The organism is Mycolicibacter engbaekii (assembly GCF_002101585.1).
GTDB lineage: Bacteria > Actinomycetota > Actinomycetes > Mycobacteriales > Mycobacteriaceae > Mycobacterium > Mycobacterium engbaekii.
This window is the reverse complement of the sequence record NZ_LQOT01000069.1, coordinates 283882-339161: the sequence shown is the minus strand read 5'-3', so window position 1 is coordinate 339161 and position 55280 is coordinate 283882. Positions and strand designations below refer to the sequence as shown.

Annotated in this window: 60 protein-coding genes (2 of these 60 only partly in view); 19 read left to right on the top strand and 41 right to left on the bottom strand. The window is 69.7% G+C overall.

Going from position 1 to position 55280, the window contains the following annotated elements:
- Both AWC02_RS18260 and AWC02_RS18255 read left to right on the top strand, forming a co-directional pair.
- A protein-coding gene (locus tag AWC02_RS18260; RefSeq protein WP_085130081.1) for an SDR family NAD(P)-dependent oxidoreductase crosses the window boundary here: on the top strand, nt 1-535 show its 3' portion. The gene continues 203 nt to the left of window position 1, outside the view; only the last 535 of its 738 coding nucleotides appear in the window; its start codon lies off the left edge, out of view; it ends in the stop codon at nt 533-535.
- A 108-nt stretch (nt 536-643) separates the two neighbouring features.
- Nucleotides 644-1000 carry a hypothetical protein gene (locus tag AWC02_RS18255; RefSeq protein WP_085130134.1) on the top strand — a complete coding sequence of 119 codons (357 nt, stop codon included), beginning with the start codon at nt 644-646 and terminating at the stop codon, nt 998-1000.
- Here AWC02_RS18255 and rnhA read toward each other — a convergent pair.
- The 6 genes from rnhA to gjpA form a co-directional block, all read right to left on the bottom strand.
- Nucleotides 981-1517: a ribonuclease HI gene (rnhA, locus tag AWC02_RS18250; RefSeq protein ID WP_085130080.1), complete on the bottom strand. Its 537-nt coding sequence runs from the start codon at nt 1515-1517 to the stop codon at nt 981-983. The genes AWC02_RS18255 and rnhA overlap by 20 nt on opposite strands.
- The gene (locus AWC02_RS18245) at nt 1514-2140 is read right to left on the bottom strand and encodes a glyoxalase (protein WP_085130079.1); all 627 of its coding nucleotides are present in this window, start codon (nt 2138-2140) and stop codon (nt 1514-1516) included. Before AWC02_RS18245 ends, rnhA begins: the two co-directional genes overlap by 4 nt.
- A gap of 14 nt (nt 2141-2154) precedes the next feature.
- Entirely contained in the window at nt 2155-2982 is an 828-nt protein-coding gene (locus AWC02_RS18240; RefSeq protein WP_085130133.1) for a DUF4436 domain-containing protein, read from the bottom strand.
- A 212-nt stretch (nt 2983-3194) separates the two neighbouring features.
- On the bottom strand, nt 3195-3719 hold the full coding sequence (locus AWC02_RS18235; RefSeq protein WP_085130078.1) for a cupredoxin domain-containing protein: 525 nt from the start codon (nt 3717-3719) through the stop codon (nt 3195-3197).
- 44 nt (nt 3720-3763) lie between these two features.
- Complete coding sequence (glmS, locus tag AWC02_RS18230; protein WP_085130077.1) at nt 3764-5632, bottom strand: glutamine--fructose-6-phosphate transaminase (isomerizing); 1869 nt, start codon at nt 5630-5632, stop codon at nt 3764-3766.
- 113 nt (nt 5633-5745) lie between these two features.
- A complete protein-coding gene (gene gjpA, locus AWC02_RS18225) occupies nt 5746-6855 on the bottom strand; it encodes an outer membrane porin GjpA (RefSeq protein ID WP_085130076.1) in 1110 nt (369 codons plus the stop codon).
- Nucleotides 6856-7143: 288 nt separating this feature from the next.
- On the opposite strand from gjpA, the gene AWC02_RS18220 reads away from it, so the two are divergent.
- From AWC02_RS18220 to AWC02_RS18210, 3 genes are all read left to right on the top strand, one after another.
- Nucleotides 7144-8973, top strand: coding sequence for a fatty acyl-AMP ligase (locus AWC02_RS18220; protein WP_085130075.1), 1830 nt, complete (start codon nt 7144-7146; stop codon nt 8971-8973).
- A gap of 40 nt (nt 8974-9013) precedes the next feature.
- A complete protein-coding gene (locus tag AWC02_RS18215; RefSeq protein WP_085130074.1) occupies nt 9014-9853 on the top strand; it encodes a dienelactone hydrolase family protein in 840 nt (279 codons plus the stop codon).
- A 134-nt stretch (nt 9854-9987) separates the two neighbouring features.
- A complete protein-coding gene (locus AWC02_RS18210; RefSeq protein WP_109561059.1) occupies nt 9988-11034 on the top strand; it encodes an LLM class F420-dependent oxidoreductase in 1047 nt (348 codons plus the stop codon).
- 58 nt (nt 11035-11092) lie between these two features.
- Here the strand turns inward: AWC02_RS18210 and AWC02_RS18205 are convergent, their stop codons facing one another.
- From AWC02_RS18205 to eccCb, 9 genes are all read right to left on the bottom strand, one after another.
- Nucleotides 11093-12457 carry a hypothetical protein gene (locus tag AWC02_RS18205; protein WP_085130073.1) on the bottom strand — a complete coding sequence of 455 codons (1365 nt, stop codon included), beginning with the start codon at nt 12455-12457 and terminating at the stop codon, nt 11093-11095.
- A gap of 1 nt (nt 12458) precedes the next feature.
- On the bottom strand, nt 12459-12761 hold the full coding sequence (locus AWC02_RS18200) for a type VII secretion target (protein WP_085130072.1): 303 nt from the start codon (nt 12759-12761) through the stop codon (nt 12459-12461).
- A gap of 51 nt (nt 12762-12812) precedes the next feature.
- Nucleotides 12813-14144, bottom strand: a complete 1332-nt coding sequence (gene glmM, locus AWC02_RS18195) for a phosphoglucosamine mutase (RefSeq protein WP_085130071.1) — start codon at nt 14142-14144, stop codon at nt 12813-12815.
- 145 nt (nt 14145-14289) lie between these two features.
- A complete protein-coding gene (gene rpsI, locus AWC02_RS18190; RefSeq protein ID WP_109561058.1) occupies nt 14290-14793 on the bottom strand; it encodes a 30S ribosomal protein S9 in 504 nt (167 codons plus the stop codon).
- Entirely contained in the window at nt 14790-15233 is a 444-nt protein-coding gene (rplM, locus tag AWC02_RS18185; RefSeq protein ID WP_024443784.1) for a 50S ribosomal protein L13, read from the bottom strand. Before rplM ends, rpsI begins: the two co-directional genes overlap by 4 nt.
- A gap of 275 nt (nt 15234-15508) precedes the next feature.
- Nucleotides 15509-15805: a WXG100 family type VII secretion target gene (locus AWC02_RS18180; protein WP_085130070.1), complete on the bottom strand. Its 297-nt coding sequence runs from the start codon at nt 15803-15805 to the stop codon at nt 15509-15511.
- 12 nt (nt 15806-15817) lie between these two features.
- Nucleotides 15818-16162: a WXG100 family type VII secretion target gene (locus AWC02_RS22690; protein WP_085130069.1), complete on the bottom strand. Its 345-nt coding sequence runs from the start codon at nt 16160-16162 to the stop codon at nt 15818-15820.
- A 100-nt stretch (nt 16163-16262) separates the two neighbouring features.
- Entirely contained in the window at nt 16263-17435 is a 1173-nt protein-coding gene (locus AWC02_RS18170) for a type VII secretion-associated protein (RefSeq protein WP_085130068.1), read from the bottom strand.
- A complete protein-coding gene (eccCb, locus tag AWC02_RS18165) occupies nt 17432-21001 on the bottom strand; it encodes a type VII secretion protein EccCb (RefSeq protein WP_085130067.1) in 3570 nt (1189 codons plus the stop codon). The genes AWC02_RS18170 and eccCb overlap by 4 nt, the downstream gene beginning before the upstream one ends.
- A 114-nt stretch (nt 21002-21115) precedes the next feature.
- Between eccCb and AWC02_RS18160 the strand changes: the two genes are divergently transcribed.
- Together AWC02_RS18160 and mycP are read left to right on the top strand one after the other, a co-directional pair.
- Nucleotides 21116-22273, top strand: a complete 1158-nt coding sequence (locus tag AWC02_RS18160; RefSeq protein ID WP_165757930.1) for an EsaB/YukD family protein — start codon at nt 21116-21118, stop codon at nt 22271-22273.
- Between the two features lie 4 nt (nt 22274-22277).
- Entirely contained in the window at nt 22278-23585 is a 1308-nt protein-coding gene (gene mycP / locus AWC02_RS18155; RefSeq protein ID WP_085130065.1) for a type VII secretion-associated serine protease mycosin, read from the top strand.
- Here the strand turns inward: mycP and eccB are convergent.
- Complete coding sequence (gene eccB, locus AWC02_RS18150; RefSeq protein ID WP_085130064.1) at nt 23521-24615, bottom strand: type VII secretion protein EccB; 1095 nt, start codon at nt 24613-24615, stop codon at nt 23521-23523. The two genes, mycP and eccB, sit on opposite strands and share 65 nt — an antisense overlap.
- Nucleotides 24616-24731: 116 nt before the next feature.
- Between eccB and AWC02_RS18145 the strand changes: the two genes are divergently transcribed.
- Entirely contained in the window at nt 24732-25427 is a 696-nt protein-coding gene (locus AWC02_RS18145; protein WP_085130063.1) for a cutinase family protein, read from the top strand.
- 59 nt (nt 25428-25486) lie between these two features.
- Nucleotides 25487-26122 carry a cutinase family protein gene (locus tag AWC02_RS18140; RefSeq protein WP_085130062.1) on the top strand — a complete coding sequence of 212 codons (636 nt, stop codon included), beginning with the start codon at nt 25487-25489 and terminating at the stop codon, nt 26120-26122.
- Between the two features lie 3 nt (nt 26123-26125).
- Here the strand turns inward: AWC02_RS18140 and truA are convergent, their stop codons facing one another.
- From truA to infA, 8 genes are all read right to left on the bottom strand, one after another.
- Nucleotides 26126-27001 (bottom strand): tRNA pseudouridine(38-40) synthase TruA, encoded by an 876-nt coding sequence (gene truA, locus AWC02_RS18135; RefSeq protein WP_085130061.1) that lies wholly within the window; start codon nt 26999-27001, stop codon nt 26126-26128.
- The gene (gene rplQ, locus AWC02_RS18130; protein WP_085130060.1) at nt 26973-27536 is read right to left on the bottom strand and encodes a 50S ribosomal protein L17; all 564 of its coding nucleotides are present in this window, start codon (nt 27534-27536) and stop codon (nt 26973-26975) included. The genes truA and rplQ overlap by 29 nt, the downstream gene beginning before the upstream one ends.
- A gap of 59 nt (nt 27537-27595) precedes the next feature.
- Nucleotides 27596-28639 (bottom strand): DNA-directed RNA polymerase subunit alpha, encoded by a 1044-nt coding sequence (locus AWC02_RS18125; RefSeq protein WP_085130059.1) that lies wholly within the window; start codon nt 28637-28639, stop codon nt 27596-27598.
- A gap of 71 nt (nt 28640-28710) precedes the next feature.
- Nucleotides 28711-29316 carry a 30S ribosomal protein S4 gene (gene rpsD / locus AWC02_RS18120; RefSeq protein WP_046318641.1) on the bottom strand — a complete coding sequence of 202 codons (606 nt, stop codon included), beginning with the start codon at nt 29314-29316 and terminating at the stop codon, nt 28711-28713.
- Between the two features lie 24 nt (nt 29317-29340).
- Complete coding sequence (gene rpsK / locus AWC02_RS18115; protein ID WP_046189661.1) at nt 29341-29751, bottom strand: 30S ribosomal protein S11; 411 nt, start codon at nt 29749-29751, stop codon at nt 29341-29343.
- Nucleotides 29752-29756: 5 nt separating this feature from the next.
- On the bottom strand, nt 29757-30131 hold the full coding sequence (gene rpsM / locus AWC02_RS18110; RefSeq protein WP_046318640.1) for a 30S ribosomal protein S13: 375 nt from the start codon (nt 30129-30131) through the stop codon (nt 29757-29759).
- 203 nt (nt 30132-30334) lie between these two features.
- Entirely contained in the window at nt 30335-30448 is a 114-nt protein-coding gene (gene rpmJ / locus AWC02_RS18105) for a 50S ribosomal protein L36 (protein WP_046318639.1), read from the bottom strand.
- 55 nt (nt 30449-30503) lie between these two features.
- On the bottom strand, nt 30504-30725 hold the full coding sequence (gene infA / locus AWC02_RS18100) for a translation initiation factor IF-1 (protein WP_003418601.1): 222 nt from the start codon (nt 30723-30725) through the stop codon (nt 30504-30506).
- A 301-nt stretch (nt 30726-31026) separates the two neighbouring features.
- Here infA and AWC02_RS18095 point away from each other — a divergent pair, with 301 nt between their 5' ends.
- The 3 genes from AWC02_RS18095 to AWC02_RS18085 are packed head-to-tail and all read left to right on the top strand — an operon-like array spanning nt 31027 to nt 33881.
- Nucleotides 31027-31521 (top strand): hypothetical protein, encoded by a 495-nt coding sequence (locus tag AWC02_RS18095; RefSeq protein WP_085130129.1) that lies wholly within the window; start codon nt 31027-31029, stop codon nt 31519-31521.
- 21 nt (nt 31522-31542) lie between these two features.
- The gene (locus AWC02_RS18090) at nt 31543-33000 is read left to right on the top strand and encodes a flotillin family protein (protein ID WP_085130058.1); all 1458 of its coding nucleotides are present in this window, start codon (nt 31543-31545) and stop codon (nt 32998-33000) included.
- Nucleotides 33001-33023: 23 nt separating this feature from the next.
- Nucleotides 33024-33881: an LLM class F420-dependent oxidoreductase gene (locus AWC02_RS18085; protein WP_085130057.1), complete on the top strand. Its 858-nt coding sequence runs from the start codon at nt 33024-33026 to the stop codon at nt 33879-33881.
- Between the two features lie 15 nt (nt 33882-33896).
- Here the strand turns inward: AWC02_RS18085 and AWC02_RS18080 are convergent, their stop codons facing one another.
- Nucleotides 33897-34325 (bottom strand): DUF1398 family protein, encoded by a 429-nt coding sequence (locus AWC02_RS18080; protein ID WP_085130056.1) that lies wholly within the window; start codon nt 34323-34325, stop codon nt 33897-33899.
- A 96-nt stretch (nt 34326-34421) separates the two neighbouring features.
- Between AWC02_RS18080 and AWC02_RS18075 the strand changes: the two genes are divergently transcribed.
- Genes AWC02_RS18075 through rfbC form a run of 3 tightly spaced genes read left to right on the top strand, consistent with a single transcriptional unit; the run spans nt 34422 to nt 36488 of the window.
- On the top strand, nt 34422-34847 hold the full coding sequence (locus AWC02_RS18075; RefSeq protein WP_085130055.1) for a MarR family winged helix-turn-helix transcriptional regulator: 426 nt from the start codon (nt 34422-34424) through the stop codon (nt 34845-34847).
- Between the two features lie 53 nt (nt 34848-34900).
- The gene (rfbB, locus tag AWC02_RS18070) at nt 34901-35917 is read left to right on the top strand and encodes a dTDP-glucose 4,6-dehydratase (protein ID WP_085130054.1); all 1017 of its coding nucleotides are present in this window, start codon (nt 34901-34903) and stop codon (nt 35915-35917) included.
- Between the two features lies 1 nt (nt 35918).
- Nucleotides 35919-36488 (top strand): dTDP-4-dehydrorhamnose 3,5-epimerase, encoded by a 570-nt coding sequence (gene rfbC, locus AWC02_RS18065; protein ID WP_085130053.1) that lies wholly within the window; start codon nt 35919-35921, stop codon nt 36486-36488.
- A 21-nt stretch (nt 36489-36509) separates the two neighbouring features.
- On the opposite strand, the gene AWC02_RS18060 is transcribed toward rfbC, so the two are convergent.
- The 14 genes from AWC02_RS18060 to AWC02_RS17995 form a co-directional block, all read right to left on the bottom strand.
- The gene (locus tag AWC02_RS18060) at nt 36510-37955 is read right to left on the bottom strand and encodes an NAD-dependent succinate-semialdehyde dehydrogenase (RefSeq protein ID WP_085130052.1); all 1446 of its coding nucleotides are present in this window, start codon (nt 37953-37955) and stop codon (nt 36510-36512) included.
- Nucleotides 37955-39472 carry an aldehyde dehydrogenase family protein gene (locus tag AWC02_RS18055; protein WP_336385679.1) on the bottom strand — a complete coding sequence of 506 codons (1518 nt, stop codon included), beginning with the start codon at nt 39470-39472 and terminating at the stop codon, nt 37955-37957. Before AWC02_RS18055 ends, AWC02_RS18060 begins: the two co-directional genes overlap by 1 nt.
- 2 nt (nt 39473-39474) lie before the next feature.
- Entirely contained in the window at nt 39475-40923 is a 1449-nt protein-coding gene (locus AWC02_RS18050) for a carotenoid oxygenase family protein (RefSeq protein WP_085130051.1), read from the bottom strand.
- Between the two features lie 12 nt (nt 40924-40935).
- Nucleotides 40936-41163: a lipoyl domain-containing protein gene (locus AWC02_RS18045; protein WP_046319999.1), complete on the bottom strand. Its 228-nt coding sequence runs from the start codon at nt 41161-41163 to the stop codon at nt 40936-40938.
- A 10-nt stretch (nt 41164-41173) separates the two neighbouring features.
- The gene (locus AWC02_RS18040) at nt 41174-41362 is read right to left on the bottom strand and encodes a ferredoxin (RefSeq protein ID WP_085130126.1); all 189 of its coding nucleotides are present in this window, start codon (nt 41360-41362) and stop codon (nt 41174-41176) included.
- Nucleotides 41363-41373: 11 nt separating this feature from the next.
- The gene (locus AWC02_RS18035; protein WP_085130050.1) at nt 41374-42522 is read right to left on the bottom strand and encodes a thiolase family protein; all 1149 of its coding nucleotides are present in this window, start codon (nt 42520-42522) and stop codon (nt 41374-41376) included.
- Nucleotides 42512-42952 carry a Zn-ribbon domain-containing OB-fold protein gene (locus AWC02_RS18030; protein ID WP_085130049.1) on the bottom strand — a complete coding sequence of 147 codons (441 nt, stop codon included), beginning with the start codon at nt 42950-42952 and terminating at the stop codon, nt 42512-42514. The genes AWC02_RS18035 and AWC02_RS18030 overlap by 11 nt, the downstream gene beginning before the upstream one ends.
- On the bottom strand, nt 42949-43284 hold the full coding sequence (locus tag AWC02_RS18025; RefSeq protein ID WP_085130048.1) for a 2Fe-2S iron-sulfur cluster-binding protein: 336 nt from the start codon (nt 43282-43284) through the stop codon (nt 42949-42951). Before AWC02_RS18025 ends, AWC02_RS18030 begins: the two co-directional genes overlap by 4 nt.
- 1 nt (nt 43285) lies before the next feature.
- A complete protein-coding gene (locus AWC02_RS18020) occupies nt 43286-44263 on the bottom strand; it encodes an acyl-CoA dehydrogenase family protein (protein ID WP_085130047.1) in 978 nt (325 codons plus the stop codon).
- Nucleotides 44260-45258 carry an acyl-CoA dehydrogenase family protein gene (locus tag AWC02_RS22685; protein WP_237160527.1) on the bottom strand — a complete coding sequence of 333 codons (999 nt, stop codon included), beginning with the start codon at nt 45256-45258 and terminating at the stop codon, nt 44260-44262. The genes AWC02_RS18020 and AWC02_RS22685 overlap by 4 nt, the downstream gene beginning before the upstream one ends.
- Nucleotides 45258-46784: an AMP-binding protein gene (locus AWC02_RS18010; RefSeq protein ID WP_085130046.1), complete on the bottom strand. Its 1527-nt coding sequence runs from the start codon at nt 46782-46784 to the stop codon at nt 45258-45260. Before AWC02_RS18010 ends, AWC02_RS22685 begins: the two co-directional genes overlap by 1 nt.
- A 4-nt stretch (nt 46785-46788) precedes the next feature.
- Nucleotides 46789-47790 (bottom strand): alpha-ketoacid dehydrogenase subunit beta, encoded by a 1002-nt coding sequence (locus AWC02_RS18005; protein WP_085130045.1) that lies wholly within the window; start codon nt 47788-47790, stop codon nt 46789-46791.
- 26 nt (nt 47791-47816) lie between these two features.
- On the bottom strand, nt 47817-48809 hold the full coding sequence (locus tag AWC02_RS18000; RefSeq protein WP_237160519.1) for a thiamine pyrophosphate-dependent dehydrogenase E1 component subunit alpha: 993 nt from the start codon (nt 48807-48809) through the stop codon (nt 47817-47819).
- Nucleotides 48810-48894: 85 nt separating this feature from the next.
- The gene (locus tag AWC02_RS17995; protein WP_237160518.1) at nt 48895-49521 is read right to left on the bottom strand and encodes a TetR/AcrR family transcriptional regulator; all 627 of its coding nucleotides are present in this window, start codon (nt 49519-49521) and stop codon (nt 48895-48897) included.
- Nucleotides 49522-49695: 174 nt separating this feature from the next.
- Between AWC02_RS17995 and AWC02_RS17990 the strand changes: the two genes are divergently transcribed.
- Nucleotides 49696-50457, top strand: a complete 762-nt coding sequence (locus AWC02_RS17990; RefSeq protein ID WP_085130043.1) for an SDR family NAD(P)-dependent oxidoreductase — start codon at nt 49696-49698, stop codon at nt 50455-50457.
- A 5-nt stretch (nt 50458-50462) separates the two neighbouring features.
- Nucleotides 50463-51230 (top strand): ThuA domain-containing protein, encoded by a 768-nt coding sequence (locus tag AWC02_RS17985; protein WP_085130042.1) that lies wholly within the window; start codon nt 50463-50465, stop codon nt 51228-51230.
- A 24-nt stretch (nt 51231-51254) separates the two neighbouring features.
- Here the strand turns inward: AWC02_RS17985 and AWC02_RS17980 are convergent, their stop codons facing one another.
- Nucleotides 51255-52655 (bottom strand): aromatic ring-hydroxylating oxygenase subunit alpha, encoded by a 1401-nt coding sequence (locus AWC02_RS17980; RefSeq protein ID WP_085130041.1) that lies wholly within the window; start codon nt 52653-52655, stop codon nt 51255-51257.
- A 13-nt stretch (nt 52656-52668) separates the two neighbouring features.
- Nucleotides 52669-53454, bottom strand: a complete 786-nt coding sequence (locus AWC02_RS22680; RefSeq protein ID WP_237160517.1) for an SDR family NAD(P)-dependent oxidoreductase — start codon at nt 53452-53454, stop codon at nt 52669-52671.
- Nucleotides 53455-53577: 123 nt separating this feature from the next.
- Between AWC02_RS22680 and AWC02_RS17970 the strand changes: the two genes are divergently transcribed.
- A complete protein-coding gene (locus AWC02_RS17970) occupies nt 53578-54858 on the top strand; it encodes a cytochrome P450 (RefSeq protein WP_237160516.1) in 1281 nt (426 codons plus the stop codon).
- Nucleotides 54859-54874: 16 nt separating this feature from the next.
- Nucleotides 54875-55280: the beginning of an MlaE family ABC transporter permease gene (locus AWC02_RS17965; RefSeq protein WP_237160515.1), read on the top strand. Its footprint extends 452 nt past the window's final position; 406 of the gene's 858 nt are visible here — the first part of the coding sequence; the start codon lies at nt 54875-54877; the stop codon falls past the right edge of the window.

The following is a 55280-nucleotide window of genomic DNA, read 5'->3' as shown; positions in this document are numbered from 1 at the left end:
CGCGCTGGACGGCATCGACGGTCTGGTGCACGCTGCCGGCCGGGTGTTGCCCGAGCCGGTGGGCGCCTACACCGCCGAGTCCTGGGATGCGGTGATCGATGTCAACCTGCGCGCCCAGGCGATGCTCGTGCAGTTGATGCTGCCGCACCTGGAGGCTGCCGCCCGAGCCGGCGGCGACCCGGCAGTGGTCGGTATCTCGAGCATCGAAGGGTTGACCGCCAACCCGTTCATCCCGGCCTACTGCGCCTCCAAGGCCGGACTGCTGGGGCTGACCAGGTCGATGGCTGCCCAGCTGGGCCCGGCCGGAATCCGCGTCAACGCGGTCTGTCCCGGCTTCATCGAGACCCCGATGCTGCAGATCGCCCTCGACGTCGCAGAAGTCGCGGCCGGCTTTGTGGCAGCTGCGCCGCTGGGGCGGATCGGTCAACCGGCGGAGGTCGCCCAGGCGGTGGCGTTCCTGATGTCACCGCGGGCGTCGTTCATCACCGGGACCCAGATCGTGGTCGATGGTGGCGTCACCGCCCGGCATCCGTGACGGCCGAGAAGACCCCGCTGTGCCGCGACGTCGTCGGCCGTCCAACCGCGTACATTCCGGCGCGCGAACCCGCCCCACCGAGCACAAGCATCGGTAGCATCCATGAAGATGTCCCAGAGCTACCCGCCGCCGAAGCCGCCGATCTCGCGGGGAGATCTCGCGGGGGCCCTGTCAGCCTTAGCCCTGACGTTCATCGGCAGTGGTGTGGCCGCGTTTCTGGGACTGTTCCTGATGGCCTTCACGGACAACTGCCCGCCCTCGACCTGCAATATCGATGCAGGCGTCACAGCAATCGCGGCCGGATTCGCGGCTGCCGCCGTAGTCGTTGTGGCCGGAACGGTCGTCACCATCGTCCGACTGGTGCGCCGTAACCCGGCCTGGCCGTTCGCGTTGGCGACCCTGGTGCTGACCGCCGCGGCGTGCACTGCGGGTATTGGCGGCTATATCACTGCGGTGGGTGGCTGACTCCTAAGTGGGGCGCACCACCTGCCGCGCGGCCACCGCCGGCCAAGGTGCGTATGGCCGATTCGGCGATCGCTTCCCGTAGGCCCCGTGTCGCCAGCTCATCGGCCAGCTCGTTGTCGGCTACCCCCGAATGGCCTTTCACCCAGAACCACTCAACCTGGTGACGCGCGCAGGCGGCCTGAAGCCGTTGCCACAGATCAACGTTCTTCACCGGCTGCTTGGCGGCGGTCCGCCAGCCGTTGCGTTCCCAGCCTGAAACCCAGGTGGTGATGCCGTTGCGGACGTAAGTGCTGTCGGTGTGCAGATGTACCACCACCGGCCGGGTGAGGGCTTCCAGCGCCATGATCGGTGCGGTCAGCTCCATCCGGTTGTTGCTCGTCTCGCCGGGCTCGCCCCCGCACATCTCGCGGACGTGGTGGCGCATACGCAGCACCGCGCCCCAGCCACCCGGGCCCGGGTTGGGGCGGCACCCACCGTCGGTGTGGATGACGACCACGTCATCGGTGGATTCGGTCATCGGCTGAGGATAGGCGGAGAGATCATCGCGGTGCGGACCGACATACCCAGATCGCGGTGCCGCAGCGTGGCGATCCGGCGGCCGGGCTGCACGGCGTCCTTCACCGGCAACATACGCTCGCCGAAGAACGACGCAGTCGCCTCGATATCGGCGACGACGTAGGTGATGCCCCACAGCGATGACGGGCCGTCCGTCGCCGTTTCGGGCGACCCGACGACTTCGAGGATCACTGCCCCCAGCCGGAAGAAAATCTGCTGCATCGGCCGGCCGCCGAGTTCGGCGTCGCGGACCCGACGCGACTGCAGCCCGACGGCACCCAATGCCTCGACGGTGCGAGACAAGTTGGGGGACACCAGCACAATGTGATCGATCGAGGTCACGCCGTTCGGATGCGCAGCCGGCTCGGCGGCCGCCGCGATGGAATGGGAGGTGGGGATGTCGTCGAGCGGGCCGTCCTGGGGCAGGCCCCGCAGTGCCCACCCGAGGATGCCCGTGCCGCCTCCGGCCAGCCGTAGCCGAACCTCACCCACCCGGCAGATGTCGTCGGGGTCCACGCTGAACCCGGCCGACCGCCACGTGTCGGCCGGATCGGCAAGGTGCAATTCGTCGAGGGTGACGGACATGCCGCTCACCGTAGTCAGGCCGGCGTGCCCGGCTCGGGGTTGAGATCACGCCACCAGCAGTAGATGAACAGCAGCATCGACATCACCAGCGCCACGATCACCCACAGCGTGATCGTGACGTCGATCCAGGATCCGATCGGCGGCGCGTCGGGCAGCGCATTGCGCAGCGGAACCACCGCGAAAAGCATGGCGGCATACCAGGTCGTCATCGGCGGCTGAAACTTTCGCCAGCCCAGGAAAGTCAGCACGGCTACCACGACCGCGACCACGGCCAGGGCGACCAGGACGCCGACGATGACGGCGCCGAAGGCCACCGTGCTCGGAGATCGATGCAGGGCCACCCGGTATGGGCCGGTGTCACGGTCGCTGGCGATCTCGTTCTTCCAGCCGGCAATGTGATCGACAAACGTCACCGACATCCGTTCGGGCATGGTGGCATCCCCGCGCATGACATCAACGGTGATAGGCCCCGTCTTGTAATGGTCGAACGGCCATTTCGCCGAGTTACCGGAGATGGTCAACGGGACCGGGAACTCGCCGGGCACCGTCCCCTTGGTCCAGCTGCGCTTGGTCGGGGTGACCGCGGAGTGCACCGCGATGCTGAGGTCTTCGGTGAGTCCGTGGGTGTTCGGGTCGAGCAGCGACGGTCCCGGGGTGATGGTGACTTTGCCGGTCAGCGTGCCTTTTACGGTCTGCAGGTCCTCGATGTCGATGGTCACGGTCGTTCCGTCGACGGATGCCTGGCCTTCGGTGAGATGGCGCGGGCATCCGCACCCGGCCCGCTCATACAGCGCCACTGTGACGACGTAGGACGCGACGAAGAAGACCGCCATGCCGATCATCAGCAGCAGCCTGGCCCGATTGACGTGTACCACAGGATTGCCGTTGGACAAGGCGGCTCCTCACTCGAAATGGTCAGGGGTCGATGACGACGGCTGCATCGTCTCATCACCCCAACACGTCTCGCCACGGTTTCGCCGCACCGGCCGACAGTTGCCGGCAGTGGCCGAGCGGGCGAACTGCGTTTGCGACGCGGCCGGCAAACGCCGGTGTGCTAGAAGACTTCGCTGTGCGGGGCGGCGATGACGAAGCCGTGGGTGACGGCGGGGTCGCCGGCCTTGGCGCCGTTCTCGTGCGCGGCCTTGAGCACGCACACCACCTCGGTGCCCAGCGGAGCCCCGCAGACCAGTGACTCGGTGGGCGAGAAGTCCCAGAAAACGATCTTGTGGCCCGGTGCCAGCATGATCGAGGGAACCTTCTCCGGGTTTCCGAGCAGTCCGGCCGGTGCCATCGGCAGGAATTGCGCCGGGCCGTTGCCCTCGGCGTGAACCGTGCCAAGACTCACGCTGCGGGTTCCCGGCGGAGTCCCGACGAGATTTCCCGCACAGGCGATGCTGTGCGTCACCTTCCCACGGCTCTTGCGGCAGGCAAGGCCGGACATGGTGGTGAACGCCAGATCCGGGATACCGGTGAGGTCGGTAACCGTGGCAGGCAGCGGACCGCTGTCGTCGAACAGCGGATCGAGGTCGGGAACCTCATTGGCCGCAACGGCATTCGTCACCGGAGCGAATACCGCCATCAGGGCGCACGCCACTACCAACAATCGTCGCACTGCAACTCCCGCTACTCGACGGTGACCGATTTGGCCAGATTGCGCGGTTTGTCCACATCGTAGCCACGGGCCTGCGCCACCCCGGCAGCGAACACCTGCAGCGGGATGGTCGACAGCAGCGGCTGGTAAAGCGTTGACACCGCGGGGATCTCGATCAGGTGGTCGGCGTAGGGGCGCACCGTCTCGTCGCCCTCCTCGGCGATCACGATGGTGATGGCGCCGCGGGCCTGGATCTCACGGATGTTGGAGAGCAGCTTGGAATGCAGCATTGCCGCGTTCTTGGGCGAGGGCATCACAATGATCACCGGCAGGTCGTCCTCGATCAGCGCGATCGGACCGTGCTTGAGCTCGCCGGCGGCGAAACCCTCGGCGTGCATGTAGGCCAGCTCCTTGAGCTTGAGCGCGCCTTCGAGGGCCACCGGGTAACCGACGTGGCGACCCAGAAACAGCACCGCGGGCGAGCGGGCGAACTGGCGGGCCAGCTCGGCAACCGAATCGATGCCGTCCAGCACGTGCGACACCAGCTCGGGCATCGATTCCAGCTGCCGGTACTCGTGCTCGACTTCGTCGGGATACTTGGTGCCCCGGGCCTGCGCCAGCGCCAAGCCGACCAGGTAGTTCGCGGTGATCTGCGCCAGGAACGTCTTGGTGGAGGCGACACCGATCTCCGGCCCGGCGCGGGTGTAGAGCACCGCGTCGCACTCGCGCGGGATCTGCGAGCCGTTGGTGTTGCACACCGCGAGCACCTTGGCCTTCTGCTCCTTGGCGTGCCGGACCGCCTCCAAGGTGTCGGCCGTCTCGCCGGACTGGCTGATCGCCACCACCAGGGTGCTGCGGTCCAGCACCGGGTCGCGGTAGCGGAACTCACTGGCCAGCTCCACCTCTACCGGCAAGCGGGTCCAGTGTTCGATCGCGTACTTGGCCAGCAGGCCGGAGTGGTAGGCGGTGCCGCAGGCCACCACGAACACCTTGTCGATCTCGCGCAGCTCCTGGTCGCTCAAGCGCTGCTCGTCGAGGACGATCCGACCGTCCTCGAAGTGCCCCAGCAGGGTTTCGGCCACCGCGGTGGGCTGCTCGGCGATCTCCTTGAGCATGAAGTACTCATAGCCGCCCTTCTCAGCGGCCGACAGATCCCAGTCGATGTGGAAGTGACGAGCTGCGGCAGTGTCGTCGTTGCCGTGGAAGTCGGTGATGCGGTAGCCGTCGGCGGTGATGACCACCGCCTGGTCCTGGCCCAGCTCGACCGCGTCCCGGGTGAACGGGATGAACGCCGCCACATCTGAGCCCAGGAACATCTCGCCGTCACCGATGCCGACCACCAGCGGAGTGGACCGACGCGCGGCCACGATCGTTCCCGGGTCGTCGGCGTGGGCGAACACGACGGTGAAGTGGCCCTCGAGCCGGCGCAGCACCGCCAGGGCCGAGGCCACGAAGTCACCGGCGGTCTCGCCCTGCCGGTACTCCCGCGCCAGTAGGTGGACGGTCACCTCGCTGTCGGTCTCGCTGCTGAACTCGACGCCGGAACGTTCGAGCTCGTCTCGCAGCACGGCGAAGTTCTCGATGATGCCGTTGTGCACCACCGCGAACTCCCCGACGGTGTCGCAATGCGGGTGAGCGTTCTGGTCGGTGGGCCGGCCGTGGGTGGCCCACCGGGTATGGCCCAGGCCGGTGCCCCCGACCAGCAGTGCGGGGTCGGTGGCGGCCAGTTCGGCTTCCAGATTGGCGAGCCGGCCGGCACGGCGCCGGACGGTCAGCTGTCCCACCCCGTCGACGACGGCGATACCCGCTGAGTCGTAGCCGCGGTATTCCATCCGGCGCAGGGCCTCGACGACGACGTCACGAGCAGACCGCTGCCCGACGTAGCCGACGATTCCGCACATAGCTGTTCAGGGTAGTGCACGGGCAGCACCCGCCGAGCAATCGCGCTGGTCAGTGCCGTCGCGGTTGCAAGCCCAAACCGTAGCGTCCGGGGGCGATCAGCGCCCGATCGCTGCTACGCGCCGCCGAACAGGTCCGCCCACAGGGCGCCGAAGTCGAAGTCGGTAGCCACCCCGGGATCCGGGACAACCTCCACCGGGGGCCCGTCGAAGTCCAGGTCGCCGGTGAGCAGCAACGCGAGCGACTGCCCCAGTCCGGCGAGCGCGCCGAGGAACCCGACCCCCTGGCCCTGGCCGAACGCCAGGTCGAGCTCGAGCGGGTCGGTGACCGAAATGGTGATACCCAGCCCGTTGAGGATCGAGCCGCCACCGAAGACGGGCGGAGGAATTTCTGACCCCAGCAGAGCCTCCAGGTTGCCGCCGACTTCTCCCGGGGACAGCAGCCCGCCGAAGGCGAAGCTCAGTCCGGATATGGCCGCGCCCTCCGGCAGCAGGCCGGCTTCGCTGATCGTCGGGAGCAGGAAGTCCAGGTTGATCGTGGCGCCGTTGAGCCAGCCGTTGAACATGTTCGCCGGGATGTTGATCAGCTCCTGCAGCGCCGCCATGGCGTCCGGGTCCTCGCCGCCGAGATTGGCGCTGATGGCTTCGATGCTGTTGAACAGCTCCACCAACGGCGACAGGTACGGACCCAGGGCGCCGATCAGCAGACCGGACAGCGGCGAGGCCAGGACCTGGACGATCTCCGGGATGGGGTCGGGGATTGCCGGAATGAGCCCGGGGGCCAGCTCTTCCCCTTGGTTGGTGAGCAGGCCGTAGAGCAGGAAGTTGCCGAGGCCGAAGCCCGGGTCCCCGATCCCGCCTTCGCCCGAGGGCAGACTGGTGGTGAATTGAGCCAGCGGGTTGAGGAAGCCCTTCTGGTCGCCGCCCAGGAACGTCAGGGCGGCGCCCAGCTGCTCCAAGCTCAGATTTTCCGGGTCGGCGTTGCTGAGCGCCTCACTTAAGGCGTTGTTGGCGTCCTGCAATGCGTTCTGCAGCTCCGAGACGTTGGCCTGGGCGGTGCTGAAGGCATCGCTCCACGCGCCGGTGAAGTCAATTCCGGCGGTCAGGGCGATATCGCCGACGCCGTGGACTTCAGGCAGCGGCGCGACCACCGGGGTGACCGTGATCATGCCGGCGCCGACCACCGCTACTCCGGCGGTCACAAAAGGACGTAATACAGGATTCATGTGAGTGCTCCTCACTGTCGAAGTGCCCTGCCACCGATGCGCAACTGAGCGTGACACCCACGTTAGTTATATTTTTGCTGTGATACAAGACACAATCTCGGCTGCGTTCCTGGCAGCTTGCTGTCAACGCGCCCGCAATTGTGGTAGCCGGTCGTCGCGCTTTCGGTCCTGGGCGCCCGCCCGTTGGGGCCAACCCGGCTCTGCGGCGCAGCCGCAGCGGTTATGTTGAGACTCCGCGCCACGATCCGCGGGGGAAGTCGGCCGGGAACCGAAGGGTTGGGGAACGACATGCCACAGCACCCTCCGACCGCCTCCGGCAGCCTGGTGGGGCTGCTCCGCCGGCAGGCAGATCGCTATCGGGACAAGGTCGCGTTCGTGTTCGATCCGGACGGCACAGCCGAGCAGGGTGCGCTCACCTATGGCGAACTCGACCGCAGCGCACGAGCGATCGCGGCGGGTCTGCAACAGCAGGAAGCGGCGGGCCGTCGTGTTCTTGTGGTCTGCCGGCCGGGTCTGGACAGCGTGGCCGCCTACTTCGGTTGCCTGTATGCCGGCGCGGTCGCGGTGCCGGTGCAGGATCGGCTCGGGCGGTTGGCACTGATCGCTCCCGATGCGCGAGCCGGTTTCGCCCTGGCGGACTCCGCGACGCAGGACAAGCTCAGGCCGCAGGTCGACGGCATGACCAAGCGCCCGCCGCTGTGGCTGGCCCCCGACGACCTCGGCGCGGACCCGGACAGCTGGGAACCGCCAGAGGTAGACGGCGGCACCACCGCCACACTGCAATACACCTCCGGTTCGACCCGGGCGCCCAAGGGTGTGGTCCTGACACACGGCAACCTGCTGGCGAACCTGGCCGCGATCCACCAGGCGTGGGACGGCGACGACCAGAAGATCGCGGTGTGCTGGCTGCCCCAGCACCACGACATGGGCTTGATCGGCGGCATCCTGCAGAGCGTGTTCGTCGGCGGTACGACGGTGCTGATGTCGCCGGCCGGCTTCATCACCCGTCCGATCCGGTGGCTGGAAGCCATGTCCCGGTACCGCGCGACCACCGCCACCGCACCGAACTTCGCCTACCAGCTCTGCGTCGAGCGCAGCACCGCGCAGGAGCGCGCGGCGCTGGACCTGTCGCAGTGGTCGACGGCGATGAACGGCGCCGAGCCGGTGCAGGTCAGCACCCTGCGGGCCTTCGCCGAGGCTTTCGCCCCGGCCGGTTTCCGGCCGGAGGCGTTCCTGCCGGTGTACGGCCTGGCCGAGGCAACCCTGCTGGTCTCGGGCGGATCGGACGCCGCCGCACCGGTCGTGCGCCATATCGACCGCACCGCGCTGGGCGAAGACCGGGTCGTCGAGATCACCGATGCCGCCGACGACGATCCCCGCGCCGTGGCCCTGGTCGGCTGCGGACGCCCTCGCGGCGGTCAGCAGATCGTCATCGCCGACCCCGAGACGCGACGGCGCCGCGGCCCCGATCAGGTCGGCGAGATCTGGGTCTCCGGGCCATGCGTCGCCCAGGGCTATCGCGGCAAGCCCGAGGACACCGAGCAGACGTTCGGGGCCTACCTGGCCGACACCCGGGAGGGCCCCTACCTGCGCACCGGGGACCTGGGCTTTCTGCGAGCCGGGGAGCTGTTCATCACCGGACGCTGCAAAGACCTGATCGTCTTCCGCGGCAACAACTATTACCCCAACGACATCGAGAAGACGGCGCAGGGCAGCCACCCGGCGCTGTTGTCCGGCCGGGGCGCGGCCTTCGCCGCGGGCACCGGGCCGAATGCCGACGAGCAACTGGTGCTGATCCAGGAGGTCGAGCCAGCAGGTGAGGCCGCGTACGCCGGCATGCTGGACGCGATCGCGGCAGCCGTTGTGCGCCACCAGGGAATCGCTCCCCACGAGGTGGTCCTGGTCGGTCCCGGTTCCATCCCGACCACCTCGAGCGGCAAGATCCAGCGCCAGGCCGCCCGCCAGCGCTACCTCGACGGCGGCTTCGCCGCGGTGGCGCAGCGGCGGGCGGCGCCGGGTAGGCGCACCGGTCCCGCCGATCCCGCGGCGGCCGCCCGGACCGCCGCCGCGGCGCAGCAGGCGGTGGCACTGCAGTACTGGAGGGCACGACCGGACTGACCCCGCAACGCCGGTGTCGCCGGTGCGTTACCGTCATCGGATGGCCAGCACCAAGCGTCTTTACGCCGCGTTGACCCGCCCCGGCCCGCATCGCGTCCTGCGCGGAGACCTGGCTTATGCCGGCCTGGCCGGGGTCGTGTACACGCCCGCGTCCGGGTACCGGCTGCCCGCCGTGGCATTCGGGCACGACTGGCTGACCGGGGCCGATCGCTACGCCGGACTGCTCGAGCACCTGGCCTCATGGGGTGTCGTGGCGGTGGCCCCGGCCACCGAACGAGGGCTGGCGCCGTCGGTGCTGACCCTGGCCGCCGACCTGGGCCGCGCCCTGGAGATCGCCATCGATATCCGGCTGGGGCCGGGGCGTATCAGCGTCGACCCCGGCCGGCTCGGCGTTGCCGGTCACGGCTTCGGCGGTTCGGCCGCGGTGTTCGCCGCGGCAGCACTGCCGATCACGCCCAAGGCCGTGGCGGCGATCTTCCCGACCGTCACCACACCGCCCGCCGAGCTGGCGGCGGCCGCACTCGATGTGCCCGGCGTGGTGTTCAGCAGCGCCGGTGACCCCAAAGCGTTGCGTTCCAACGCGATCGAGCTGGCCCACGCATGGCGGCCCGCCACGCTGCGGGTGATCGACAAGGTGTCGCCGGCCGGGCTGCCGCAGGGCCGCCGCCTCACCGGGTTCTTCGGCCTGCCGACGTCGGACCGACGCACCCAGCGACGGGTGCGCGCCCTGCTGACCGGATACCTCATGGCGCAACTGGTGGGCGACAAAGCGTTCCGGGCCTTCGCCGACCCGCAGGCGGCCCTGCCGCGAACCCAGGCACCGGGCCCCCTGCCAGAGCCGCTGCCGCCGGAGGAGAAGCTCGCCGCACTGTTCGGGTAGCCGCGGTCCGCGGTCCCCGTTCGCACCCCTCGCGATGGCACGACTACCTCGTGATGCGCCATATTTTTTCCCTGAGTAGCCGCCGCTGCCCCGCCCCGAGGCGCTGGGCCGTCAGCAAAGACTGGTATGTGTGAATGGTGCGCATCGGGACACAGCTGAGCTACGCGGGCGGATTCATGGAAGCCGTCGAGCAGGTCGTCGAGCTGGAGAAGATCGGCATAGACGTGGTCGCGGTCGCCGAGGCCTACTCGTTCGACGCCATCAGCCAGCTGGGGTACCTGGCCGCCAAGACCTCGCGGGTCGAACTGCTCACCGGGGTCCTGCCCATCTACACCCGGACTCCCGCCTTGCTCGCCATGACGGCGGCCGGCCTGGACCACGTGTCGAACGGCCGCTTCACCCTGGGCCTGGGCACGTCGGGCCCGCAGGTGGTGGAGGGCTTTCACGGCGTTGCCTTCGACGCTCCGCTGGGACGCACCCGCGAAGTCGTGGAGATCTGCCGGGCGGTCTGGCGCCGGGAACGACTCAACTATGCGGGCAAGCACTACCAACTGCCCCTTCCGCCCGAACGCGGAACCGGTCTGGGCAAGGCTTTGCGGCTGATCAACCATCCGGTCCGGGAGCGCATTCCGATCTCGATTGCCGCCCTGGGGCCCAAGAATGTCGAGCTGACCGCCGAGATCGCCGAGGGGTGGCAACCGGTCTTCTTCTATCCGGAACGGGCGCAGGACATCTGGGGCGACGCGCTGAAGGCCGGTGCGGCCAGACGCGATCCTGCGATGGCGCCCCTGGACGTTATCGTCGGGTCGACGTTGGCCATCGGCGACGACGTGGAAGACCGGCTGGCCTGGGCCAAGCCTCAGCTGGCGCTGTACATCGGCGGGATGGGCGCCAAAGGCCGGAACTTCTACCACAACCTGGCCACCCGTTACGGGTTCGGCGAGGTCGCCGATCGCATTCAAGAGCTCTACCTGGCCGGACGCAAGACCGAGGCGATCAATGCCGTGCCCGACGAGCTGGTCCGCAACACCTCGTTGGTCGGGCCCCGCGGTCTGGTGGCCGAACGACTCGCCGCCTACGCCGAGGCCGGCGTGACAACGCTGCTGGTGGCCCCGCTGGCAACCGGGCCGGACGAGGCGCTGCGCTACGTCGAAGAACTGCGCGACCTGCTTCCGTCGTGACCCAGCGCGGCCCGGCCGCGCGCTCCTGCCCGCACTGACCCGCGGGTGTGCGGCACGCTCACCCGCCCGCGTGCGGCAGCTCCTGGGCCGCGATGTCGCACGGCGTCTGAGGTGCGACGTCCGGCGCCGCCAAGGGCTGCCCGGCATCGCTGTCGGCGCTCGGCGCTTCCGGTTCGCGACTGCCGCCCGACGGGGCCGCCTCCCCCGATGCTTCACCGAGTGGCGCGTCGCCCGGTCGGTCCTGCGGATCGTCTCGGTCAGCGGGCGACTCGGCGGGATCTGACTCCGGCTCGGCGTCGGCGGCTTCGTCAGGGTCTGCGGGCTCCTCGGAGTCGGCGACGCCCTCGGCTTCGGCTCGGGGCCGGTCCTCGAAGGGATCGCGGAACGGCTCATCGGCACCGAACGTGTCGGCGGTCCCCGGGATCAGCCCGCCCAGCCCGGGCAATCCGGGCAGGCTGCCCAGTCCGCCGCCGGTTCCACTGGGCGGGCCGGCCGACGGCCAGCCCCAGTCGCCCGGGACGGCCCGCGTCCCGGACGGCTCGAACGCGCCGGGATGGCCCGGCGCACCGGCGTCGAACGGTCCGGCGGGTGGCCTCGGCTGGGGCGGCTCCGGGGCCGCCGGGCCAACCGGCTGCGCCGGATCGGTCGACGCCGCGACCACAGCCGCTGGCGGCCGGCCACCATCGGGGTCGGCAATCGGCACAGTCTCCGGGCCCTCGGGCGGCGGGATCGGCCCGAGGTCTGCCGGAACGGCGAACCACACCCCCGGCCCGGGGCCGGCTGCGGCGATCGCGGTGCGGTATGCCTCGGCAATGCCGTCCTGGGCCGTCTGGACTGCTGCGACCCAATCGCGGCGGACATCGTTGTCCACGTAGGGGAGCACCTGTTTTTCCACGACGTCGACGGCCCGCTCGTCCGCGGTGCCGGCGTTCACCGCGCATGCCGCCGACAGCCAAGCCGACCGTTGCGCGCCCACCCGCTCATCGACTCCCAGCACGGCCGCGGCCTTGGCATCGACCAACCGCCACAGCTCGTCGCGCAGGACACCGAGCCCGGTGGCCGCGGCGCGCAGCCGGTCCGTGAGCCCAGCAGCGGTGTCGCAGTGCCGGCGCAGAAACTCCGCGGCGGCGTCGGCACCGGGGCCACGCCAGGCGTCCTGAAGCGCGGCAAGGTGGCGGCGCTGGGTGAGCAGTGCATCCTGGGCGGCGTCGGCCAGGGCGCGCAACGCGGTGCAGTCGGAGTCGAGCGCCCGCAGGTCCAGGCCGGCTTCACTGTCGTAGCGGTCGGCGAGCTGGCCGTCATAGCCGGTGATTTCAGCATCGCGGTAGCCCCGTCGGTGGCACGCCGAGACGTAGGCCTGGGTGACAGCGACCGCCTCGCTCCCCTGCGCCAGCCGTGCGGGCACATCGAATCGCGCTGCCACGTCAGCCGACTCGCTGCGCCGCCAGCACCTCGGCCTGCCGGTAGCGCACCGACGCGGCCCGCAGCGCCGCGGCGATCTCGGTGGTGGCCCGCGACCAGCGGATCAGCTCCGGCACCCAGGCATGCAGGGCGCGGCGCAGCTCCTCCCCCGCCCCGATCCAGTCCCGGCCCGCCGTGGCGCCGCCGAAGGTCAATCCGCCCAGCCGGATCCGCACGGCGATGTCCATGCCCGCCGCGGTCGTGTCGAAGTGGTCGGCCACCCAACACAACGCCGCCGCATCGAGGTAGAGCTGCTGTCGTCCCATACGGGGTAGGACGCCGCCACGGCGAGCGGGGTTCCCGCCGATTCGCCCGAGTCAGCGCCGGGCGCGCACCACGTCGGCAACCTCGGCGGCGACCCGGCGGGCGGTCTCTGAGTCGGCCGCCTCCACCATCACCCGCACCAGCTGTTCGGTACCGGAGGGCCGCAACAGGATTCGCCCGGTGTCGCCGAGCTCCTCGGTAGCGCGCCGAACCGCCTCCCGCACCGCCGGATGGCCCACCGCGTCGGCCTTGTCGGTGACTTCCACATTGATCAGCACCTGCGGCAGCGTGCACATCGCCGCGGCCAGATCGGCCAGCGGGCGCCCGGTCTGGGCCATTCGAGCCATCAGCCGCAGGCCGGTGATGATGCCGTCACCGGTGGTGGCCACCTGGGGCAGCACGATGTGACCGGACTGCTCGCCGCCGAGGGTGAATCCGCCGGCCCGCAGTTGCTCCAGGACGTAGCGATCACCGACATCGGTGGTGTGCACCGTAATCCCGGCATCGCGCATCGCCAGGTGCAGGCCGAGGTTGCTCATCACGGTCGCGACCAGGGTGTCCTCGACCAGTTCGCCCGCGTCGCGCATGGCCAGGGCCAGCACCACCATGATGGCGTCGCCGTCGATCACGTTGCCGTCGGCGTCCACCGCCAGGCACCGGTCGGCATCGCCGTCGTGCGCCAAGCCCAGGTCGGCGCCGTGGGCACGTACCGCCGCCCGCAGCGGCTCCAGATGCGTCGACCCGCAGCCGTCGTTGATGTTGAGTCCGGTGGGTTCGGCGTTGATCGCGATCACGGTGGCACCGGCTGCTCGGTAGGCATCCGGCGCTGCCTGCGACGCCGCACCGTGCGCGCAGTCCACGACCACGGTCAGGCCGTCCAGCCGGGTCGGGTTGGCCTCGCTCACGTGGCGCAGGTAGCGCTCGAGCGCGTCGGCGGCATCGACCACCCGGCCCAGATCGGCGCCGACCGGGCGCAGTCCCGGGCCGGCGGCGACCAGGTCTTCGATCTGGTCCTCGGTGGCGTCGTCGAGCTTGTGGCCGCCCGGGCCGAAGAACTTGATGCCGTTATCGGGCATCGGATTGTGCGAGGCGGAGATCATCACCCCGAAATCGGCGTCATATGCGCTGGTCAAATAAGCCACCGCCGGGGTCGGCAGGACGCCCGCGCGCAGCGCGTCGACGCCTTGGCTGGTCAGCCCGGCGATGACGGCGGCCTCCAGCATCTCGCCACTGGCGCGGGGGTCGCGGCCGACGACGGCGACCCGGCGCTCGGTGCTGGTGGACAGCCGTTGCGCCGCGGCGCCGCCCAGCGCAACCGCCAACTCGGCGGTCAGCTCGCGGTTGGCAACCCCGCGGACGCCGTCGGTGCCGAAAAGTCGACCCATAACTATCCTTTATCGCCGCGAGCGTGCGTGCCCCCGGCCCGACACGCCGGTGCCGGACCGAAAAGCACCACCCTCAAAAGCAAGCCGGGGGCACCTTCCGCGTGCGGAAGGCACCCCCAACTCGCTGCCAGAATGCAATCGCAGATCAGCGCTTGCTGTACTGCGGAGCCTTGCGGGCCTTCTTGAGACCGTACTTCTTGCGCTCGGTGGCCCGGGGGTCACGAGTCAGGAAGCCGGCCTTCTTCAGGGCCGGGCGGTCTTCGGGCTGGACCAGGATCAGCGCGCGGGCCAGCGCCAGACGCAGCGCCCCGGCCTGGCCGGACGGACCGCCGCCGTCGAGGTGGGCGTAGACGTCGAAGCTTTCCAGCCGGTCCACGGTGACCAGCGGAGCCTTGATCAGCTGCTGGTGCACCTTGTTCGGGAAGTAGGCCTCGAGCGTGCGCCCGTCCAGGTTGAACTTGCCGGTGCCGGGCACCAGGCGCACCCGGACCACGGCCTCCTTGCGGCGGCCCACGGTCTGGATGGGACGGCCCAGGTCGTGCGGCTGGTAGGCCGGCGCGGCGTCTTCGTGCACTACGTCCTCGACAACCTCAACGACGGTCTCGTCGACCTCGGGGACCTCAGCACCTTCAAATGCGGTCTCGGTCATTGCGCCACCTGCTTGATTTCGAACGGGATCGGCTGCTGGGCGGTGTGCGGATGCACCGGCCCGGCGTAGACGTGCAGCTTGCGCTGAATCTGACGACCCAACTTGTTGTGCGGGATCATCCCGAGGATCGCCTTCTCCACGACACGGTCGGGACGGGTCTCCATCAGCTCGCCGATGCTGCGCTTGCGCAGTCCGCCCGGGTAACCCGAGTGGCGGTAAGCCATCTTCTTCTGCAGTTTGTCGCCGCTGATGGCGACCTTGTCGGCGTTGATGATGATGACGAAGTCACCGCCGTCAACGTTCGGTGCGAATGTCGGCTTGTGCTTGCCGCGCAGCAGGGTTGCTGCCGCAACGGCGAGCCGGCCAAGCACCACGTCGGTGGCGTCGATGACATACCACGAACGTGTGGTGTCACCCGCCTTCGGCGCATAGGTGGGCACAGCGCTTACCTCTTCTTTTCAACTCGAGCCGGGTCGTCCCGGTCTTGCGGATCCCGGTGTGATCCGGGTGCCGGTCCGGCGTGGACGGCGGGGTGGTTCTCGGCGACCGACATTGACCCGAGGACCCGCTGTGCCCGCAGGCACCGCACGCCAACGGAGCAGCTTACCGGCGGCGATCCGGGCAGGTCAAAACGGCGCTGCCGGGGCGTTCACCCGGTGTGGCCCCCGACGGCTCTCCATCCCCGGGGGCCACACCGGTTTGGGGGCGGCCTCTCCTACCTCCCCCAGGCTCCCGCGGCGCGGCGATCGGCGTCGGCGACATCAGCGGCGCCGTCGCGCACCGCCCGGCCCAGATCGACCAGGATCTGGTTCAGCGCCTCGACCGCCTGCTGCCAGCGCAGCTGCTCGGCGTGGTAGGCCCCGGCCGCCTCCCGCGTCCAGACCTGTTGCAGCGGTGCGATCTGCGACCGCAACTCCCCCAGTGCCCCGTTGAGCCGAGCGGCCGTCGTGTGGATCTCCTGGCGGACAGCGAATTCGATCTCGTCGAAGTCGTACGACAGTGCGGTGTCCATCCCCGGCACCGGTCAGATTCCGTCGCCGGCGGCGGCGATGTGGTGCGAGTGGGCCTCGGCCACCTCACGCAGCGCACGTTCGTTGCCCCGGATGGTCTCGGCGATACGCGCCAGCGCGTGATGCAGGTTCAGCGATTCGGCGTTCCAGCGATCCACAACGTCCTGGAACCGGACCGCTGCCAGGCCCGACCACACCGACTCCGGAACCGCGCGCATCCGGGCGACGAACGCCTGCAGCATGCCCCGGATCTCCTCGTTGCGGGCGTCGGTGGCCGCTGCGACGGCGCGCATGACATCGAAGTCGGCGCGAAGCGCGGTGCCGCCGGTGGATCCGGACAGCCCGGAAGGTGTAGCCACATCGGTCCCTCTCGTCGTCGGTTCGCTGATACCTAGTTCGACGGCGATGCCCCCGCTCCGGTTCCCGCCGGTTCCCCACCGGGCGGTTTCACGGGCGGGGTCAACGCCCGGCGGCATGGGCGGAGGCCACCGCCTGCTCGCAGACGTCGCGCACGGTGTCGGCGCCGCCGGGGCCGCTCTGGCAGCCGATGGCGATCCGGATCGAGCCGTCGACCAGCACCGCCCAGGCGATCTGGCGGTCGGCGCGCACCTCGCGGTAGGTCACCGCCGGCCGGCCCGCGCTGGTACCGGCCGGATCGAAGTCCACGAACACCCCCGGCGTCTCGGCCTGGGCGCGCCGCAATCCCTGCTGCAACGCTTCGGCGACGGCGGCCAGCGCGCCGGCCGGGACCGGCATCTGGGTCAGGTGCAGCACCTGATGCGGATCGGCCGGATTGGCCACCTCCACCCGTGCCGAGCCGGTCCCACCGCTGACCCGCCGGACCGTCCAGTCCGCCGGGACCTGCATCGCCACCGCGCCGTCGAGCAGATATGACGTGGGCACGGGGGTCGGTGCCGCGCCCGGGTGCACCACCAGCGCCCAGCCGACCGGTAGAGCCAATCCCAGTGCCGCGGCAGCCGGGCCGCGCCGCCGGCGGCGCCTCGCGACGGTCGCAGCGGTGACCGGCGTACCGGCGGCCGGACGAACCGGGGGCAGCCCGTCGGCCACGGTCACCCGCACCTCGGTCCCCAACCGCTGGCCGATCATGCGCGCCAGCGCCGGGGCCCCGCCGACCCCGGCCGGCGCGTCGATCACCACGCCGTCGCGACGATCTCCCAGCGCCGCCAGGACCCGGCGGGCCACTGCGTCGGCGACCTCGCCGGGGGCGCCGATGCGCGGCTCGGCGACCATGTCGGGGTTTCCGGTTCCGGTGACGGCCACCAGGCCGGCGGCGATCTCCACGACCGCTGCGGCACCGGCTGCGCCGGCCAGCACCGTAGCCCGCGACCGGGTGCGCACCGGCACGCCGCCGGCGGCCGCGGTGAGCGCCGCCACGCGTCGTTGCGGCCACCACGCCGGGTGTATGAGCTCCCTCGACACCGGGGGCGGGGCGCAGGCCAGCACGTCGCGCAGCAGCTCGGGCACCGCGACCGGTTGCCCGTCCACCAGCCCGACCGGGTCGTCGATCCATTCCACCGCCGCGCCGGCACCGGCCGCCTCGGCGCCGCCGCAGCAGAGCCGCCGAATGGTGACGGGCCCGGCCTCGATCACCGCCCGATGCCCGGCGCTCATGGATCCCAGGTCACCTGGATCAGCCGCGGCCCGTCGGCCCGCGTGGTCAAAGTGCCGCGCCCGGCCGGCAGGTCGGCGGTTCGCCCCCAGCCCCCGGGGGCCTCCGCGCCGCTCATCGCCAGCCGCATCGCGCCCAGATCGGACAGCGCGGTCAGCGTCGGCTCATACGCCGACCGGGCCGCACCGCCGGTGCGGCACGCCACGATCAGGTGCAGCCCGACATCGCCGGCGTAGGGCAGGTAGTCCAGCAGCGGCGTCAGCGGATTGCCGGAGCCCGCGGTCACCAGGTCGTGGTCGTCGACCACCACAAACCACTGCGGGCCCGACCACCAGGACCGGGCGCGTAGCTGCTGCGGGGCGAGGCCGGCGCCGGGTAACCGTGCGGACAGCTGCGCGGTCACGTCCGCCAATAGGCTCCTGAGCATCGGCGCGGTTACCGCGTAGCCGCCCAGGTGCCCGGGCGGCACCACCTCGAGCAGGCCGCGGCGGTAGTCGACCACCAGCAGTTGGGCCTGCTCGGCGGTGTGGGCGCGAACCAGCTCCCGGCACAGCGTGCGCAGCGCCGAGGTCTTGCCGCACTCGCTCTCGCCCAGGATCAGCAGGTGCGGTTGCCGGCCGAAATCCAGCGCCACGGCGGCCAGTTCAGGTTCACCGATGCCCAGTACCGGCAGCCCGGCGGCGGCCGCGGCCACATCTGCGGGCGCCACCACAGCCGGCAGTAACCGGATCGGCGCGGCGACGACACCGTCAGGATGCCGCAGCGGCGACCAGTTTTCGGGCCGGGCGAGCCGCATGTGCATGCCCTCGGCGGTCAGACCGCGCCCGGGCCGATCCTGCGGCACCTGCTGGGCTTGCCGGCGGTCCAGTTCGGATTCGGCGGGATCTCCCAGACGCAGCTCGATGCGGCTGCCGATGAGGTCGCGCAGGGCGGGCCGCACCTCGGCCCACCGCGACGCGGCCAGCACCACGTGCACGCCGTGGGACAGTCCGCCGGCGGCCAGCGCGACGATCGCAGCTTCCACGTCGAATTCGCGGCACAGCGCAGCCCATCCGTCGATCACCAGGAAGACGTCGGGGGCCGGGCCCCGCCCTTCCGCATCGCGGTCGGCGCCGGTTTCGCGGCGCGCCACCACGGCCTGCAGTTCGGCGACCATCCGCCCGACCAGATCGGGGTGCGCACGGTCGGCCACCGCGCCCACCTGCGGCACGGCGTCGAGGCCCGCAAGCATGCCGCCGCCGAAGTCCAGGCAGTAGAACACGACCCGGGCCGCATCGTGGGTGGCACACAGTGCGGCGATCAGGGTGCACAGGGCGGTCGACTTGCCCGATTGCGGCGCGCCGACCACCGCGACGTGTCCGGCAGCGCCGTCGAGCCGGACGCACAAGGCGGTGCGCCGCTGCTCGAATGGCCGGTCGACGACGCCGACGGGAACGCTCAGGTGCGTAGCTGGGTTACTGCGCAACACCGATCCCAGGTCCGGGGAATCGCCTAAGGGTGCCAGCCAGATTCGGCGCGCTTGGGCGCCGTGCCCGGACACCCGGTGCAGCATCGCCTGCATCACGGTGCGCGCGCCTGGATCGGGTGCGGCGGCGGGGCGGTGAATCGGCGCGGCGGTGAACGGCGCTACCGCGGTGGGCGCCGGCAGGGGGCGCGGGCACACACCGGAGACATAGGCCGTCTGGAATCGCCGTACGGTGCCGTCGGCAGTGCGCAGAAACCCCAGACCGGGGGTGTTCTCCAGGTCGTGCGCAGCCGTGGTGCCCAAGACGATCCGGGATTCGGCGGCGGACATCGTCTTCAGGCACACCCGGTAGGACAGGTGCGCTTCCAGCCCGCGCAGCCTGCCCTCCTCGAGGCGCTGGCTGGCCAGCAGCAGGTGGATTCCCAGCGACCGGCCCAGCCGGCCGATCACGACGAAGGTGTCAAGGAGGTCGGGGTGGCGGTGCAGCAGTTCGGAGAACTCGTCGACGATGAGCAGCAGTGCCGGCAGGGCCGGTAGCTGCGGCTGCGTCACGCGCGCCTGCCGGTATGCGGCCACGCCGGGCAGCCCGGCATCGCGCAGCTGCTGCTGGCGGCGCTGCAGCTCTCCGGCCAGTGCGTCGCGCATCCGGTCGACCAGCGGCGCCTCCTCGGCGAGATTGGTGATGACGGCACTGACGTGGCGGGCCTGGGAGAATCCGAGGAAGGTTGCGCCGCCTTTGAAGTCGACCAGGACCAGGTTCAGGTCCTCAGGCGAGTGACGCGCCACCATGCCCAGGACCAGGGTGCGCAGAAACTCCGATTTCCCGGATCCGGTGGCGCCGATACACAGTCCGTGCGGACCGCTGCCCCGCTCGGCGGCCTCTTTGATGTCCAGCAGCACCGGGCCGGCGGCGTCGTCGGTGCCGATGGGAACGCACAACCGCTGCGCCGCCGCGCCCGCCCAGGCGGCCGGCGGGTCAAAGCCGTCGACGGTGTCGATGCCCAGCAGCGCAGCCCACCCCCGGTCGCCGCGGCCGGAGCCGGCCGCCCGGCACCCGGCCAGTCGCGCAGCGCACACCGTCGCATCGGGCAGGCTCAGGTAGTCCGGCCGGCCGAGACGGCCGTCGCGGTCGTGCAGCGTTGTTGCCGACACGGCCAGGCGGCGAGCGGCGCCGCGCGCTCCTGCCTCGGCCACCCGCAGACCTGCCGGGTCGTCACTGATCACCACGGCCCGGCGGCCCGCAAGGTCGCTTTCGGCGGCCGCCAGGTCGGGATAGGTCAGCAGCAGCACTCCCCCGGATGCCGACGGGTGCTGGTGGTGGGGAAGCCATTTCAGCCAGTCCCAGTCATGTTGGCGCGAACTGGTGACCGCGGCGATCGCCAGCACGGCGGGGGCGTGCAGGACGGCGAGCTGGCAGATCAGTGCGCGCAGCAGGCCGCCTACCCGGTCGGCGTCGCCGTCCAGCAGCAACGGCTCGGCGCCCAGCACCGGCAGCGTGATCGGCAGGTCGGGCACCGTGGCATAGCTGTCGAGAAATCGTTGCAGCGCCGCATCGGTGACCGGGTCGGCCCGGCGCGCCGGGTCATGCGCGGGCGCGACCAGTCGACTGGCCGGCACGGCCGGCCCGACGCCCACCCGCGCTGAGCCGAATGCCGGATCGGCGGGCTCGCGCTCCCACTGCCGGGGCCCACCGGTGAGCTGCCACAGGACGTCCGGGTCAGGATGTGACCACCGCGCAAATTCCGCTTGGGCCGCAGCGCTTTCGGTGACGGCGCCGCGCAGCCGGCTCAGATAGGCCAGATAGCTTTGGCGGTCCTCATCGATGCCGTTGCCGCCCGAACGATTGCGCCCCGCCACTGCGAGGGCGACCGCCGAGCTGAGCATCATCACCGGTAACACGGCTACCGGGCTGCGTAGGGCGCTCACCCCGGCCCGGTGGGCGATGACGGTGACGGCGAGCATGGCCACGGCCGCCCCGACCGGCAGCAGCCGGGCCAGGATCATCCGATGGTCGCCATCGCGAACCGATGGCGGTGCAGCGACAGTGATTTCGTTCTGCGGCGGCGGCGCCGGCGGAGTCACGCACGCAGCGGGACCGGTCATCGGCACACGGTAGGAAGCTCCGCGGGAACCCGCAACTCGGCTGTGGATAGCCGCAAGCCCGTGCTCCGACGGGGCCGTAGCGTCGCCCCATCGAGGGCGAAAGGGGAACGCGACGTGTCCACTCCGGATTCCGGCCTGCGCCGCGTGGCGATATACACCGACCGCGCGCACGCCGACCTTGCCCTGCCGTCCGGCGTTCCGGTCGCGTCGCTGATCCCCGCTGTTGTGGACGTGTTGCCACCCGGGGCGGACCCGCCGCCGCTGCGCCCCTATCGCCTCTGCGAGCCCGGAAAGGCAGCGCTGGACGGTACGAAATCCCTGTCGCAACAGGGGATCCGCGACGGCGCAACATTGGTGTTGACCTACGCGTCATGCCCCGCGCCGCAGGTGTATTGCGATGATCCGGCCGAACGGCTGGCCGCCACGGTTCAGGCGATGCAGCGCCCGTGGAGTCCAGGGGCACGCCGGCTCAGTGCCGCGCTGGCGGCGAGCGGCCTGGCCGGGGTAGCCGGTTTCGTGGCCGTCCCCGGCGGGCCCGGCGCCCCCAACCTGTTGTTGGCGTTCGCGGCGGCGGGAACGGTGGCCCTGCTGACCGTTCCGCCGAGCGGCTGCGGTGCACCGGTTCGCACCATGTTGTGCTGTCTGGCCGGGCTGATGGTGCTGGCGGCGGTCGCGGCCACGGCCGTCGCGCTGAGCGGGTCCGGCCTGGCACGGCTGGCCGTTGTGGCGGCGGGCGCCGGTCTCTGGCTGACCCGCATCGCCGACCGCGTTGCCGCCGCGGCCACCGGGTTGTCCCGCAGCCCGCAGGCAGCCGTCGCCCGGGCCGGTCAGGCGCACGATCTGTTGACCGGGTTGGTGGCGGTGGCGTCGGGGCTGGTGGTGCTGGGCACCGCCGGAGTGATCGCCGCGGCACCGGTCGCCGGGACGCCGCGGGCGACCGGTGTGGTGTTCGCGGCGGCGGCCGGTGCGGCGTTGGCGCTGCGCGCCCGTTCGCACAGCGACGGCGTCCACATCGCGGCGCTGGTCGCCGGTGGTACCGCCACGCTGGGGATCGCGTTGCTGGGCGCGTCGTTCAGCGGGGCACGGCAGTGGCCGGCGGGGCTGGCCGTGGCGCTGGCCGCCGCGGCGCTCGGTTTCGGCGCCACCCCGGCGTCGGTGTCGATCCGGCGGGGCGCCGAGGTTCTGGAGGGCCTGGCGCTCGGTTCGCTGGCGCCGCTGGCCTGCTGGCTGGTGGGGCTCTACAGCGTCGCCCGCGGGTTGAGCGTGGGGTGAAGCCGTGCGGCGCCGGCGGATCGCTCGACTGGCCGCGGCCGCCCTGCTGGCAGCAACGCCACCGTGGGCGCCGCCGGCGAACGCGGTGGCACCGCCCCCGGTCGACGGCACCCGACTGCCCCCGCCGGCGCCGGCCGCGCCGCTCCGCCCCACCGTGCAGCGTGACGTGTGCACCGTGCCGTCGCTGGGCCCGGGCGGGCTGAGGACCCAGCTCGACGAACTGGACCTGAGCGCCGCGTGGGCGCTCACTCGCGGGGCCGGCCAGCGGGTTGCGGTGATCGACACCGGGGTGGCGACACACCGGCGCCTGCCCGGCCTGGTCGGCGGCGGTGACTACGTGTCCACCGGCGACGGCACCCGCGACTGCGACGGGCACGGCACGCTGGTCGCCGGAATCATCGCGGCCGCACCCGATCCCGCGGCTGACCGGTTCGCCGGGGTGGCGCCGCTGGCCACCGTGATCGCCATCCGCCAGTCCAGCACCAGATTCAGCGCCGTCGGCGGTGCCCCCGGCGTCGGCGACGTCGACACGCTGGCTCGGGCGGTGCGCATGGCGGCCGACCTGGGGGCATCGGTCATAAACATCTCCACGGTGGCCTGCCGGCCCGCGAGCTCCGGCCTCGACGACCGCGCGCTGGGAGCCGCGTTGGCCTATGCGGTCGAGGTGAAGAACACCGTGGTCGTCGCCGCGGCGGGCAACACCGACGAGGGGTGCGGCGGCGAGGAGCCCATGATCGTCACCCCGGCCTGGTACGACGACTACGTGCTGACCGTCGGCTCGGTGGACGGCGCCGGCTCCGCGTCGGCCTTCACCGCACCCGGCCCCTGGGTCGACGTGGCAGCCCCGGGCGAGTCGGTGCTCTCGTTGAGCACCGTCGCCGATGCGATGGCCGACAGTCTCGACGGTTCGGCGCTGCGTGGCACCAGCTTTGCCGCGCCGGTGGTCAGCGGTCTGGCTGCGCTGGTCCGCGCGCGGTTCCCGCAGTGGACGCCGCGCCAGGTGATGGACCGGATCACGGCCACCGCCCACCCGCCACCGGGCGGGCGCGACGACTACGTCGGCGCCGGCGTGGTGGACCCGCTGGCCGCGCTCACCTTCGAACCGGCCGCCACCCGCGAGCAGGGTGGCCCGGCGCCGGCGCAGGAGCCCGCCGTGATGCTGCCCCCCGAACCCGCCTCGGGGGCCGCCGGGTGGGGCACCACCGTCGCCGGCACCGCGCTGCTGCTGGCATCACTGCTGGTGGCCGTCACCGCGCGGCTGGCGGCTCGCCGGAGGGCACGTCGCGGGGCCGCAGCGCCTGCTCCCGGCTGAGCCGGGGACCGGCCGGCAGCCCGGCCAGCAGTGGCCACGGCACCCCGGCCGCACGGCCCGGAAACCCCAGGCTGCGCGCCGCATCGTCGTCGGCGACGGCGAACCGCACCCCGGTGTCGGCGATCAGATAGCCGGAACCCACGGTGTGGCCGGCGGTATCGATCGCGCGGACGTAGGGCGTGTGTCCCGGCGGCAGGTAGACCGCATCCAGGGCAGGCCCGGGCCCGTCCGCCTGCGCCAGTGCCGTCGGGGTCTCCCCGGTGGACAGGACCGCCCCGGTGGACAAGGTGATCGCGTCCGGGGCCTCGGGGCGCCAGTGCGCGCACAGCGTCGCCGGGGCGATCCGCAGCCGGCGGGGGTCGACCGGCGAGGCAGCGGGGGCTTCGGGGATCGCGTTGAGCAGCAGCGCCGATACACGCCGCGACACCGCGGCGGCCAGCACCGGGTCAGCGGGATCGACGGCGATCCGCCGTCCGTCGACCAGCAGGTAGCGGGCCCCGGACTCGGAGTCCACCGGCACCGCCTCCTGCGCCGTGACCCCGGCCGATTGTCGTGGGGCCCGGCCGACGATGAGCGTGGTCCCGGTGGTGTCGTCACACAGCGACCAGGTCTGCGCGGCCGGCGTCGCCGCCCCGAGGACGCCGGGAGCACCGGGAATGCCCAGCGGCGGGCCCCGCCGGGCGCGGCGGATCACCGCGCCGTCCACCGGTAGCGGGTCGGCGGTACCGGCGATCAACCGCGCCGACGCGAGGTTGTACACCGGATGCAGCACGTCGGCGACGCGGACATACAGTGCCCCGCTGGCCCGGTCCAGGACAATGGGTTCGTCGCCCAGCGCCGGCTGCGGCCGCACGACGGCCAGCACCACCGCCCCCGCGGCGACCGCCGCACTGAGCAGCCAGCTCAGGCCCAGCGCGACCCGCCCGGGGGCGGGGTCACCGGTCACCTGGCCGCGGGAGAGCGCCCCTGCCAGCCGGCGGGCGGTGAAGCGGTGGGCGCTCAGCTCGAGCTGCGTCCCCGATCCCGCCATCGCGCCACCCGTCCCCGTGGTCTGTGCGGCGAGACTATCGGCAAGACCGGTGCGACGGTGCACGGCTTTCCACAGACCGGTCGGTATCGAATTTCGGCTTGGGTACCATCTCGGGTATGCGTTTTGCTCCGTTGAACAGCATTTTTTCCGCGGTCCTGATGGCTGGCGCACTATTGGCCCTGCCGGCGGCGGCACCCGGCATGGCTCCGAGTGCCACCGCCTACGACTGCCCGGACGTCGAGGTCATCTTCGCCCGCGGTACCAGCGAGCCGCCGGGCGTGGGACGGGTGGGCCGGGCCCTCATCGACTCGCTGCGTCAGCAGACCTCCAAGAGAGTCGACGAGTACGGGGTCAACTACCCCGCGGGCCGACTGCAGCTGGGCGGCGGAGATGGAGCCAACGACGTGATCCGGCGGGTCAAAGACGCCGCGAACGTGTGTCCCAACACGCAGCTGGTGCTGGGCGGCTACTCCCAGGGCGCCTCGGTGATCGACATCGTCACCGGCACGCGGGTCGGCGGCATCAGCTGGGGCAACCAGCTGCCCGCCGAATACGCCAACCAGGTGGTGGCGGTCACCACGTTCGGTAACCCCGCGATCCGGGCCGGCGGTCCGATCAGCGTGCAGAGCGCCCTGTTCGGCGCCAAGGCGCTCGACCTGTGCAATCCGGGCGATCCGATCTGCCATGACGGACCCGGCAACGAGTGGACCGATCACACCGACGGCTACATTCCTGCCCTGACCAGCCAGGCGGCCAACTTCATCGCCGGACGGCTGCGGGCCGCGGGGCCGGTGTCGGCGCTGGCACCGTGACCGGGCCCACGCCAGTTTAGTTAGTTCATCAAGGCTTATTTTCGCTACTATCGCCCACCATGAAGGAACTGCGCATCCTGGCCTCGGGTGCTGCCGTGGCAGCGCTGCTGTTGGACCCCACCGCGTCGACCCTGCCGGAGGCCGCGGCCGACGGCTGTCCCGATATCGAGGTGGTCTTCGCCCGCGGAACCAACGAACCGCCGGGCCTGGGCCGGGTCGGCGAAGGCCTGGTGAGCGCGCTGCGGAGCCGGACCGGCCGATCGGTCGGCGCCTACGCGGTGAACTATCCGGCCAGCTATGACTTCGGCCGTGCCGCCGACGGCGCCAACGATGCCAGCGCGCACGTGATGTGGATGGTGCAAAACTGCCCCAACACCCGCCTGGTGCTCGGCGGCTACTCGCAGGGCGCCGCGATCATCGACATCGTGGCCGCGGCACCGGTGCCCGGTTTCGGTTTCACCTCGCCATTGCCGCCCGAGGCCGCCGAGCACGTCGCGGCCGTCGCCGTGTTCGGCAATCCCTCGAACAAGATCGGGCAACCGCTGACCAACAGCCCGGTGTACGGGTTCAAGACCATCGATCTGTGCACCGACGGCGATCCGGTCTGCTCCCCCGGCCGCAATTTCGCCGCGCATTCGGGCTACACGCCCTCCATGACCACCCAGGCGGCTTCGTTCGTCGCCGGTCTGCTGTGACGTTCAACGGGTCCGTAGGTCCCGGGTGATGACGGTGCGGGCTCCCAGCTGGTCGTCGGGCGGGTAGTCGACGCCGACCAGCGTCAGCCCCCGCGCCGGCGCGGCGGTGAAGTCGCTGGAGCGGCGTTGCGCATTCAGCAGTCCGGCGCACCACGCGGGGTCGCGGCGGTGCTCACCGACCGCCAGCACCGCCCCGACCAGGGACCGCACCATCGACCAGCAGAACGCGTCGGCACTGACATGCGCGGTCACCAGATCCCCCTCGCGCACCCAGTCCAGACGCTGCAGGTCCCGGATGGTGGTGGCACCCTCGCGATGGCGACAGAACGCGGCGAAGTCGTGGAGCCCCACCAGAGCTCGGGAAGCCTGCACCATCGCCTCGACGTCCAGCGGACGCGACCACGCGGTGATGTAGCGGGCCTGTTGCGGCACCACCCCGTAGGGTGCGGTCGACAGCCGGTAGGCATAGTGACGCCGCAGCGCCGAGAACCGGGCGTCGAAATCGGCAACGGTGCGTTGCACTCGCAGCACCCGCACGTCGATCGGCAGGAAACGCGCCAATCGCCGTGTCAGGGCCAAGAACTCCGGTTCACCATCACGGCGGGTCCGCGAATACGCGTGCGGCAGCGCCGCAGTCGGGATGTCGAGGTGGGCCACCTGCCCGGTGGCGTGCACACCGGTGTCGGTGCGTCCGGCCGCGAACAACCGCACCGGAGTGCGGAACACGGTCGTCAGGGCCTCATCGAGTACCCCGGCGACCGTGCGCTGGCCCGCCTGAACCGCCCATCCGGCGAAATCGGTGCCGTCGTAGGCGATGTCGAGCCGAAGCCGGACGACTTCGGCCGAATCGTCAGGATTCGTCGGTACCCTCGGCCGCATCGGTGGCCTCGGTGGCCTCAGCAGCCTCGGTGGCTTCGGCCTCGGTCGCCTCGGCGGCCGGCTCTTCGACCTTCTCCTCGGCTTCGGCCTTGGCGGGCTTCTCGGCCTTCTCTGCCTTGGCAGCCTTCTCCGCCTTGGCCGCGGCCCGGCGGGCGCGGTCGGCCTCCGACGTCACGGTCTTCTCCCGAACCAGCTCGATCACGGCCATCGGGGCGTTGTCGCCCTGACGCGGCTCGACCTTGATGATGCGGGTGTAGCCACCGTTGCGGTCCGCGAAGTGCGGAGCGATCTCGGCGAACAGCGAGTGCACCACGTCCTTGTCGCGGATCTTCTTGAGCACCTCACGCCGGTTGTGCAGCGTGCCCTTCTTGGCGTGCGTGATCAGCTTCTCGGCGTACGGCCGCAATGCCCGCGCCTTCGGCTCGGTCGTCTTGATCCGGCCGTGGGTGAACAGCGAGGTGGCCAGGTTGGCCAGCAACGCCTTCTGGTGCGAGGACGAGCCGCCGAAGCGGGCACCCTTGGTGGGCTTGGGCATGGGGTCTTCTCCTAAATGGGGCCGACCCCCGTATCAGGTAGGGCCGGGACGGAAATTCTTTACAGCTGTTCGGTTTCGGCGTAGTCCTGCTCGTCGTAACCGGTGTCAGCCGACCAGGTGCCGGTGGCAGCGTCGTACCCGGCAACCTGCGACGGGTCGAAGCTGGCCGGGCTGTCCTTGAGCGACAGGCCGAGCTGGTGCAGCTTGACCTTGACCTCGTCGATGGACTTCTGGCCGAAGTTGCGGATGTCGAGCAGGTCGGACTCGGTGCGGGCGACCAGCTCCCCGACCGTGTGCACACCTTCGCGCTTGAGGCAGTTGTAGGACCGCACGGTCAGGTCCAGGTCGTCGATCGGCAGGGCGAACGACGCGATGTGGTCGGCTTCGGCCGGCGACGGGCCGATCTCGATGCCCTCGGCCTCCACGTTGAGTTCGCGCGCCAGACCGAACAGCTCGACCAGGGTCTTGCCGGCCGAGGCCAGCGCGTCCCGCGGGCTGATCGAGTTCTTGGTCTCGACGTCGAGCACCAGCTTGTCGAAGTCGGTGCGCTGCTCGACGCGGGTGGCCTCCACCTTGTAGGTCACCTTGAGGACCGGCGAGTAGATCGAGTCGACCGGGATCCGGCCGATCTCGGCGCCGGACACCTTGTTCTGCACGGCCGGGACGTAACCGCGACCGCGCTCGACGATCAGCTCCACCTCGAGCTTGCCCTTGTCGTTGAGCGTGGCGATGTGCATGTCGGGGTTGTGCACCGTCACGCCGGCCGGCGGCACGATGTCACCGGCGGTGACCACACCGGGGCCCTGCTTGCGCAGGTACATGGTGACGGGCTCGTCCTCCTCGGAGGACACGACCAGGCCCTTGAGGTTCAAGATGATGTCGGTGACATCTTCCTTCACGCCGGGCACGGTGGTGAACTCGTGCAGCACGCCGTCGATGCGGATGCTGGTGACGGCCGCGCCGGGGATCGACGACAGCAGGGTGCGCCGAAGCGAGTTACCCAGGGTGTAGCCGAAGCCGGGCTCGAGGGGTTCGATGACGAACTGAGACCGGTTCTCGGCCACAACCTCTTCGGACAGGGTCGGACGCTGCGAGATCAGCATGGTGTTCTTCTCCTTCTGGCACCCGCTATTTGATGCCGGTGGGGGCTACTCGGGGTCGGACCCCGAGCCGATTACTTCGAGTAGAACTCGACGATCAGCTGCTCGGTGAGCGGCACGTCGATCTGGGCGCGCTCCGGCAGCTGGTGGACCAGGATGCGCTGACGCTCCCCGACCACCTGCAGCCAGCCCGGGATCGGGCGGTCGCCGGCGAGCTCGCGGGCGATCTGGAACGGCACGGTGTTGATCGACTTGTCCTTGACGTCGATGATGTCGTACTGCGACACCTGGTAGCTGGGCACGTCGACCTTCACACCGTTGACGGTGAAGTGGCCGTGGCTGACCAGCTGGCGGGCCATCCGGCGGGTACGGGCCAGGCCGGCGCGGTAAACCACGTTGTCCAGCCGGCTCTCCAGGATGCGCAGCAGCTCCTCGCCGGTCTTGCCGCCCCGACGGACGGCTTCCTCGTAGTAGCGACGGAACTGCTTCTCCATCACGCCGTAGGTGAAGCGCGCCTTCTGCTTCTCCTGCAGCTGCAGACGGTATTCGCTTTCCTTGATCCGCGCGCGACCGTGCTGGCCGGGCGGGTAGGGCCGCTTCTCGAATGCCTGGTCGCCGCCGATGAGGTCGACGCCCAGACGGCGGGACTTGCGGGTGGCGGGTCCGGTGTAACGAGCCATGTTGTTTCTCCTCCTCGAACCCGACTAGACGCGACGCCGCTTGGGCGGACGGCAACCGTTGTGCGGCTGCGGGGTGACGTCGGAAATCGCGCCGACCTCCAAGCCGGCGGCCTGCAGCGAGCGGATCGCGGTCTCGCGGCCCGAACCCGGGCCCTTGACGAAGACGTCGACCTTCTTCACGCCGTGCTCCTGAGCCTTGCGGGCGGCGTTCTCGGCGGCCAGCTGCGCGGCGAACGGCGTGGACTTGCGCGAGCCCTTGAAGCCCACGTGGCCCGACGACGCCCACGCGATCACGTTGCCCTGCGGGTCGGTGATCGTCACGATCGTGTTGTTGAAGGTGCTCTTGATGTGAGCGGCACCGTGCGGGATGTTCTTCTTTTCCCGCCGCCGGGTCTTCTGACCCTTCTTGGGGCCGGTCGCTTTCTTCGGTGGCATGACGATTACCTGGCCTTCTTCTTACCGGCGATGGTGCGCTTGGGGCCCTTACGGGTGCGCGCGTTGGTCTTGGTCCGCTGGCCGCGCACCGGCAGACCGCGACGGTGCCGCAGGCCCTGGTAGCAGCCGATCTCAATCTTGCGACGGATGTCCGCCTGCACCTCGCGGCGCAGGTCGCCCTCCACCTTCAGGTTGCGCTCGATGTAGTCACGCAACTGGGTGAGCTGGTCGTCGGTCAGGTCCTTGCTGCGCTGGTCCTTGTCGATACCGGTCGCGGCCAGGATCTCGCCGGCACGGGTACGGCCGATGCCGTAAATGTAGGTCAGCGCGATCTCCATGCGCTTATCGCGCGGCAGGTCGACGCCCACAAGTCGAGCCATGGGGGCATGCCCCTTTCATCTTCGTTACGGAGGTTGTGATCCCAGCCCGTTCCCGGCCGACTGCTCCGGGGCCCGGCCTCCGATCCGGGCGTGTGTGAGCGGCCTATCCGCTCACTGGTACTGGGAGGTCTGCATTCAGTTGTGACTGATGCCCGGCAACGCCGAGCTGATGATCCGTGTCGCTGGGGAGCGCCGTTCGGCCGCTAGCCCTGACGCTGCTTGTGGCGCGGGTCCGCGCAGATCACCATGACCCGGCCGTGCCGACGAATCACCCTGCACTTGTCGCAGATCGGCTTGACGCTGGGGTTCACCTTCACGGCTGCTCTGGTCCTGTTCTCATCGCTGGTTGACGTGTTTCGACGGCGTCGGGAGCTACTTGTACCGGTAGACGATGCGACCCCGGGACAGGTCATAGGGAGACAACTCCACGACTACCCGGTCTTCGGGCAGGATACGGATGTAGTGCTGCCGCATCTTGCCGCTGATGTGGGCGAGCACCTTGTGACCGTTCTCCAGCTCAATGCGAAACATCGCATTGGGCAGGGGTTCGACCACTCGACCCTCGACCTCGATTGCGCCGTCTTTTTTGGCCATTACGCTCCGGCGATCCTCCGTGTCTGACTTATTCTTCGTCGCATGTGCATGCGCCCGTCGCGGCGCAGCATCGACTACGACTGCAAAACGTGGGCCGGTGACAGGAAATTCTCGGCTCAACACCAAAAACTTCAGACTGGGCACGCAAGAGTCGACGCGGACGCCGCACCGTCGACCTACGATACCCGCATCCGCCTCCCACGCCAAAATGCCGCATTAATACAGGCAGCGACATGCGAGGATGACCCCGACGGACGGTGCAGCCACCGCCTGCCGGTCGCCGTTGGATCTAGGAGGCGTGGTGACGATTGTGTACCTGGCGGCATTCGCCGTCGGCGCGATCGCACTGCTGGTCGCCGTGCTGCTGACCGACGTCGGGCACGACGGGATGCCGTTCCTGAGCCTGACCGGGATGTCCGCCGCTCTGGTCGGAGCGGGTGCCGGCGGGCTGGTGGGGACCTGGGCCGGGTTCGGCGCGCCGGCCGCAGGTGCGCTGGGGCTCGGCACCGCGGTCGCGTTGGTCTGCCTTCTGCAGGGCGTGGCGCTGCCGTACCTGCGCCGCCAGGAAGCCAACTCTCAGCACGGGCGGTCGGCCTACATCGGCCTGTTGGGCACGGTGACCCTCGACGTGCCGCCCGGCGGGTGGGGTGAGGTGGCGTTCGTCGACCCCGACGGCAACCGGGTCCGGTCGCGGGCCGTCAGCCCGGAGCCGCTGACGCTTGCCAAAGCGACCCGTGTCTACATCGCCGATGTCGACGCCGACTACCTGCACGTCGTGGCAGTACCCCCTCAGTAACCGGCCGGAGAGGCAGTAACCATGTCACTTGTCCTGATCGTGAGCGTCGGCGCTGTGGCAGCACTGCTGCTGCTGGTCGGGTTGCCGATGATCTATGTCCGCAACTATGTGAAGGTCCCGCCGAACGAGGTCGCGGTCTTCACCGGGCGCGGGCAGCCGAAGGTGGTACGCGGGGGCGCCCGGTTCCGGATGCCGGGTATCGAACGGGTCGACATCATGAGCCTGGAGCCGTTCAACGTCAGCATCAACCTGCAGAACGCGCTGTCCAACAACGGGGTGCCGGTCAACGTGGAAGCCGTCGGACTGGTCCGGATCGGCTCGGCCGACGAGGCGGTGCAGACCGCCGTGCAGCGCTTCCTGACGTCGAACCTCGACGATCTGCAGCGCCAGATCAATGACATCCTGGCCGGCAGCCTGCGCGGTATCACCGCGACCATGACCGTCGAGGATCTCAACTCCAACCGCGACACGCTGGCCCGCAGCGTGGTCGAGGAGGCCGGCACCGACCTCGCCCGCATCGGCATGGAAGTCGACGTCCTCAAGATCGCCGGAATCTCCGACCGCAACGGCTATCTGGAATCGCTGGGTCAGCGCCGCATCGCCGAGGTGAAACGCGACGCCACCGTCGGCACCGCCGAGGCCGAGCGGGACGCCCAGATCCAGTCGGCCAAGGCCCGTCAGGAGGGGGCGGTCGCCCAGGCCGAAGCCGATACCGCGATCGCCGTCGCCAATCAGAAGCGCGACGTCGAGCTGGCCCGGCTGCGCGCCCAGACCGAGGCCGAGAACGCCCAGGCCGACCAGGCCGGCCCGCTGGCGCACGCCCGCGCCGAGAAGGATGTCGGCATCGCCGTCGAGCAGGCCGAGGCCGCCCGGGTGCAGGCCCGCATCGAAGTGGAGCAGCGGCGCGCCGAGCAGGCCCAGGCCGCTCTGCAGGCCGATGTGATCGCCCCCGCCGAGGCGCAGCGCCAAGCCGATGTGGCCCGCGCCGAGGGCCAGCGCCAGGCCGCGATCCTGGCGGCTCAGGCCCAGGCGGAGGCGGCCCGGCAGGCCGGCGAAGCCCAAGCCGACGCGCGCAAGGCGGCCGCCGAGGCGCTGCGGGCCGAACGCCAGGCCGAGGCCGACGGCTTCAAGGCCAAGCTGCTCGCCGAAGCCGAGGGCAAGAAGGAGATCGCCAACGCCCTCAACAGCTACAGCGCGGAGGCGGCCCGGATGCTGATGCTCCCCGATGTGCTGACCTCGGTGGTTGCGGCCACCCAGGCCGCGGCTGCGCCGCTGTCCGACATCGAACGGCTGTCGATCGTCGGCGGCGCCGGCGATGCCCAGGATGCGCTCGGCGGTCTGCTGGGTATCAGTCCGTTGGGCATTGCCAAGGTGCTGGAGACGCTGAAGGCATCCGGGGTGGACGTCGCGGCCATGCTGCGTCCGCCTGCCACCGAACCCGCACCCGTGCCCAACTCGCATCCACTGCCCACCGAGTAACTGCGACCAGCACAGGAGTCACGATGTCGGAGACGTTCGCACTCAAACCCGACCTGGGCCGCTACGCGGTGTGGACCTTCGGGTCCCCCACGCCTGAGCAGGCCGCCGAGATCGAACGGCTGGGCTACGGCGCCATCTGGGTCGGCGGCTCGCCGGCCGCGGACCTGGCGTTCGTCGAACCGCTGCTGGAAGCGACGTCGACTTTGCAGGTCGCCACCGGAATCGTCAACGTTTGGACGGCGGCGGCGGAACCGGTCGCCGAGTCCTACCACCGCATCGAAGCCGCCTACCCGGGGCGGTTCCTGCTCGGCATCGGAGTGGGGCACCGCGAGGCCACCGCCGAGTACCGCAGTCCCTATCGCACCCTGAACGAGTACCTGGATGCCCTCGACGCGGCCGGCGTGCCGACCAGCCGCCGGGTGCTGGCCGCGCTGGGCCCCAAGGTGCTGGAGCTGGCGGCCCGGCGCAGCGCCGGGGCGCACCCCTATCTGACCACCCCCGAGCACACCGCGACCGCGCGCGAACTGATCGGACCGTCGGTGTTCCTGGCGCCCGAGCACAAGGTGGTGCTGTCCACCGACGCGGCCGCGGCCCGCGAGACCGGACGGGAGGCTGTCGGCTTCTACCTGCGACTGTCGAACTACGTCAACAACTGGCACCGGATGGGTTTCGGCGACCGCGATCTGCGCGCACCCGGAAGCGACCGGTTCATCGATGCGGTCGTGGCGCACGGCAGCGCCGAACAGATCGCCGCCCGGCTCGACGAGCACCTGCAGGCCGGCGCGGATCAGGTGACGATCCAAGTGCTGGGCGGCTGGGAGCGCCTGGTGCCGACGCTGAAGGAGCTGGCCGGCCCGCTGGGCCTGACACCGCGCGACTGACGATGGGCACCGGGTCTAGGCCGGCGTGGCGGGGGCAAGAGTGACCGCCGGATAGCTTTCGACGTAACGGCCGTCCGGTGCGCCGAAGTAGGTGCAGGTGCGTTTGATCGTGTCGACCTCGTAGCCGACCACGCCCGCCGCCCAGCAGCGGCGGAGGAACTCCGGGAAGCTGATCGCGCCGGCTTTGTCGGCGTCGATCGCCGCGATCAGGGCCTGCTGGTCGAATTCGGCCACCGCGACCGGCTCGGTGTGCAACGGATTTCCCGGCTGATAGACGACGCCACCATCCATCTCATAGAGCGCACCGCCGGAAGCGACGTCGAAGCGATTCCGCCGCACGCCGGCCAGGCGCAGAGCCTCGGCCAGATGCGGGAATCCGTGGGTGCGGGGTTGCACGCGCATCCCGTGACGCTGCGCGCGGGCCAGTCGCTCAACAGTGTTCATGTGCACTCCTCGCCCACGATCGCCTCAATTGGGCATTATCCTGTCATAATGACAGCATGCTGTCATTATTCGGGGTGGGGGCAGCCGGGAGTTCCGATGCATGATCCGATGGCGACGCTGATTGCCGACCTCTACCAGGCAGCCGGCGCGGCGAGGCGGCGCGGCGAGCAGATCGCGAAGGCCCAGGGCCAGACCCAGGCACGTTGGCAGGTGCTCTCGGTCTTCAGCGACGGTCCGCGCACCGTGGCCCAGGCGGCCCGACGCCTCGGAACCGCGCGTCAGGCCGTCCAGCGGGTCGTGCACGAGCTCGCCCGGCAGGGCCTGCTCAGCGCCCATGACAACCCCGATCACCGCACCGCGCCCCTGTTCACCCTGACCGACGACGGCGCGCAGATCCTCGGGCGGATGGACAGCGCGGCGGCCGTGGCGCACAGCGCCCAGCTGGCAACGATGGGCGCTGACGAAGTGGCCCGGCTGCAGAGCGCCCTGCGTCGGCTGATCGCCGTCCTGGAGCAACCGTGACCGCCGGGCAGCAGCCCAGACGTAGCCCGGCCGCCGCCGGTTATGGTTTCCCCATGCGTCTGCTGGTGACCGGTGGCGCCGGATTCATCGGCGCCAACTTCGTGCGCGGCACGCTGGCACAGCGTCCGGGCACGTCGATCACCGTGCTGGACGCGTTGACCTACGCCGGCAGCCGTGAATCGCTCGACGGCCTCGACAGCCGCTCCGACGAGTTCCAGCTGGTACAGGGCGACGTCACCGATGCGGCGCTGGTGTCCAAACTGGTCGCCGAGCTGGATCCGGCGACCGACGCGGTGGTGCACTTCGCCGCCGAAACGCACGTGGACAACGCGCTCGCCGACCCGGAGCCGTTCCTGCGTTCCAACGTGATCGGCACCTTCACCGTGCTGGAGGCGGTGCGCGCCCATCAGGTGCGGCTGCACCACGTCTCCACCGATGAGGTCTATGGCGAGCTGGCGCTCGACGACCCCTGCCGGTTCACCGAGACGACGCCCTACCGTCCGTCCAGTCCCTACTCGTCGACCAAGGCCGCCGCCGATCTGCTGGTGCGCTCCTGGGTGCGTTCCTATGGGGTGCGGGCCACGATCTCCAACTGCTCCAACAACTACGGGCCGTATCAGCACGTGGAGAAGTTCATCCCGCGCCAGATCACCAATCTGCTGACCGGGCGCCGGGCCAAGCTATACGGCAGCGGTGCGCACGTGCGCGACTGGATTCACGTCGACGACCACAACAGTGCGGTCTGGCAGATCCTCACCGGCGGCCGCATGGGGGCCACCTACCTGATCGGCGCCGACGGCGAACGCGACAACCGCAGTGTGCTGCAGACCATCCTGCGGCTGATGGGCCACGACCCCGACGACTTCGACCACGTCGCCGACCGGCCCGGTCACGATCTGCGCTACGCCATCGATCCGTCGGCGCTGCGCGACGAACTGGGCTGGCGGCCCCGGCACACGCAGTTCGAGGCCGGCCTGCGCGACACCATCGACTGGTACCGCGCCAACGAAAACTGGTGGGGACCGCTCAAAGAGGCCGCCGAGGCCCGCTACACCGCGCTGGGGCGCTGACGTGGACGCGCGGGCACTGACGATCCCCGGCGCCTGGGAACTCACCCCGGCCCAGCACGCCGACGACCGCGGCGTGTTCTTCGAATGGTTCACCGACCGCGCGTTCACCGCGTTCGCCGGGCACCGCTTCGACCTGCGCCAGGCCAACTGCTCGGTGTCGCGCGCCGGCGTGCTGCGCGGCCTGCACTTCGCTCAGCTGCCGCCGGGGCAGGCCAAATACGTGACCTGCGTGTCGGGTTCGGTCTTCGACGTGGTCGTCGACATCCGGGTCGGCTCCCCGACCTATGGCCGCTGGGACGCCGTGCTGCTGGATGCCACGGAACGGCGATCGGTGTATCTTTCCGCAGGACTTGCCCACGGATTCCTTGCCTTGCAAGACAATTCAACGGTCATGTATCTGTGCTCGGCCGAGTACGCTCCGCAGCGCGAGCACACCATCTGCGCCACCGACCCGGAGATCGGCATCGAGTGGCCCGACCGGCATCCCCTGGTGCTCTCCGAGCGGGATGCGGGCGCGCCGTCGCTGGCCGACGTGCGGGCCGCCGGGTTGCTGCCCAGCTGGGACCAGTAGCCCCGCTGCCGCCCAGCCCGCTCAGGTCAGCGCGATGTACTTGGTCTCGAGGTATTCCTCGATGCCCTCCGAGCCGCCCTCGCGGCCCAGCCCGGACTCCCTGATCCCGCCGAAGGGTGCCGCGGGGTCGGAGATGATGCCGCGGTTGACCCCGACCATCCCGCTTTCGACCCGCTCGGCCACCCGCAGTGCCCGATCCAGGTCGCGGGTGTAGATGTAGGCGGCCAGCCCGAACTCGGTCGCGTTGGCCGCGGCCACTCCCGCTTCTTCGCCGTCGAATCCGGCGATGGCAGCGACCGGCCCGAACACCTCCTCGGTGAGCAGCCGGGCCGCGGAAGGGATCTCGGTCAGCACGGTCGGCGGATAGAAGTAGCCCGGTCCCGCCACCGGCTGCCCACCCAGCAGCAGGGTCGCGCCCCGGTCCACCGCGTCGTCGACCAGTTCGCCGACCTTGCTGCGCTGCCGTTGGTTGATCAGCGGGCCGACGTCGACGCCGGCCTGCGTGCCGTCTCCGAGGGTCAGCTTCGCCATCCGGGCGGTGAGCTTGGCGGTGAACTCCTCGAGCACCGCATTGTCGACGTGAATGCGGTTCGCCGCGGTGCAGGCCTCTCCCCCGTTGCGCATCTTCGCGGCCAGGGCGCCTTCCACCGCTGCGTCCACATCCGCGTCGGCGAACACCACGAACGGGGCATTGCCGCCGAGTTCCATCGACGTGCGCAACACCCGGCCGGCGGCCTGTGCCAGCAGGCTCTTGCCCACTGCGGTCGATCCGGTGAAGGTGAGCTTGCGCAGTCGGGGATCGGCCAGCAGCGGCCCGGACAACGCGGGCGCATCCGAGGTGGGCAGCACCGACAGCACGCCCTCGGGCAGCCCGGCTTCGGCCATCACCTCGGCGAAGAGCAGCATCGTCAGCGGGGTGTCGGGCGCAGGTTTGACGATCATGGTGCAGCCGGCGGCCACTGCGGCGGCCACCTTGCGCGTTCCCATAGCCAGCGGGAAGTTCCACGGTGTGATCGCCAGCGTCGGACCGACGGGCTGTTTGGCCACCAGGATCCGGCCGTTGCCCGAGGGCGCTGCGGTATAGCGGCCGTTGATCCGGACCGCCTCCTCACTGAACCACCGCAGAAACTCTGCACCGTAGGTGACCTCGGCGTGACTCTCCGCCAAGGGCTTTCCCATTTCCAGCGTGATCAGCAGCGCGAACCGGTCCCGGTACTGCTCGACGAGTTCGAATGCGCGGCGCAGTATCTCGGCCCTGCGCCGGGCCGGCGTTGCCGCCCAGGCACCCTGGGTGGCGGCGGCAAGGTCCATAGCCCGCGCCGCGTCGGCCGGGCCGGCGTCGGCGATCTCGACCAGAGCCTCTTCGGTGGCCGGGTTGTACACCGCGAAGCGACCCCCGCCGGCCGCCGGCGTCGCCGTCCCGCCGAGCATCAGCTCGGTGGGTGCCCACGTCACACTGGTTTCCATCACTGGCCTTTCCTGAACGGCAGTCTGCGCCGGCCCCGACCGTCGAAGATCCGCATGAGCGTCGTCACCAGACGGGCGCGGGACTTCGAAGCGGGGTACCACAGCGGTTCACGTTTCATCTCCGGACCCCGGGGAACCAGGATCGCTTGTTGGCGACAGTATTTGCGGATTCCGGATGCACCGCCGAAGCGGGCGCCCATCCCCGAGTTCTTCCAGCCGCCCATCGGCACCGCGAAGTTGACCAGGTTGGCGAACGCATCGTTGATGTTGACCGCACCGACCTCCAGCTGGCGGGCCACCCATTCACCGCGCTGGCGATCCCCGCACCACACGGTGGCCGACAGGCCATAGTCGGAGTCGTTGGCCAACCGGATCGCCTCGTGCTCGTCGGCCACCTTGATCACCGGCAGCAGCGGCCCGAACGTCTCCTCGGTCATGCACGTCATCGAGTGGTCGACGTCGACCAGTACGGTCGGCTCGAAGAACGCCCCGGACTGTGCGGGTCTGCCTCCGGTCAGGATTCGCGCCCCGCGCGCCACCGCATCTTCGACGTGCCGCGTCACGATGTCGCACTGCCCGGGCGTCGCCATGGCCCCGATGTCGAAGTCGAACCCGCGGCCGTCGTGTCCCTGCCGGAGTTCTCGGACCTGCTTGACCAGGCAGTCCACGAAGCGGTCGTACACCCGCGCCTCTACGTAGACCCGTTCCACCGAGATGCATACCTGCCCGGAGTTGAACAGGCCTCCGTAGACGATCCCGGCCGCCGTTCGGTCGATGTCGGCGTCGGCCAGCACGATCGCCGGATCCTTGCCGCCCAGTTCCAGGCTGCACGGCTTGAGCGATGCCCCGCACGCCGACGCGATCGCCCGCCCGGTCGCGGTGGATCCGGTGAACTGCACGTAGTCGACCTCGTCGACGACCGCTCGCCCGGTCTCCACACCGCCGGTCAGCACCTCAAACACCGGCGGGGCACCGATCTCCGCCCAGCCGCGGGCCAGTTCGCAGGCGCTCAGCGGGGTCACCTCCGACGGCTTCACCAGCACTGCGGCGCCGGCCATGAGCGCCGAGAACATGTCGAAGCACGGGTTGAGCAACGGCAGGTTCCACGGCGTGACGATGCCGATCACCGGGTAGGGCCGGTACCGGGTGATCAACCGCTTCGTCAGCCCGATCGGGCTGTGCGGGGTGGGGCGCTCCTCGGCCAGGAACCCACCGGCGTTGCCCGCCCAGTATTTGGCCAGGTCGATCGCCGCGGGAACCTCGATCGCCGCATCGAAGCGGGTCTTGCCGGTCTCCGACTGCACCACGTCGGTCAGCTGCGCCGAGTGGTCGATCAACCAGTCCTGCAGGCGCAGCAGCCATTCCGCACGGGCGGCGAAGCCGAGCTGCTCCCAGTGCGGCTGGTGCCGGCGCAGCCGGCGCACGGCCTCGCAGACCTCGGCGCGTGAGTGATCGGCGACCTGTCCGACCACCAGCCCATCGGCGGGGTTGCGAACGTCGATCAGGGGTGCGGGCACGGCTATCCCAGCGCCTGCCGGTAAAGCGGGCTATCGGTGCTGTAGTAGTTGCAGTGGAATCCGCTCGGGATGCGGAACGGGATGCGCACCCGCGCCAGCGGCCCGTCCGCGAGGTTGCCGGCGTCGAACACCACCAGCTCGGTCTCGGCGGCACCGGCCCGGTGCACCAATGTCACTGCATAGCCGTCGGATTCGTCACGCCCGCCGACCCGGGGAGCGAAGATGAGCTCTCCGGCGGCAGCTCCGTCACCGAAGTGGTAGACGTCCTCGGTCCCGGTCTCGGTGTCGACGCGCAGCACCGAATCCATGCCGTCGGCGCGACCGTCGACCGAATGCAGGTTGCTGTTGGCGAAGACGTTTCGGCTCGGACGGGTCATCATCCGGTCGTCCGGACGCGGGAACTGGATGTCGTGGTCGCTGATGATCCGCTCGTCCACCACATCGGTGCCCGCGCTCGGGTCGATCGTCCAGCGACGCAGGCTCTGCTGGGTTTCGGCGTGCGAGCGCCGGTTGCCGTGCACGTCGGGAAACAGCGCGGTCCCTTCCGCGGCCGCCACATCGGCGATGATGCGGCCGTTGTCCTCCCACACGTTGGCCTGATGCATCATGTGCCGCGGCGCGGCTTCGAACCAGCGCACGTCGGCCGCCGATCCGGTGCGCGGCATGACGCCGAGTTTGGTGGGCCGTTCCGGGTCCCAGGCCACCATCGGCCCGCCGGCCATGGCCCGCTGCACGCTGATGTCCAGCGGTGTCACCGGAAAGACCACGTGGTTCTCGGTGACGAAGAAGGTGTGCATCAGGGTCTGATGCGGTATCGGAATGACCTCGTAGCGCAGCAGATCCCCGTCCGAACCCACCACCTCGTAGTGGATCGCCGGTTCGTCGCCCGGCCGGTAGGGCACCGAGCCGATGTTGATCAGCTCACCGGTGGTGTAGTCGACCGTCGGATGCGCCGAGAACGTGGTGGTGATCGCCCCGCCGTAGTGCTCTTCGCCGATGGTGTCCAGGGTGCGCGGCTCCAGCCGGACCGGTGGCGCGCCCTCCATCAGCGCCAGTAGGCGCCCGCCGTGCAGGATGATGTTGGTGTTGGCGGTGTTGTAGCGGGTACCCCGGGCCAGCGGGTCGGTCGTCGCCGGATTGTCGAGCACCCCGAACAGCCGCCGGCCGTGCTTGAGCTCCAGCTCCAGTTTTTCGGTGCGGACCCAACGGCTGCGCATGGACACCCGGCCGTCTTCGATGAAGAACGCGTAGACCATGCCGTCGCCGTCGAACCAGTGGTAGTCCTCGTCGGTCGGCGGATACAGCGGCTCAGCACCGTTGCGGTAGAACACCCCGGCCAGGTCATCGGGAAGCTCGCCCTCGACGAACAGGTCGGGAGCACTGACTTCCATCCGGTTGGGCTGGTGATGCCCGGTCAGAAACGGACTTTCCCGAAAACGCGGGTCAGCCATCGATGACTCCGTTCATTCGATGGCACCCAGTGGGGTGCCTACCGGATAGGTTTCGTCCGCTTGGACGGCGCCATGGCGCAGAATACCGGCGCACGGGGCCGGGATGTCGGTCTCGACCTTGTCGGTACCCACGGTGTAGAGGTCCTCGCCCTCGGCCACCGGATGACCGTCCGGGACCAACCAACCCATGAACGTGCCCTCGGTCATCGTGACGTCGAGTTTGGGCATTCGGATATCCATCGCGGCCTTCCTATTCGCTGATGTTGAGTGCCTGGCTCGGGCAGGCGGCCACCGCCTCGGCGACCACCCCGTGCCGGCTGGGCGGAATGGGCTCGGCCGCATGGGCCAGCCCGTCGTCGCCGACGGCGAAGACGTCGGGGGCCAGCGATTCGCAGATCCCGTGGCCGACGCAACGGTCTGGGTTGACAGTGACTTTCACGGTTCCTCCGATCACCGGGTCAGCACGGTGCACGCGCTGAGCCCGGGTGCGCCATAGACGTGGGAAAAGCCGACCCGGGGCGTTCCGCCGATCTGACGTTCCCCCGCCTGCCCGCGTAGCTGCAGGACGTTCTCGTGCACCTGCCGTAGGCCTGATGCCCCGATCGGCTCGCCGTTGGCCAGGCAGCCGCCGTCGGTGTTGACCGGCAGTCGCCCGGTCAGCTCGGTGGCGCCCGAGTCGTAGAGCTCGGTCTGCGCGCCGTGTTCGCACAGGCCGGTCTCGGCGAGGTGGATGAGCTCTGCTCCGGCGTCGGTGTCCTGCAGTTGCGCCACATCGACCTCGGCGGGGCTCACGCCGGCCGCCTCGAATGCCGCCTTGGCGGCGTCGACGCTGGGGCTCACGCCGCGGCGCACCGACAGCGAGGGACTGAGCACCTCGAACGAACCGGGCCGACGGGTCCGCACCGCGGTGCCGGCGATGTACACCGGGTCGGCGCGATGCCGCTTGGCGTGCGCGGCGCTGCTCAGCACCAAAGCGGTGGCGCCGTCGCCCGGCGAACACAGCATGTATTGGCGCAGCGGGTCCGACAACATCATCGAGTTGCGCACGTCGGCCTCGCTCAGCGGTTTGCGCCGCCAGGCGTTGGGGTTGAGCGCGCCATTGCGGAATGCCTTGCTGGCGACGGTCTCCAACAGCCGCTCGGGCAATCCGTACTCGTGCAGATAGCGTTGAATCTTCAGCGCGAAGAACTGCGACGTCATGGCCAGACCGGTGGTGCCGTACCACTGCCCGAGGCCGAGCGCTTCGGGGCGGATGGCGAACGCGCCGCGCGGGTGCGAGTCGAAACCGACCACCACCGCGGTCTGCGCCGCGCCCGAGGAGATGGCCTGCACCGCACAGACCAGTGAACTGGTACCGGTGGCGCATCCGTTGAGCACGTTGATGAAAGGGATGCCGGTGAGACCGAGATCGGCGACCAGGGTGTCGGCCAATCCTGCGTCCATGCTGCCCCCGACGGCGTAATCGACGTCGCTCCAACCGATCCCGGCGTCCTGCAGAGCCATCCGCACGGCGCGCACGGCCTCTTTGCGCGCGGTGGTGTCCAGATACCGGCCGAAGGGCCGGCATCCGATGCCGACGATCGCTACGTCATTGCTCATCGTCGTCTCCTGCCGTCTCCGCCGGCGCGAACGCGAAGGTCGTTGCCGTGGTGCCTTCTTCGGCCGGCACTTCGATGCCGACCAGCCGCATCGGCATGCCGATCCGCAGCCCGTCCGGGTCAGCACACGACAGGCGGGTCTCGACGATGACTTCGCCGGGCAATTCGACATAGCCCAGGCCGAACGGTGTGAAGTCGTCGCCGGTCGGCACGTACGGCGGGCTCGGCGGTGGGAACCGCTGGATGGTCCAACTCCATAGGGTGCCGCGGGTGGCCAGCTCGACCTCGACGACCCTGTCGGCACCGCAGCTGCCGCAGCTGTCCCGGCGCGGGAACACGGTCTCACCGCAGTCGGGGCAGCGCCCGCCCAGCAGGCGCAGTCCGGCGTCGGTCATCGCCATGATCTCGGTATCGATGAGGTCAGCGCTCATCTGGGGTCCACTCCTGTCCTCGGTTTTGCGCGTACGCCGCGTTTGAGCACCACCACGTCGCCGTGGACGCCGGCCTGACAGGCCAGCCGAACGTGGTCGCCGCGCCCGCCGTGGCTGCCCGAAATTCCCGCTACCGCTTTGGCTTCCTCATCGGTCGGCGGCGACAGCGACTCGGGGTGTTCGAGCACCTCGACATGGCACACCAGGCATTCGCCGTTGCCCCCGCAGATGGTGGGCCAGCGGTACCCGGCCTGCTGCCCGGCAGCCATGATGGTCTGCCCCGGGGCCGCGGTGAACTGGACGCCCGAGGGCTTGACGGTGACGGTCGGCATCTCAGCCCCGCCGCAGTTCCCGCCAGGGCCGGCCGCGCTCCAAGTCGGGTTCGCGATCCAGTCCGAGCACCCGCTCGGCGATGATGTTGCGCTGGATCTCCGAGGTTCCACCGGCGACGGTGAGGCGACGGCTGTCCAGCAGAGCATGCGTCTCCGCCGGTTCGGAGTCGCCGTCCCAGTAGGCGCCCGCGGGCCCGGCGATCTCGAAGCCCAGCTCGCTGATGCGCTGGGACAGTTCGGATTGCAGCAGTTTGGTGATCGAGCCTTTGGCGTCGGGAGCGACCTCGAACCGCTGGTTGGTCAGGGTGAGTGCGCGTTCGGTGGCGATCAGCGCCGAGAGCCGGTCGCGAACGACCTCGTCAGCCCAGGCCCCGGTACGCCGGGCCAGCGCCAGCACGGGGTCCAGCTCCACCCCGCTGGCGGCCGAATCGCCCGACAGCCCGGATCGTTCGGCGGTCAAGGTGGACAGGGTCACCCGCCAGCCGTCGTTGAGCGCACCGAGCATGGTGTCGGCCGGCAGTTCGACGCCTTCTAGGAAGACCTCGCAGAAGTGCTCGCTTCCGGTCATCTGCCGAAGCGGGCGCACCGTCACCCCGGCCGAGCGCATGTCGAGCAGAAAGCAGGTGATACCGGCGTTCTTGGGCACGTCGGGATCGGTGCGGGCCAGCAGCATCGCGTAGCGGGAGATATCGGCGAAGGAGCTCCAGACCTTCTGTCCGTCCACCACCCAGCCACCGTTGCCGGACGGCACCGCGCGGGTCGCCAGGCTGGCCAAATCCGAACCGGCGCCCGGTTCGCTGAACAACTGGCACCACATGTCCTCACCGGTCGCGATGCCGGGAAGATACCGTTGCCGTTGCTCGTCGGTGCCCCACTCGATGATGGCCGGGCCGATCAGCGTCAGCGGGACGAAGTGCTCGACCGGCAGGACCGCCTGGGCGGCTGCCAGTTCCGAAAGCCACGCGTCGTGCTGCGTCATCTCTCACCGTCCCGCAAATCGATCAGGCCGGCCAGCCGCCCGCGGTGCCGGCTGGCGGCGCCGGTCAGGGCGATCACCGCGTGTGCCCGGCGCAGGTACCGGTGCGCCCAATGCTCCCAGGTGATCCCGATTCCACCGTGTAGTTGCACCGCGGCCTTGGTCGCCTCGACGGCCGTCTGCCGGGCCAGTGCCGCGGCCACCGCCAGATCGACTTCGGCCTGGACTGTCACGGGGCCGTCGCCGAGCTGCCACGCCGCCCCGTACACCGCCGACCTGGTCAGCTCGACCTGGGCGAGCATGTCGGCGAGCCGGTGTTTGACCGCTTGAAACGAGCCGATGGTGCGGCCGAACTGGACGCGTCGGCTGACGTAGTCGACGGTGCCGTCTAGGACCCGCTGCGCCACCCCGAGCAGTTCGGCTGACAGGACCAGGTCCGCGCGCCGCCGCATGGCGGCCGCGACGTCTTCGCCGCACTCCAGCAGTGGTTGGCCGTTGCCCTGGGCAGCCCGGCCGACCGGCCGCGAGAGGTCCAATCCGGAGCACTCCTGCAGCCCGATCGCGTCGGCGCCGTAGACGGCGACCCCTGTTTCGCCGGCGGCCGCTTGCTGCGTGATGACGACGGCGTCGTCGCTGTAGTCCCAGTAGGCGTCGGTCTGCCCGTCGCCGAAGCCGGTCAGCGACACCGCGACGCAGGGCGCGCGCCGGCCCTCGGCTACGCCGGTGAGGGCCGGCTGCTGGGCCAGCGGCCCGACTGCGGCCGCAGAGACCAGCGGACCGTCGAACAGCGCGGCCCCGGACTCCTCGGCCAGGATCGCCAACTCGACAGAGGTGGAACAGGTTTCACCGAACAGCAGGTCGTCCACGCCGACCTCGGTGAGCAGTCTCCGCCACCGGTCGGGGCGCGCTGTGGTGGCGGTGGCGGCGAAGTACTCGCGCAGCACTTCCCGAAGGGCACCGTGCTCGTCGGTGAAGCCGAAGATCTCCAGGGATGTCATCAGCGGCACACCGGTTCCTGATCGGACAGATATTGCCGGCGCAGCTGACGCTTGTTGACCTTGCCCATGGTCGAGCGCAGTTCGAAGTCGACGAGCTCCACCACATTCGGGCACTTGTAGTGCGTCAGGCGTTCCCGGCACCAGGCGATCAGTTCGGCGGGGTCGGTGCCGGGCTTGGCTTGCACCAGGGCACACAGTTGTTCGCCGAGGTCGTCGTGCGGGATTCCGATGACCGCGACATCGCTGACGCCGGGGTGGGTGCGCAGCACCGCCTCGGACTCGGCCGGATAGACGTTCACCCCGCCGCTGACCACCATGTCGGAGGCACGGTCGGTCAGGTACAGGAAGCCGTCTGCGTCCAGATGGCCGATCTCCCCGATGGCGAACACTCCGTCGGCCACATAGCTGCCCCGCGTCTTGGCCGGGTCCCCGTGGTACTCGGGCCGGTGGCCGGTGGTCCACTGCACGCAGACCAGGCCGGACTCTCCGGTAGCCAGCACTGTGCCGTCGTCGCCGCGGATGGTCACCTCGATGCCGGGCAGCGCCTTGCCGACCGATCCGGGGTGGGCCAGCCATTCCGCGGAGGCGATCGTGGTCACGGTGCCGACCTCGGTGGAGCCGTAGGCCTCCACCAGCACCGGCCCGAACCACTCGATCATCGCCCTCTTGACGTGCTCGGGGCAGGCGGCGCCGGTGTGGATGATGCTGCGCAGACTGCTGATGTCGTAGCGGTCCCGAATCTCTTTGGGCAGTGCCAGCATCCGGGCAAAGTGTGTGGGCACCATCATCGTCGTCTCGATGCGGTGCGTGGCGATGGCCGCCAGAACGGCCTCGGCGTCGAACTTCGGCAAGATCACCACCGGGTTGCCGGTCACCAGCCCGCGCACGCCGGTGATGGGACCGGTGTGGTGCATGGGCGCCACGATCAGGTGTTTACCGGGGGTCCGAAACGGGGCGGCGCGAACGCGGTCCACGTGGTCGATCATGGACTCGCCGGTCGGAAACATCTGCTCGGGCAGTTCCACGCCTTTGGGCAGCCCGGTGGTTCCGGAGGTGTAGTACAGCGGCCTGGCCGGACGGATGTCGCTGGGCGGCTCGGTGTCGCCGTGTCGTTGCACCACGCTGTCGAAGTCCTCGACGCCGTCGGCATCGGGACTTCCCCACGCCACCACCGTCACGCCGGGGTCGGCGGCACGCGCGGTCGCGGCGGTGCGGGCGCTACAGAGCACGGTGTGCACCGCGGCGTCGCGCAGGATGTAGCCGGTCTCGGCTGCGGTCAGGTGGTAGTTCACCGGTACCGCGGACAGCCCCGCGTAGGTGACGGCCAGGTGCGCCAGGGCAGCGTGTGAACTGTTCTCGGCCATCACCGCGACCCGCTGCCCGGGTTCGACACTGCGCGACGTCAGCCAGTTGACAGTCCGGTTGAGAATCGAGTTCAGCTGCGGCCAGGTCCACTGGGTGGTCCCGTCGGTCAGGGCCACTCCGGCGGCATCCTGCTCGGCGCACTGCGCAATCCCGTGAACCAACCGGCTATCCCCTGCCCCGCAACGACGCCCGTGATCGCGCCAGCGCTGACCTGGCGGCCACGACGATCTCGTCGCAGCTGGGCACGAAGGCGTCTTCGAGGACCTTGGCGAACGGGATGGGGGTGTTGGCTCCGGCTACCCGCTGCACCGGGGCGCCCAACTCGTCGAAGAGGTTCTCGGTGATCAGGCTGGCCAGTTCGGCGCCGAATCCGCTGCGGCGCACCGCTTCGTGGATAACCACCGCGTGGCGGGTGCGGGCCACCGACTCCAGCACCGCGTTCTCGTCGAGCGGAACCAGTGACCGCAGGTCGATCACCTCGGCGTCGATGGACTCCTGCGCCAGTTGTTCGGCGGCGGCCACCGCGTCGTGCACCTGCCGGCCATAGCTGATCAGGGTGATGTCGGTGCCCGGTCGTACGGTCGCGGCCCGCCCCAGCGGAACCACGTGGTGACCGGTCGGAACAGGTTGCGGCGGACCGAAATACAGCAGGCTCTGCTCGACCACCACGCACGGGTCGGGGTCGAAGATGGCCGCGGTCAGCAGTCCCTTGGCGTCCGCGGGATTGCTGGGCACCACGACTTTGAGTCCCGGGATGTGGGTGAGCCAGGCTTCGAGCATCTCGGAATGCTGTGCGCCGAACTGCATCCCGGCGCCGGCGGCGCAGCGGATGGTCAGCGGCACGGTGGTCTGACCCCCGGACATGTAGCGCAGCTTTGCGGCGTGGTTGGACAACTGGTCCATGCAGACCGCCAGGAAGTCCATCAACATGATCTCGGCGACGGGACGCATGCCCGCGACAGCGGCCCCGATGGCCGCACCCACGATGGCCTGCTCACTGATCGGGGTGGCACGCACCCGGTGGGCGCCATACTTGGTGGACAGCCCGACCGAGGTCTTGAACACCCCGCCACCGGGATCGGCGATGTCCTCGCCGAGCAGCAGCACCGACGGGTCGCGGCCCAGTGCGTCGTCGAGCGCGCTGCACACCGCCTGGAAGCCCGACATCGGCGTGGTAGGCGTGCCGGAATCGGTCACGACAAGTCCTCCTCGTAGACGTCGGTCAACCCCTCGGCCAGGTCCGGCTCCGGGCTTTCCATGGCGAACGCGACCGCCGCGGCGATCTCGGCCTTGGCGTCTGCCTCGATGGCCTCGATCTCGGCGACGCTGTGGATCTCGTTGTCGATCAGCCATTGCCGGAAGGCCAGCACCGGGTCGGCGGCGCGCGCGGCGTCGAGCTCGCCGGGCTTCATGTACTCGTTGTTGTCGGACATCTGGTGTCCGTAGAACCGGAAGGTCATCGCCTCGATCAGGGTGGGCCCCTCGCCGGCCCGGGCCCGATCGACCGCATCCTTGGCGGCCGCGTACATCGCGAGTGGATCGTTACCGTCCACCCGGACTCCGGGCATCCCGTAACCGGCGGCGCGGTCGGCGATGCGGGCCACGCTGGTGCCGTCCTCGTACGAGGTGTGTTCGGCGTACCGATTGTTCTGGCAACAGAACACCACCGGCAACTTCCACAGTCCGGCCAGGTTGCAGGCTTCGTGGAAGGCTCCGATATTGGTGGCGCCGTCACCGAAGTTGACCACGGTCACCCGGTCTTCGCCACGCAGCTGGGCCGCCAGTGCAAGTCCGGCGGCGATGGGCAGGCCGCCGCCGACGATCCCGGTGGTGACCATCAGGCCGGAGTCGGGATGGGTGATGTGCATCGGCCCGCCCTTGCCTTTGCAGGTCCCGGTGGCCTTGCCCATGAACTCGGCCCACAGTTGCGGCATGGGCACACCCTTGGCCAGGTGGTCGTGCAGACCGCGGTAGGTGGTGACCACGTAGTCGGTCGGGGACAGCAGTGCCCCGATCGACGCGGGGATGATCTCCTGGCCGCGCGGCGAGTAGTACTGGGCACTGACCTGTCCGGTGAGGATCAACGACCGAAACTTCTCGTCGCACAGTTTGATCCGGGTGGCAGTGGTGAAGATTCGGGTCAACGTGGCGCTGGCCACGCCGGTGTCGGCGATCGAACCGGTCACGACGCCTCCCTATTAGTTAGTTCGATAATTAATTTGTAACACCGGTCACGATCCACTGTCAACGCTCCTGGCGGCCGCCCGCGCCCTACTCGTCGGCGCCCAGCAGCAGCGAGTCGATCAGCGCGGTCATCTCGTCCATGGCCGCCGGAGTGGTCGACGCGGCCGCATGGGCGAATCCGTCGACAATGGTGCCGATCAGGTGCGCCACCGCAACGGGGTCGCGGTCCGCGGGGATCAGCCCATGCTCCTGGCCGTTGCGCACCGCGGTGGCCAGGGTCTCGGCCATGGCCACCGCCTGCCTGGAGAACGCCTCGGTGAGCTCGGGGTGACGGCGCGCGTCGATGGGCGCGGTGGCCACGAAGCCGGCCAGCGTGGGCCACTCGTGGTTGATCCGCATCGACTCCCCGAGCACCGCACGCAGCAGCCCCTGCACCGACCGCGGCTGGGCCATCACCACTTCCGCAGACCGGGCGATGATCCGGCCGTAGACGTCCTCGCACACGGCGTCGAACAGTTTGCTCTTGGTCCCGTAGTGGTAGTAGACGGCGCCGGCGGTGACCCCGGCCAATTCCGCGATCAGGCTGTTGGTCGCCGGGCCGTACCCGTACTGCGCGAAACACCGGCACGCCGCGTCGATTACCCGCTGCCGGGTGTCGCCGCTGTCGATTCCGGCAGGACGTCCCGGACCAGGTTTCACTCGCGCGTCGCTCACCTGACCATCATGGCAAACGCGGCCGCGTATTTCCGCCGCTGACGTTCCGCTCAGCCGGCGCGGGCAATCCATTGACCCGGACAGTGACGCCTGTTACAAACTAATTGGTTAACCAGCCAATACTGTCCGGCCAGTCGGGCTACGGGACAGCCGTACCACCGAGGGAGCACTGTGATGGATCTCCGCCTCACCGGCAAGCGCGCACTCATCACCGGCGGCAGCCGTGGCATCGGCTTCGCCACAGCAACGACATTGCTCAAAGAAGGCGCCTCGGTGGGCATCTGCGCGCGCGACGAACAGGCGCTGGGCGCAGCGGCGGACAAGCTGTCCGAACTCGGGACGGTCTTTCACCAAGCGGCCGACGTCAGCGACGCCGCGGCGGTGGACGCCTTCGTGCGCGCCGGCGCCGACGCGCTGGGCGGTGTGGACATCGTGGTGGCCAATGCCTCGGCGTCAGTGGGCGAGGGACCGTCGGCCTGGGCGAACAACTTCCACACCGACCTGATGAGCTTCGTCGGCCTCATCGAGGCCGCGCTGCCGCATCTGCAGGCCAGCGACTCGGCCTCGGTCATCGCCATCGCCAGCACATCGGCGCTGGAGGCCGGAATCCTGCCCACCGCCAACAGCTTCGGCGCGCTCAAGGCCGCCATGCTCCAGCATGCCGCGGCGCAGGCCAGAGCCTTGGGCGCCGACGGCATTCGGGTCAATGCGGTGTCGCCGGGACCGGTGTACTTCGACGGCGGGGTGTGGGAGAACATCAAGGCCGGCATGCCCGAGCTCTACGAGGCCGCCAAGGCCGGCGCGGCGCTGGGCAAGTTCGCCTCCGCCGACGACGTCGCCAACGCGGTGACCTTCCTGGCCTCGCCGGCAGCCGGGCACATCACCGGGACCAACCTGGTCGTCGACGGCGCCTTCACCAACCGATTCGCGTTCTAAGACCGGTGAATCGCCGCGTCCGCGCCGCGTTGGTGTGCGGCGGCCAATGGCACGACTTCGACTACGCCCGGCGGGAACTGCTGGGCGAGCTGGCGGCCTACGACCAGGTGCACACCCGGGTCTACCAGGACTACGAGGGGCTGGGCCGGCTCAGGCCGGACGAGCCCCTGATCACCTACACCTGCAACGTCATGCCGTCGGAGGCGCAACGCGCGGCGCTCGCGGAGTTCCTCGCCGCGGGCGGTCGCTGGCTGGCGCTGCACGCCACCAACGCCTCCATCGTCCCCGCGGCCGCCGATGCCGATCACCTGTTCTGCACACCGCCGCTTCCGGGAAACCTGGCGCAGCTGCTGGGCAGCCGATTTCTCGGCCATCCCCCCATCGCCCCCTACACCGTCACGCCCGTCGCCGATCATCCGTTCACCGCCGGTATCGGGTCCTTCACCGTGACCGACGAGCTCTACATCAGCCAACTGCACCCGCCCTTGCAGGTATTGGCGCACACCAGTTTCGTGGGCGAGTCAACCGGGTTCGCCGAAGGACACACCCACCTCGACGAGCCCCGCCCGGTGCTCTACCTCAAGCAGCACGGCGCCGGCACGGTCTGCTACTTCACGCTGGGCCATTGCCGCGGCCGCTTCGATCTGGCCGATCTGGGCGTCGAGGACCTGGGCTGCGTGGACCGCGGCAGCTGGACCGTGCCGCAATTCCGCACCATCCTGCGGCGCTGCCTGCGCTGGGCAATCACCGGACAGCTACACCCGGCGCCCTGACTCCCCCAGCCGCCGGCCGGGCCGCTACGTCTCGGCGGCCAGGTATGCGTCGAGGTCGGCGTGGAACTGCCGAATCCTGCTCTCCTGATAATTCGCCAGCGTCACACCGGGTTTGGTCATCGACTTGAGCCCCCGCTGCACCCAGCCCAGGTTGGTCAGGTCCTGATTGAGCACCGCGCACAACCCGCCCAGCTCCGGTGCGGCGGCGAAGTCCTCGTCGGGGCCCAGCACGTGCGGCGGAGCCGCCTTGGGCTTGGGCACACCGGCCGGCAGGGGCACCAGCATCATCACATCGAAGATGCAGCGGTCGGGGTCGTTGCCGTAGGGCCGGAACCGGTAGGTCAACGGCGCGCCCACCCCGGCCCACGGTGCCAGGTTCGGGAACACGAAATACTCTATGGCGTCCAGGATCTCGCTGTCGCTGACATCGGACAGATCCGCCCCGGTGGCCTCCGCCAGCTGTGCGCGCATCGCTTCGGCGACCACCGGCCGGGCCTCTTGCCCCTCCGGCACCGTGAAGCTCCCGACACCTTCGGGGTAGAAGTCGCGGAACATCGCCTCCAGCACGTCCTGGGGCTCCAGCGGCTCGCCCAGGTGCGGACTGCTGGTGGCCTGCGCGGTGATCATCCGGTTGAATCCGGGCAACCCGTCGCTGCGGCGGTAGATGTCGTACTGGGTGTTGCAGTCGCCGAGGTACTCCAGCAGTTGCGGATGCGTGGCGATCACATGGTAGGACTCGATGAAGGCCTCCATCGCGACCTTCCAGTTGCAGTCGAGAACCTTGACCACATGCACCGCCTTGAAGCGGTCCTGCAACTTGAACGGCTCCAGATGCCGGTCCGCCTCGCCGATGAAGTGCTCCAGCGGTACCGCGCCGGGGTCGGGATTGACGAACACGAACCCGGCCCACGTCGCGGTCAGCGCTTCGGGCAAGCCGAATTTCGCGTCGTCGATATGCGGGAAGTCCCAGCGGCAGGGAACATCGGTCAATGCTCCCTCCAGGCTCCAGGTGAACCCGTGGAACGGACAACGCAATTGGTTGGCGTGCCCGGAGTCATCACAAAGCCGGCGACCGCGGTGCAGGCAGGCGTTGTGGTAGGCCTTGATCTCCCCGGCCGGGGTGCGGACCACGATGAGCGACATATCGGCGACGTCGTAGACGACGTAGTCCCCCGGCTCGGGAATGTCCTCTTCCCGGCAGGCCATCTGCCACACCCGTTTCCAGAGCTTGTCCACTTCCAGCCGGTGGAAGTCGCCGCTGATGTAGCGCGCCTTGTCGATGTCCTCGGAGCCGAGGAATTCAAACGACTCCTCCAGCAGCGGCTTGGGCACCTCTCGGGTGTCGGTTGCCAGCAGCTCCTGCACCGTCGGTCCCGGTGAACGCGCCTCCCCCGGACCGCCGGGACCCTGCACACGCTCGCTCATCACTTCTCCAAACCTACGACTGGCCGGCCGTGGCCAGCTGGGTGACATACTGCTCGACCGCGGTGCCGATGAAAGCCGAGCCGTTGACCGCCCAACCCCCGTCGACGTAGAGCGCCTGGCCGGTGATGTAGCCGGCAGCCGGTGAAGCCAGGAAGGCGACCGCGGCGGCGATGTCTTCGGGGGTCCCGAGCCTGCCCAGCGGCATCGCCGCGCCGATGGCGTCCTGCAGTCCGGGATCGCCGAACTCCCCGGCGGTTCCCTCGGTGAGCACCAGGCCCGGACCGATCGCGTTGGCCCGGATCTTGCGCGGCGCGTACTCGACGGCCATCTGCCTGGTCAACGCGACCACCGCCGCCTTGGACGCCGGGTAGATTCCCCGGCCGGCCGCACCCACGTGGGCCAGCACCGAGGCGAGGTTGACGATCGCGCCACCGTCGGCGCCGAATTTGGGCACCAACGCCCGAGTGACCAGCCAGGTGCCGCGCACGTTGGTGCCCAGCACATCGTCGATCTCGGCGGTGGTGCTGTCGTCCAGCGTCGCCGACCGCCAGATGCCGGCGTTGTTGACCAGGATGTCCACCGCGTCGATCGCCTCGGCCAATGCGGCCACCGACCGTTCGTCGGAGACATCGCAGACAACAGCCTTACCGCCGACCTCCGCCGCGGCTCGTTGCGCCGCATCCCCGTCGACGTCGACGAGGACCACCTCGGCTCCCGCCGCAGCCAGATGGCGTGAAATCGCACGTCCGATGCCATTTCCCGCACCGGTCACCACTGCTTTCGGAGCTGCGCCAGCCACCCGTCCTCCACTTCCCGCGCGCCGGGATTGCGCCCCGGCGACAACCTTGCGTATGACGCAGCTCACTATTATATTGGTGCACCAATTAGTCAAGTGCGTGATGCAAATTCCCTGGAGGCCGCGTTGAGCGACACCACTTCCGAGCAGACCACGGCAGCCCGATGCCCGGTCAGCGACTTCGACCCCCTGGCGCCTGCGACGCTGCAGTGCCCCTATCCGTGGTACGAGTCGCTGCGCGCCGAGGCACCGGTGCACTTCGTGGCCAGCCGGGGCATGTGGTTCGTCACCTCGCGCGAGTTGGTGGCCGAAGCGCTGACCAACCACGAGGTGTTCTCGTCGAAATTCGGTCTGCCGCAGATGCCCGCACCGGAGTCGGTGGCCGCCCAGGTCGCCGAGATCGAAGCGCAGGGCTGGCCGCCGGTCCCGACCCTGCTCACCGCCGACCCGCCCGAACATCACTACTACCGGCGCATGGTGGCCAAGGCGTTCACCCCGCGCCTGATCGCCCAGCAGGAACCGGCCATCCGCCGGATCGCCACCGAGATCGCCGACCAGCTGCCCGCCGGCGAGCCGGTCGACTTCATCCCCGCGTTCGCCGCACCCCTGCCACTGCGGATCATCGCCCACATCCTCAACGTCCCCGATGAGCGGATCGGCGACTTCAAGCGGTGGTCGGATCAGTTCGCCGCCACCATCGGGGCCGAACTCGACGACGTCGGCCGGTTGGAGCAGGCGCGCAGTCTGCTGGAATACCAGCGCTACTTCGCCGCCGAACTCGACGATCGGCGGGCAAACCCCCGCGGCGACCTGATCACCGGGCTGGTGAACGCCTCCGACATCGACAACGGCGACGAACCGCTGAGCACCGGCGCGTGCCTGAGCATCATCCAGCAGCTGCTGATCGCCGGGAACGAGACCACCACCAAGTTGCTGACCAGCACGCTGCACATGGCGGCACAGCAGCCCAAGTGGTGGGATTGGCTGCGGGAGAACCCCACCGAGCGCGTCGAGGCGTTCACCGAGGAAGCCCTGCGGTACATGACGCCGGTGCAGAGCATGTTCCGGATCACCACCGCCGAGACCACCCTGGGCGGCTACACCATTCCGGCAGGCGCACTGGTGGTACTGGCCTTCGCCTCGGCCAACCGCGACGAGGAGCGATTCGACCGGGCCGACGAGTTCAACCCCGAGCGCGACAACGCCCGGGCTCACCTGGCGCTGGGCCAGGGCATCCACGCCTGCCTGGGAGCTCCGCTGGTCCGGCTCGAGGCGAGCATCGCGTTCGTCGAGCTGGCCCAGCGCTTCAAGGCCGTCAGGTTCGCCGACGACAACGACTTCACCTATGAGCCGAGCTTCATGTTGCGCGGCCTCAAACGGCTCTGTCTGGTCTTCGACCGGGACTGACGGGCGGCCGAGGACGGTGCAGGCTCCGGAGCTCGATGACGCGCCCAACCCGGCGACCCGGGCGATCGGGCGCTGGTCGCAGGACTACCTGCGCCGGCACCCGGTCACCGCGCTGCGTACGGTGGGCGGCCAATGCGTGCTGGCGGTACGAACCGTCCAGTACCTGCTCATCGACATCGCCCGTGGCCGCTTCCCGTTCACCGAATTCGTCGAACAGGCCACCTTCATGGCCCGCACCGCAATCGTGCCGACGATGTTCGTCGCCGTACCGCTGAGCGTCACCCTGGCGATTCAATTCAGCTTGCTCGCAGGGCAACTCGGCGCGACATCGCTGGCCGGCGCCGCCAACGGCCTGGCCGTCATCCGGCAGGGCGCTCCACTGGTGGCGGCGGTGCTGATGGCCGCCGCGGTGGGATCGGCCA

What these genes read in the sequence shown, in the direction of transcription:
- AWC02_RS18215 (WP_085130074.1), top strand. Translation starts at nt 9,014, where the DNA reads ATGGCCAGCACCAAGCGTCTTTACGCCGCGTTGACCCGCCCCGGCCCG.
- AWC02_RS18025 (WP_085130048.1), bottom strand. Translation starts at nt 43,284, where the DNA reads ATGCCGACCGTCACCGTCAAGCCCTCGGGCGTCCAGTTCACCGCGGCC.
- rpsK (WP_046189661.1), bottom strand. Translation starts at nt 29,751, where the DNA reads ATGCCACCGAAGAAAGCGACCGGCCCCAAGAAGGGTCAGAAGACCCGG.
- AWC02_RS18050 (WP_085130051.1), bottom strand. Translation starts at nt 40,923, where the DNA reads ATGGCTGACCCGCGTTTTCGGGAAAGTCCGTTTCTGACCGGGCATCAC.
- rpsI (WP_109561058.1), bottom strand. Translation starts at nt 14,793, where the DNA reads ATGACCGAGACCGCATTTGAAGGTGCTGAGGTCCCCGAGGTCGACGAG.
- eccB (WP_085130064.1), bottom strand. Translation starts at nt 24,615, where the DNA reads ATGGCGGGATCGGGGACGCAGCTCGAGCTGAGCGCCCACCGCTTCACC.
- AWC02_RS18220 (WP_085130075.1), top strand. Translation starts at nt 7,144, where the DNA reads ATGCCACAGCACCCTCCGACCGCCTCCGGCAGCCTGGTGGGGCTGCTC.
- AWC02_RS18170 (WP_085130068.1), bottom strand. Translation starts at nt 17,435, where the DNA reads ATGAGCGCCGGGCATCGGGCGGTGATCGAGGCCGGGCCCGTCACCATT.
- rpsD (WP_046318641.1), bottom strand. Translation starts at nt 29,316, where the DNA reads ATGGCTCGTTACACCGGACCCGCCACCCGCAAGTCCCGCCGTCTGGGC.
- AWC02_RS18075 (WP_085130055.1), top strand. Translation starts at nt 34,422, where the DNA reads ATGCATGATCCGATGGCGACGCTGATTGCCGACCTCTACCAGGCAGCC.
- glmM (WP_085130071.1), bottom strand. Translation starts at nt 14,144, where the DNA reads ATGGGTCGACTTTTCGGCACCGACGGCGTCCGCGGGGTTGCCAACCGC.
- glmS (WP_085130077.1), bottom strand. Translation starts at nt 5,632, where the DNA reads ATGTGCGGAATCGTCGGCTACGTCGGGCAGCGGTCTGCTCGTGACGTC.
- AWC02_RS18235 (WP_085130078.1), bottom strand. Translation starts at nt 3,719, where the DNA reads ATGGCGGTATTCGCTCCGGTGACGAATGCCGTTGCGGCCAATGAGGTT.
- AWC02_RS22685 (WP_237160527.1), bottom strand. Translation starts at nt 45,258, where the DNA reads ATGACATCCCTGGAGATCTTCGGCTTCACCGACGAGCACGGTGCCCTT.
- AWC02_RS18240 (WP_085130133.1), bottom strand. Translation starts at nt 2,982, where the DNA reads ATGATCGGCATGGCGGTCTTCTTCGTCGCGTCCTACGTCGTCACAGTG.
- AWC02_RS18005 (WP_085130045.1), bottom strand. Translation starts at nt 47,790, where the DNA reads ATGTCGGGCTTCCAGGCGGTGTGCAGCGCGCTCGACGACGCACTGGGC.
- AWC02_RS18245 (WP_085130079.1), bottom strand. Translation starts at nt 2,140, where the DNA reads ATGTCCGTCACCCTCGACGAATTGCACCTTGCCGATCCGGCCGACACG.
- truA (WP_085130061.1), bottom strand. Translation starts at nt 27,001, where the DNA reads ATGCGGCCGAGGGTACCGACGAATCCTGACGATTCGGCCGAAGTCGTC.
- AWC02_RS18125 (WP_085130059.1), bottom strand. Translation starts at nt 28,639, where the DNA reads ATGCTGATCTCGCAGCGTCCGACCCTGTCCGAAGAGGTTGTGGCCGAG.
- AWC02_RS18045 (WP_046319999.1), bottom strand. Translation starts at nt 41,163, where the DNA reads ATGGATATCCGAATGCCCAAACTCGACGTCACGATGACCGAGGGCACG.
- AWC02_RS18210 (WP_109561059.1), top strand. Translation starts at nt 9,988, where the DNA reads ATGGTGCGCATCGGGACACAGCTGAGCTACGCGGGCGGATTCATGGAA.
- rpsM (WP_046318640.1), bottom strand. Translation starts at nt 30,131, where the DNA reads ATGGCTCGACTTGTGGGCGTCGACCTGCCGCGCGATAAGCGCATGGAG.
- rnhA (WP_085130080.1), bottom strand. Translation starts at nt 1,517, where the DNA reads ATGACCGAATCCACCGATGACGTGGTCGTCATCCACACCGACGGTGGG.
- AWC02_RS18140 (WP_085130062.1), top strand. Translation starts at nt 25,487, where the DNA reads ATGAAGGAACTGCGCATCCTGGCCTCGGGTGCTGCCGTGGCAGCGCTG.
- AWC02_RS18060 (WP_085130052.1), bottom strand. Translation starts at nt 37,955, where the DNA reads ATGGAAACCAGTGTGACGTGGGCACCCACCGAGCTGATGCTCGGCGGG.
- rplQ (WP_085130060.1), bottom strand. Translation starts at nt 27,536, where the DNA reads ATGCCCAAGCCCACCAAGGGTGCCCGCTTCGGCGGCTCGTCCTCGCAC.
- eccCb (WP_085130067.1), bottom strand. Translation starts at nt 21,001, where the DNA reads ATGACCGGTCCCGCTGCGTGCGTGACTCCGCCGGCGCCGCCGCCGCAG.
- AWC02_RS18180 (WP_085130070.1), bottom strand. Translation starts at nt 15,805, where the DNA reads ATGGACACCGCACTGTCGTACGACTTCGACGAGATCGAATTCGCTGTC.
- AWC02_RS18020 (WP_085130047.1), bottom strand. Translation starts at nt 44,263, where the DNA reads ATGACGCAGCACGACGCGTGGCTTTCGGAACTGGCAGCCGCCCAGGCG.
- AWC02_RS17990 (WP_085130043.1), top strand. Translation starts at nt 49,696, where the DNA reads ATGGATCTCCGCCTCACCGGCAAGCGCGCACTCATCACCGGCGGCAGC.
- AWC02_RS18085 (WP_085130057.1), top strand. Translation starts at nt 33,024, where the DNA reads ATGTCGGAGACGTTCGCACTCAAACCCGACCTGGGCCGCTACGCGGTG.
- infA (WP_003418601.1), bottom strand. Translation starts at nt 30,725, where the DNA reads ATGGCCAAAAAAGACGGCGCAATCGAGGTCGAGGGTCGAGTGGTCGAA.
- AWC02_RS18200 (WP_085130072.1), bottom strand. Translation starts at nt 12,761, where the DNA reads ATGGGACGACAGCAGCTCTACCTCGATGCGGCGGCGTTGTGTTGGGTG.
- AWC02_RS18145 (WP_085130063.1), top strand. Translation starts at nt 24,732, where the DNA reads ATGCGTTTTGCTCCGTTGAACAGCATTTTTTCCGCGGTCCTGATGGCT.
- gjpA (WP_085130076.1), bottom strand. Translation starts at nt 6,855, where the DNA reads ATGAATCCTGTATTACGTCCTTTTGTGACCGCCGGAGTAGCGGTGGTC.
- AWC02_RS18030 (WP_085130049.1), bottom strand. Translation starts at nt 42,952, where the DNA reads ATGAGCGCTGACCTCATCGATACCGAGATCATGGCGATGACCGACGCC.
- AWC02_RS18080 (WP_085130056.1), bottom strand. Translation starts at nt 34,325, where the DNA reads ATGAACACTGTTGAGCGACTGGCCCGCGCGCAGCGTCACGGGATGCGC.
- AWC02_RS18090 (WP_085130058.1), top strand. Translation starts at nt 31,543, where the DNA reads ATGTCACTTGTCCTGATCGTGAGCGTCGGCGCTGTGGCAGCACTGCTG.
- AWC02_RS18255 (WP_085130134.1), top strand. Translation starts at nt 644, where the DNA reads ATGTCCCAGAGCTACCCGCCGCCGAAGCCGCCGATCTCGCGGGGAGAT.
- rfbB (WP_085130054.1), top strand. Translation starts at nt 34,901, where the DNA reads ATGCGTCTGCTGGTGACCGGTGGCGCCGGATTCATCGGCGCCAACTTC.
- AWC02_RS17980 (WP_085130041.1), bottom strand. Translation starts at nt 52,655, where the DNA reads ATGAGCGAGCGTGTGCAGGGTCCCGGCGGTCCGGGGGAGGCGCGTTCA.
- AWC02_RS18035 (WP_085130050.1), bottom strand. Translation starts at nt 42,522, where the DNA reads ATGAGCAATGACGTAGCGATCGTCGGCATCGGATGCCGGCCCTTCGGC.